The following is a 55,618-nucleotide window of genomic DNA, read 5'->3' on the forward strand; positions in this document are numbered from 1 at the left end:
CGCCGTAATCGCCGCAGGCATCCTCTCCACTTACTATTTCGGGATAACCGGCACCTTCTGGGCCGTCACCGGCGAATTCACCCGCTGGGGCGGACAGCTTTTACAGCTCTTCGGCGTTCACGCCGAAACCTGGGGCTACTACAAGCTGATTCATCTCGAAGGCACCCCGCTGACCCGCATCGACGGGATGATGATCATCGGGATGTTTGGCGGCTGCTTCGCGGCGGCGCTGTGGGCCAACAATGTGAAGCTCCGTATGCCGCAGCACCGCATCCGCATTATTCAGGCGGTCGCGGGCGGCATTATCGCGGGCTTCGGCGCGCGTCTGGCGATGGGCTGCAACCTGGCGGCGTTCTTTACCGGCATTCCGCAATTCTCGCTGCACGCCTGGTTTTTCGCGCTGGCGACGGCTATCGGCTCGTGGTTCGGCGCACGTTTTACCCTGCTGCCGCTGTTTCGTATTCCGGTGAAAATGCAGAAAGTGAGCGCCGCCGCGCCGCTGACGCAAAAGCCGGACCAAGCGAAGCGCCGTTTTCGCATCGGGATGCTCGTGTTCGCAGGCATGATCGGCTGGGCGCTCCTCACCGCCATGAACGCGCCGAAGCTGGGTCTGGCGATGCTGTTCGGCGTCGGTTTCGGCCTGCTTATCGAACGCGCGCAGATCTGCTTTACCTCCGCGTTTCGCGATATGTGGATAACCGGCCGCACCCATATGGCCAAAGCGATTATTTTCGGCATGGCGGCGAGCGCCATCGGCATCTTCAGCTATGTGCAACTGGGCGCTACGCCGAAAATCATGTGGGCCGGCCCGAATGCGGTGCTCGGCGGCCTCTTATTCGGCTTCGGTATTGTGCTGGCGGGCGGCTGTGAAACCGGCTGGATGTATCGCGCCGTGGAAGGCCAGGTGCACTACTGGTGGGTGGGGCTTGGCAACGTGATTGGCTCCACCGTGCTGGCGTATTTCTGGGACGACCTTGCGCCGTCGCTTGCCACCAGTTGGGACAAAATCAACCTGCTGAATACGTTCGGCCCGCTCGGCGGCCTGCTGGTGACGTATCTGTTGCTGTTCGCCGCGCTGATGCTGGTCATCGCCCAGGAGAAACGCTTTTTCCGCCGTCAAAAACCCGCCGCCACCGTTGCCGCCATTAAGGAGGGCGCATGAACGCCATTACCCCTGATTATCGCCTGGATATGTCCGGCGAGCCCTGCCCTTACCCGGCTGTCGCTACGCTCGAAGCGCTGCCGCAGCTGAAAAAAGGCGAGATCCTGGAAGTGATCAGCGACTGCCCGCAGTCGATCAACAACATTCCGCTGGATGCCCGCAACCACGGCTATACGGTGCTGGATATCCAGCAGGATGGCCCGACTATCCGTTATCTCATCCAGAAATAACCCTCAGCGCCCTCCCACCGGGAGGGCGCGCGGTTCCTGCCCTATACTTCGGTAAAAGCCTGTTAACCGGAGCCTGCTATGTGCGGCAGATTTGCCCAGACCTTAAGCCGTGAAGAATACCTTGCGGCGCTTGATGAAACGACGGAGCGCGACATCGCTTTCGACCCGGAGCCGCTGGCGCGCTTTAACGTCGCGCCCGGCACCAGCGTGCTGCTGCTGAACCAGCGCGACGACATATTGCATCTCGACCCGGTCCACTGGGGCTATGCGCCGCCGTGGTGGCATAAAACGCCGCTGATTAATGCGCGAGTGGAAACCGCCGCCACCAGCCGGATGTTTAAGCCGCTGTGGCAGCACGGGCGCGCTATCGTCTTTGCCGACGGGTGGTATGAGTGGAAACGCGATGGCGATAAAAAGCAGCCTTATTTCATTCACCGCGCCGATGGTCAGCCGCTGTTTTTCGCCGCCATCGGCAAAGCGCCGTTTGAGGATGGCGACGATCGCGAAGGGTTTGTGATTGTCACCGCGGCGGCGGACAAAGGGCTTATCGACATCCACGACCGCCGCCCGGTGGCGCTAACGGCAGAAGCCGCGCTCGCCTGGCTGAGCCCGGAGACCTCAGACAAGCGCGCCGAAACGCTCGCGCACGACGGCGCTCTCGGCCCGGACGCATTTATCTGGCACCCGGTGGATCGCGCGGTAGGGAATATCAGAAACCAGAGCCCGGATCTGCTCACTCCCGTTGATAACCCGATCGTGTGACGCTGTTATTAGATAATCCGTGGTATTACAGGCATGATGTTAAGGAAGAACTTAATCAGAGAACGGGTAACATGCGCAAGACAACGATTATTTTAGTGGTAGTGGCCGCCGTGGTCTGGGGCGCCGATTATATGGGCTGGCTGTAACGCCAGATAATATGGCCCGTCGCGACGGGCCGCGGCGTCAATAAGCTCAGCGCGCCACCGCCAGCCAGACGGTGCGCCCCCCGCTTGCCGCGTCATTCGGGCGAAACGTGAGAACGTCAAACCCGTGCGCGTTCAGCAAGTGCGTATATTCTTGCGGCGACAAACTCGCGTGATATAAAGGCTCACCTAAAAACTCCCCCACTGCTTCGCCATTTTCCGGCCCGCTGTTGAAAAGTAATTTTGCGCCCGGCTTCGCGTGCTGCTGAAAAACAGCAAACATGGCGCGCTGATCCTCACGGGTAAGATGAAAAAAACTGTCCCAGGCTATCAGCGCATCAAAACGCGCGTTAAGCGACAGCGTTCGCATATCGCCGGTTAACCAGCGCTGGCGCGGCAGTCGCTCCCGACAAAGCGCAATCAGCGCAGGCGTTACGTCAACGCCGGTGATATTAAACCCTTTGCTGTCGATGTACGCGCCAATCGGGCTCCCCGATCCGCAGCCGATATCAAGCACATGCCCGCCCGCCTCGACCCCTTCCAGCACGGCATCAAGCCACGGCTGCTCAACAAATCGCGCCTGTCTTATCTCATCCCATTGCAGGCCATGCTGACGGTAAAAATGCGCGACGGTCTGTGAGGAGGGATGGCTCATGTGGGGTATCCTGGATGAAATTGAAAGAGAGAGTATACGCGCCGTGGCGAGCGCCAGAAGCCGCGAATTCCAGGTAATCTGAAATGTACTGAGTTTTTCCCGGATAATGCAGGATCCTCTCAATAAATTATCCCTTATGTTTTCCTGTCGGGTAGCAAATCTTATCATCCCTGTGTGTTCTGTAGCCTTTAAATGCGCCGCCATTAGCATCGACATAATAGTTGATCGGAGAGGAGAAAAACGCGCCTTCCCAATCCAGGCCTGAGGAAGGAGCAACATTGGTGCTAACTTCCCAATATGTCCCTCCGTCCATAACAATAACCCTGGCCTGACAAAATTTTTCATCCCATCCGTTTTCTATTAATTTAACCGCGTTATCTCTGGCTATTCTTATTGCCTCTTTTTCTGTGATCATTTTTGCATACCATAGTAAACATTATACATGACCCCTCCGACAACCACCGGACCCAGAAGTATACCAGATGTCTCATGCCATAATGCGGCATAAGTAATTTGATAATGATTGGTTAAAGGGAACTTAAGACTTTCTATAATATATCTTGAAGACACGCCATTAGCGCGAAGTTTTGCTATCGTTTCCGCTAATGCTTCTTCGAGATATCTCAGCAAGTAAGACTTCGTATAAGCGCTGTGGCGCATAAATGTCCTGAACTCACGGAGGAAAAAGAATTTCGCAGCAATGAACTGATGAACCCGTTCATGATATATTGCCTCCAGAACATGGTGAGCAGCTTCTTTTGAGGACTTTTGTGTTCTGTCATACATTCTCCCAATGGTTATGTCTCCACCCGGAGAAGTACTACCCAATCCTGCCGGCAGCCTGTCAGTAAATCTGGTTTTCGGACGATACCGCCAGCCTCCGTCAGGATTCACTGGCAGATGCATACGTGCCGAAACCGTCTTGCCATAACGTGGCATAATCGTACCTTTATGAGGGGTTTTAAAGGTATCAGCTGGTTTTTTCTTTAGTAAAATAGCCAGAACGGTATTTACACCGATCAACGCTATAGCATCTGCCAGATCTTGTGCCGCCTCATCAAGCTCGGCTTCATTGTGAGCATTGTTTGTCTTTAGAGCAAAATCATACAATTTTTTTCCAGCCTCCACCGCTACACCACCTAGCGCAACCCACCCCACCATTAAAAGAATAACATCAGCAATTTCACCAATACCGAAGAAATGCGCGCCTGCCCAGATAACCACAATTCCAGCCATCGTTGCCAGAGCTTCTGTCGTGATTACAGCAAGAAGGTGTTGCCCCACATCAGCAGGCAGCAGTACTGCGGCTTTTCTGATTACAACGTCAAGTCTTGACGATAAGTTAAGGCGCATGACTTCCATTTCATATCCTCCATGAAATACCTTTATAAAAATGCACTATATAAGCACGAAAGCATCAAAAACTTTAAATTACTGGAATACAAAATACCAGCACTTTTCATAATTATAAATTTATGCATTAAAAAACAATAAAGCCGAAATATTCACTCCACAAAGGACTCGGCAGATATAAAAACCACCATGAATATATAATTAACCCATCAATTTTAGAATGAATAATTTGCCTCAACCCATTTCGCCAACAAATACCAGATTGTAACACGGTGAATAACGTACCTTTATTCCCGTAATTCGGTCTTAAATAAGATAATCGAGGAAATATGCCTGCTTGCGCGCCTGCTGTCTGATTTCACTTTAAGGGGGGAATCCGTATGCAGGAATAGCGTTATTGAAAACAGCCAGACATGGGGCCGTTGCACTAATGCAAAAGAATTTTTGAGGGTAACAGGTTTCTGAGTCAACCCGACGCGCATATCACTCGGCAACAGGATGCCCCGCTGCCGCATCCCGTACACTTCAACCCCCTGCCAGTAAGATTCGCCCACACCGCCAACCCGCTTGCAGCCCCTGGCCCATAAAACAAAAAAAGCAGGCAGCCATGAACGGACAGAGATTCTCCGTCAGTTCATCGCCACCTGCTCATTAAAGCGTGTCTGATAGATTTCTATCAACGCGTTTAGCGGGTCACTACACCTGCATATTCATAATATCCTGGTACGCCGCGACCAGCTTGTTGCGCACCTGGATGCCCATCTGCAGCGAGATGGAGGATTTTTGCATGTCCACCATCACATCGTTCAGCGCCACGCCCGGCGTGCCGATTGCGAATTTTTCCGCCTGAGTGCGGGCGGCGTTTTGCGTATCGCTGATACGTCCAAGCGCGGCCTGTAACTCTCCGGCGAAACTCACGGAGGGCGGAGTCTCAACAGCATTATTGCGCGCCACCTGCATGGTGGCCTGCATCTGCTGGAGTACCCCTTCAATACCCTGAATAGCCATCTTTTACCCCTGGATGATTTTTCAACGGGGTGCAGAGTAACACTTTGTCAATGGGATAAAGGCTCTAAATAACGATAAAAAACCAACCTATTTGACCCATAGAAAATCGCGCGAAAGCCAATAATGACCCTCGCCATCCAAGTGGAACTTTAGTCGTGCTTGCCGACCCGGGAGTCCGTTTTGCTTCATAACACGCATTATTCTGTCAACGCTGAGTCAAGAGGGGCGCAATGACTGCCGCAGCTTCAACTCAAACGCCACAAAATAAACCCGTAGAGTGGCTCAACCGCTTACGCGCAAACCCGAAGATCCCCTTAATGGTGGCCGGGGCCGCCGCGGTTGCTATCATTGTGGCTCTGGTGCTCTGGGCAAAACAGCCGGAGTACCGCGTGCTTTACAGCAATCTGAGCGATCAGGACGGCGGCGCTATCGTCACCCAACTGACTCAGATGAATATTCCTTACAACTTCGCGGACAACGGCGCCTCTATCATGGTGCCTGCCGAGAAGGTGTACGATCTGCGTCTGCGTCTCGCCCAGCAGGGGCTGCCGAAAGGCGGCGCCGTAGGCTTTGAGCTGATGGATCAGGAAAAATTCGGCATCAGCCAGTTCAGCGAGCAGGTTAACTACCAGCGCGCGCTGGAAGGCGAACTGGCGCGCACCATCGAGACCTTAGGTCCGGTGAAGACGGCGCGCGTTCACCTCGCCATGCCGAAACCTTCCTTATTCGTTCGCGAGCAGAAATCGCCTTCCGCGTCGGTCACCCTGAGCCTGCAGCCGGGCCGCACGCTCGATGACGGCCAGGTCGCCGCCGTCGTGCATATGGTGTCCAGCGCGGTCGCGGGCCTGCCGCCGGGCAACGTCACGCTGGTGGATCAGGCAGGTCACCTGCTGACCCAGTCCGGCACGGGCGCCCGCGATCTTAACGACGCGCAGCTGAAATACGCGTCCGACGTTGAAGGCCGCATCCAGCGCCGTATCGAATCTATCCTCGCGCCTATCGTCGGCACCGGCAACGTGCATGCCCAGGTTACCGCGCAGATCGATTTCTCTAATAAAGAACAGACCGAAGAGCAGTACCGTCCGAACAGCGACCCGTCGCAGATGGCCGTCCGCTCTCGTCAGCTGAACACCAACGACCAGGTGGGCGGCGCCAATCCGGGCGGCGTACCGGGCGCGCTCTCTAACCAGCCTGCGCCGGCGAACAGCGCACCAATTGACGCGCCTGCCGGGCAGAACAACGCCCAGAACGCCAACGGTCAGAATGCCAATGGTCAGAACGGCCAGCGTACGCAGAGCACGACCACCGCTGGCGCCAGCACCGGCCCGCACAGCAGCCAGCGTGACGAAACCACGAACTACGAAGTGGATCGCACCATTCGCCACACCAAAATGAACGTGGGCGACGTGCAGCGTCTCTCCGTGGCGGTGGTCGTGAACTACCGTCAGCTCGGCAACGGCAAGCCGCTCGCGCTGACCGCCGATCAGCTGAAACAGATTGAAGACCTGACCCGCGAAGCGATGGGCTACTCCGACAAGCGCGGCGATACCCTGAACGTGGTTAACTCGCAGTTTACCGCGAGCGATGAAGCCGGTGGCGAACTGCCGTTCTGGCAGCAGCAAGCCTTCATCGATCAGCTCCTGTCCGCAGGCCGCTGGCTGGTGGTGCTGATTGTCGCCTGGCTGCTGTGGCGTAAAGCGGTCCGTCCGCAGCTGCAGCGCCGCGCTGAAGAAGTTAAGCGCGTCCAGGAAGTGCAACAGCAGCGTAAAGAAGTCGAAGAGTCCGTGGAAGTTCGCCTGAGCAAAGACGAACAGACGCAGCAGCGCCGCGCTAACCAGCGCCTGAGCGCGGAAGTGATGAGCCAGCGTATCCGCGAAATGTCAGATAACGATCCGCGCGTGGTCGCGCTGGTCATCCGCCAGTGGATGAGTAACGAGCTATGAGTAACGCTAATTCCAACGCTAATCCGAATGGGCTGTCCGGTACCGATAAAAGCGCCATTCTGCTGATGACCATCGGCGAAGACCGCGCGGCGGAGGTGTTCAAGCACCTCTCGCCTCGCGAGGTGCAGCACCTCAGCGCCGCGATGGCGAGCGTGCGTCAGATCTCTAACAAACAGCTCACGGACGTGCTGGCGGAGTTTGAACAGGAAGCGGAACAGTTCGCGGCGCTGAGCATCAACACCAACGACTACCTGCGTTCGGTGCTGGTCAAAGCGCTGGGCGAAGAACGCGCCTCCAGCCTGCTCGAAGATATTCTCGATTCCAAAGAGACCACTTCGGGTATGGAAACGCTCAACTTTATGGAGCCGCAGAGCGCCGCCGACCTTATTCGCGACGAACACCCGCAGATCATCGCCACCATTCTTGTGCACCTCAAACGCGCTCAGGCGGCGGATATCCTGGCGCTGTTCGACGAGCGTCTGCGTCACGACGTGATGCTGCGTATCGCCACCTTCGGCGGCGTCCAGCCGGCGGCGCTGGCGGAACTGACCGAAGTGCTGAACAACCTGCTCGACGGCCAGAACCTCAAGCGCAGCAAAATGGGCGGCGTGAGAACGGCGGCGGAAATTATCAACCTGATGAAAACCCAGCAGGAAGAAGCCGTTATTACGGCGGTTCGCGAGTTCGACGGCGATCTGGCGCAGAAAATCATCGACGAAATGTTCCTGTTCGAAAACCTGGTGGAAGTCGACGACCGCTCCATTCAGCGCCTGCTGCAGGAAGTGGAGTCCGAATCTCTGCTTATCGCCCTCAAAGGCGCCGAGCAGCCGCTGCGCGAGAAATTCCTGCGCAACATGTCGCAGCGTGCGGCCGATATCCTGCGCGACGACCTGGCCAACCGCGGTCCGGTGCGTCTGTCTCAGGTGGAAAACGAACAGAAAGCTATCCTGCTCATCGTCCGTCGTCTGGCGGAAACCGGCGAGATGGTAATTGGCAGCGGCGAGGATACCTATGTCTAATAAGCTTCCCTGGCAGCGCTGGATGCCCGATGACCTCGCCCCGCCTGTAATGCCGGAATTTATGGCATTCGAGGAGACGGTCAGCGGCGAAAGCGAAGAAGTCGACGAAGAGCAGTTACGCCTGCAGCAACAGCAGCAGGCGCTGGTGATGATGCAAACCCAGGCGCATGAGCAAGGCTATAACGCCGGGCTCGCCGAAGGGCGTCAGCAGGGCTTCGAGCAGGGCCGCCAGGAAGGCCATTCCAAAGGATTTGAACAGGGGCTCGCCGAAGCGCGCGCCCAGCAGGGGCCGATTCACGCGCGTATGCAGCAGCTGGTCAGCGAATTCCAGTACACCCTGGACGCGCTCGACAGCGTGATCGCCTCGCGCCTGATGCAGATGGCGCTGGAAGCCGCGCGCCAGGTGATCGGCCACGTTCAGGTGGATAACAACCACCTGATCAAGCAAATCCAGACGCTGCTGCAGCAGGAGCCGCTGTTCAGCGGCAAACCGCAGCTGCGTGTGCACCCGGACGATTTACAGCGTATCGAAGAGATGCTCGGCGCGACCTTAAGCCTGCACGGCTGGCGCCTGCGCGGCGACCCGACGCTGCATCCGGGCGGCTGCAAAGTCTCCGCCGATGAAGGCGATCTGGATGCGAGCGTGGCGACGCGCTGGCAGGAACTGTGCCGCCTGGCCGCACCAGGAGTCGTGTAATGACCGCCCGTCTGACTCGCTGGCTCAATACGCTCGATAATTTCGAGGCCAAAATGGCGCAACTGCCGTCGGTGCGCCGCTATGGCCGCCTGACCCGCGCCACCGGTCTGGTGCTGGAGGCGACCGGGCTGCAACTGCCGCTCGGCGCGACCTGCATTATCGAACGTCAGGAAGGCGCGCAGCTTCAGGAAGTGGAAAGCGAAGTGGTCGGCTTTAACGGCCAGAAACTGTTTTTGATGCCGCTCGAAGAAGTCGAAGGCATTCTGCCGGGCGCGCGCGTCTATGCCCGCGCGGGTCTGGGCGAAGGGTTACAGAGCAGCAAACAGCTGCCGCTCGGCCCGCAACTGCTCGGCCGCGTGCTGGACGGCGCGGGCAAACCGCTCGACGGTCTGCCCTCCCCTGACACCGAAACCACCGGGGCGCTGGTCACGCCGCCGTTTAACCCGCTGCAACGTACCGCGATTGAAGATGTGCTGGATGTGGGCGTGCGCCCGATCAACGCCCTGCTCACCGTCGGTCGCGGCCAGCGTATGGGCCTGTTCGCGGGCTCCGGCGTCGGTAAATCGGTGCTGCTCGGCATGATGGCGCGCTACACCCAGGCGGATGTCATCGTCGTGGGCCTTATCGGCGAGCGTGGCCGTGAAGTTAAAGACTTTATCGAGAACATCCTTGGCGCCGAAGGGCGCGCGCGCTCGGTGGTGATCGCCGCCCCGGCGGATGTTTCTCCTTTATTACGTATGCAGGGCGCCGCGTACGCCACCCGCATCGCAGAAGATTTCCGCGACCGCGGTCAGCACGTCCTGCTGATCATGGATTCGCTGACCCGTTACGCGATGGCGCAGCGTGAAATCGCGCTGGCCATCGGCGAGCCGCCGGCGACCAAAGGCTATCCGCCTTCTGTCTTCGCCAAACTGCCTGCGCTGGTGGAACGCGCCGGCAACGGCATCACCGGCGGCGGGTCGATTACCGCGTTTTATACCGTACTGACCGAAGGCGACGACCAGCAGGACCCGATCGCCGACTCCGCCCGCGCCATTCTCGACGGCCACATTGTGCTGTCGCGCCGCCTCGCGGAAGCCGGTCACTATCCGGCGATTGATATCGAAGCGTCCATCAGCCGCGTGATGACGGCCATCATCAGCGAAGAGCATTACGCGCGCGTACGGACCTTCAAACAGCTGCTCTCAAGCTTCCAGCGCAACCGCGATCTGGTGAGCGTCGGGGCTTATGCCAAAGGCAGCGATCCGATGCTGGATCGCGCCATTACGCTGTGGCCGCAACTGGAAGCGTTTCTGCAGCAGGGTATTTACGAACGTTCCGGTGTAGAAGATGCGTTGCAGGCACTGGAGCTTATCTTCCCGTCAGTATGATGAGGTATGAGGGAGGTAGCCATGAAACAGAATGGCGCGCTGAACACGCTTAAAGATATGGCTGAGAAAGAAGTCGACGATGCCGCGTTGCGGCTTGGCGAAATGCGTCGCGGCTGTCAGCAGGCGGAAGAACAACTCTCGATGCTGATGAACTATCAGCAGGAATATCGCAATAACCTGAATCAGACCATGACGCAGGGGATTGCCAGTAACCGCTGGGTCAATTACCAGCAGTTTATCCAGACGCTGGAAAAAGCGATTGAACAGCATCGCCTCCAGCTGTCGCAGTGGAATAACAAAGTCGATCAGGCGCTCTCGTTCTGGAAAGAGAAAAAGCAGCGTCTTCAGGCCTGGCAGACACTCCAGGACCGGCAGGCCAGCGCGGCGCTGCTGGCGGAAAACCGGCTCGATCAAAAAAGAATGGATGAATTTGCCCAGCGGGCATCAATGAGGAAAGGCGAATGATTACGTTGCCCAATGTTGTGCTGACCAGCGACGTCGATGCCATCGGCGCGGGCGCCGGGCTGAAAGGCCTTGACGCGAAAGGCGGCGACGCGGCGCAGGATTTTCTGGCGCTGTTAGGCCAGCATTTCGCAGGCGGGTTGCCGCTTGCCGACGGTAAAACGCTGTCGCTCGCGCAGTTGCAGGGCGCCGGTAAAGAGACGCTGGCGGGGAAAACGCTGGCCGACGCCACGGCAGGCCAGCCAGGCGTGCAGAACGATCTCGCGCGTCTGCTGGATCAACTGACCAACGGCGAAATTACTCCGGCCGACCTGACGCTTGCCGCAGGCGACGCGCAGGCGGCGACGGCTGACGCCGCGAAGCCCGCGCTGAAAACCGCAGGCCTTGACGACGATAAAAAGCTCAGCGACGAAGATATGGCCGCGTTAAGCGCCCTCTTCGCGATGCTGCCGCCGACCCAGCAGCCGAACGCGGCGGCTGGCGCAACAATGCAGACCCAGGCTCAGGGCGTTGCCGCACTGAGCGCCAGCGGTTTTAGTCCGGCCGCCAGCCTGACGCAGACGCTCAGCAACGCCAAAAGCGATGCCAAAACCAGCGCGAAAAGCGATGACGCCGCCACCCCGCTGACGGCCGCCGCCGCCACTGCGCCGGTGACCGGCCAGGCCGCCGCCGATGTCGTCGCGCCGGTGTCGACGCTGGATAAAACCGCCGCTGATGTGAGCAGCACGCAGGTGCCGCATAACCTGAACCTGCATGCGCTGGCCTCCACCACCACGCAAGGCGCCCAGAACAACGCGCCGGTAATGGCGATGCCGACCCCGCAGATCGCCGCGCCGCTCGGCACCCCGGACTGGCAGAACTCGGTGAGCCAGCACATTACGCTGTTTACCCGCAACGGCCAGCAGAGCGCCGAGCTGCGACTGCACCCGGAAGAGCTGGGCGCGGTACAGATCAGCCTGAAGATTGACGACAATATGGCGCAGGTGCAGATGGTGTCTCCGCACAGTCATGTGCGCGCGGCGCTGGAAGCTGCCCTCCCGACGCTGCGCGCGCAGCTCGCGGAAAGCGGCATTCAGCTGGGCCAGAGCAGCATCAGCAGCGAAAACTTTAGCGGCCAGCAGCAGCAAAACAACCCGCAACAGTCTGCCTCATCCCGTTCCGGCGGCGGTTTTAGCCTGAACGGCGAAGAAGAAGCGATTGCGGCTCCGGCAAGCCTTCAGGCAGCCGCTCGCGGCAACGGCGCGGTCGATATCTTTGCCTAACGCCAGAGGTAACGTGATTATTCCCGTTTTTTCCAGGCTTTGACTGCGCGCAGAGACGGGATAATCACTCTATCGCAGTACTGATACAGGAAACCCGAGTCTGATGACTGACAGCGCAATCACCAAAGGTAAAGGCCGTAAACGCTCCATCTGGATCCCGTTACTGGTCATTATAACTCTCGCTGCCTGTGCGACGGCAGGTTACAGCTACTGGCGTATGCAGCAGCATGGCACCACCGCGGCTAAAGCGGCGCCAGAACCGCCGCCGGCGCCGGTCTTTTTCGCACTGGACACTTTCACCGTGAATCTGGGTGATGCCGACCGCGTGCTGTACGTCGGCATTACGCTGCGTCTGAAGGACGAGGCGACCCGCCAGCGTCTGAGCGACTATCTGCCGGAAGTGCGCAGCCGTCTGCTGCTGCTCTTCTCTCGTCAGGACGCCTCGCAACTGGCGACGGACGAAGGCAAACAGAAGCTGGTGGAGGCTATCAAACAGACGCTCTCCGCGCCGCTGGTGTCAGGACAACCGAAGCAGGTAGTGACTGACGTCCTCTACACTGCCTTTATCTTGCGGTAAAGCCATGGGCGACAGCATTCTTTCTCAGGCCGAAATCGATGCGCTGTTAAACGGCGACAGCGAGCAGAGCGCGGAACAGCAAGCGTCGGGGGCTGATGGCGACATTCGTCCCTACGATCCCAATACCCAGCGTCGCGTGGTGCGCGAGCGCCTCCAGGCGCTGGAGATTATCAACGAACGCTTCGCGCGCCAGTTCCGTATGGGGTTGTTTAACCTGCTGCGCCGCAGCCCGGACATCACCGTGGGGGCGATTCGTATTCAGCCTTACCACGAGTTTGCCCGCAACCTGCCGGTGCCGACCAACCTTAACCTGATTCATTTAAAACCGCTGCGCGGCACCGGACTGTTTGTGTTCTCGCCAAGCCTGGTGTTTATCGCGGTGGACAACCTGTTCGGCGGTGACGGCCGCTTCCCGACTAAAGTGGAAGGCCGCGAGTTTACCCACACCGAACAGCGCGTCATCAACCGTATGCTCAAGCTGGCGCTTGAAGCCTACAGCGACGCGTGGAAAGCGATTAACCCGCTGGACGTGGAGTATGTGCGTTCAGAGATGCAGGTGAAATTCACCAATATCACCACCTCGCCGAACGATATCGTGGTTAACACCCCGTTTCACGTCGAGATTGGTAACCTGACCGGCGAGTTTAATATCTGCCTGCCGTTCAGCATGATTGAGCCGCTGCGTGAACTGCTGGTTAACCCGCCGCTGGAAAACTCCCGTCAGGAAGATCAGAACTGGCGCGATACTCTGGTACGGCAGGTGCAGCATTCGGAACTGGAGTTAATTGCTAACTTCGCCGAGATCCCGCTGCGACTCTCGAAAATTTTGAAGCTGAAGCCAGGCGATGTGCTGCCCATTGATAAGCCGGATCGCATTCTGGTTCATGTGGATGGCGTACCGGTTCTCACCAGTCAGTACGGCACCGTGAGCGGACAATATGCCCTGCGCGTTGAACATTTGATCAACCCAATTTTGAATTCGCTGAATGAGGAACAGCCCAATGAGTGACATTAACAAACCGTCCGATGAAAAAGCAGGTGACGTGGACGATCTGTGGGCTGATGCATTGAACGAACAAAAAGGCACCGGCGATTCCGCAGACGATCTGTGGGCCGATGCGCTGAGCGAGCAGAAAACCGCGGGCAAAAGCTCGGCGGACAGCGTGTTCCGCGCGCTGGAAGGCGGCGACATGGTCGGCGCGCTCCAGGATATCAACCTGATTATGGATATCCCGGTGAAACTCACCGTGGAGCTGGGCCGCACCCGCATGACCATTAAAGAGCTGCTGCGTCTGACGCAGGGTTCCGTGGTCGCGCTGGACGGTCTCGCCGGCGAGCCGCTGGATATCCTGATTAACGGTTACCTGATTGCTCAGGGTGAAGTCGTGGTGGTCGCCGATAAATATGGCGTGCGCATCACCGACATCATCACCCCGTCAGAACGTATGCGTCGCCTGAGTCGTTAAATGAAAAATCAGACCACTGTTCCACAGCCGGCCATGCCCGACGCCGGCTCATCCTTAATCCAGGTAAGCGGCGCGCTGACGCTGATTATCGTCTTTATTCTGCTGTTTGCCTGGATGGCAAAGCGTTTTGGCTTCGCGGCTAAAACCACCGGGATACGTGGTCTGAAGCTCAACAGCAGCCTGAGCCTTGGGGCTCGCGAAAAAATTGTGATTGTCGAAGTGGAAGACGCCCGCCTGGTGCTGGGCGTGACCGCCACCTCGATTACGCCGCTGCACACCCTACCGCCTGCGCCGCCCGCGCAGGAGCCGGAAGCCGTGCCGGGCGCTGAATTCCAGAACCTGATGAAAAATCTGCTTAAGCGTAGCGGGAGAAAGTAATGCGTCATTGGTTAAATCTTTCTTTCCTCGCGCTCGGCCTGCTGGCCGCGCCGGCGATGGCGCAACTGCCGGGTCTTGTCAGTCAGCCGATCTCGGGCGGCGGGCAGAGCTGGTCGCTGCCGGTACAGACGCTGGTGTTTATCACCTCGCTGACGTTCCTGCCGGCCATTCTGCTCATGATGACCAGCTTTACGCGCATCATTATCGTTTTCGGTCTGCTGCGTAACGCGCTCGGCACCCCGTCCGCGCCGCCAAACCAGGTGCTGCTGGGCCTCGCGCTGTTCCTGACCTTTTTTATCATGTCGCCGGTTATCGATAAGATCTATTCCGACGCCTATCAGCCGTTCACCGAAAACAAAATTTCGATGGAAGTGGCGCTCGATCGCGGCGCGCAACCGCTGCGTGAATTTATGCTGCGCCAGACCCGCGAGGCGGATCTGGCCCTGTTCGCGAAACTTGCCAATACGCAGCCGATTCAGGGACCGGAAGCGGTGCCGATGCGCATCCTGCTGCCCGCGTATGTAACCAGCGAGCTGAAAACCGCGTTCCAGATTGGCTTTACCGTGTTTATCCCCTTCCTGATCATCGATCTGGTGGTGGCGAGCGTGCTGATGGCGCTCGGGATGATGATGGTGCCGCCAGCGTCTATCGCCCTGCCCTTCAAGCTGATGCTGTTTGTGCTGGTTGATGGCTGGCAGCTGCTTGTCGGTTCGCTTGCCCAAAGCTTTTACAGTTAACGAGGTGCATGATGACGCCAGAATCGGTCATGATGATGGGCACGGAAGCCATGAAAGTCGCGCTCGCGCTTGCCGCGCCCCTGCTGCTGGTGGCGCTGGTTACCGGCCTGTTTATCAGTATTCTGCAGGCGGCTACCCAGATTAACGAAATGACGCTGTCGTTCATTCCGAAAATTCTGGCGGTGTTTGTGGTTATCGTGGCGGCGGGCCCGTGGATGCTCAACCTGCTGCTCGACTATATGCGCACCCTGTTTTCTAACCTGCCGTATATCATCGGCTGACGGCCGCGCCCATGCTGCAATTCACCAGCGACCAGTGGCTTCACTGGCTGACCCTGTACTTCTGGCCGCTGCTGCGGGTGCTGGCGCTGATCAGCACCGCGCCTATCTTAAGCGAACGCGCCATCAGTATCCGCGTCAAGATTGGTCTGGCGCTGCTGATTACCATCGCGCTGGCGCCGAATATTCCCGGCAGCAACGTGCCGATTTTCTCGCTCGAAGGGCTGTGGCTGGGGTTGCAGCAAATTCTCATCGGCGTCGCCATCGGGTTTACCATGCAGTTCGCGTTCGCGGCGGTGCGTACCGCGGGCGAGCTTATCGGGCTGCAAATGGGTCTCTCATTCGCCACGTTTTTCGATCCGGGCAGCCGCCTGAACATGCCGGTGCTGGCGCGCTTTATCGATATGCTGGCGATGTTGCTGTTTCTCACGGTGAACGGTCATCTGTGGCTTATCTCCATTCTTGCCGACACGTTTTATACCCTGCCGATTGGCGGCGAAGCGATTAACAGTAATGCCTTTATGGCGCTCTCCCGCGCCGGCGGTTTGATTTTCGTTAACGGCGTCATGATGGCATTGCCGATGATTACGCTGCTGCTGTCGTTAAACCTGGCGCTTGGCCTGTTAAACCGTATGGCGCCGCAGCTGACCGTCTTCGCCATTGGCTTCCCGCTGACGCTGAGCATCGGGATAATCGTTCTGGCCGCATTAATGCCCTTAATAGCACCGTTCTGTGAACATTTATTCGCAGAAATATTTCACTTGTTGACTGATATCGTTAGCGAAATTCCTGCTAAGGGTTAACCCCTCTTTTTAAATGGTCATCCTAAGGATATTCCTAATGTGGAAAATATATTCTCTGGCTGACCATACATCCCAGGCGGAATTAATGATTTTACGCCTCTCACAGAACCGGATCGCCTCTTTACTTTAAGAACTTTCCTGGCAAATTATACGTAACTTTACGGGATAGTTGGGGTCGCCTGAATGACTTCGATACCCGGCTGATACGATTCACGCTATCGGTCTGCGGTACGCCGTTTGACGCTTTATTATCCCGTAATTGCTGGTCTTGGCAGAACGGCGGTCGTTCTCAGGCTGGTGGAGCAATCGTTGTGCTTTAACGGATAACGCGTTTAGTGAGGGTAGGCTATGTCAACGATTATTATGGATCTCTGCAGCTATACCAGGCTCGGGCTAACCGGTTATTTATCGACGAGAGGAGTGCGAAAACGACAGATATTTCATGCTGATAGCGTCGAAACTCTGGAAGAAGCCTGTCAGCTACGTAAGCCCCATGTGGTGTTTATTAATGAAGACTGTTTTATTCACGATCCCGAAAGCAGTCAGCATATAAAGCACATCATTAATCAGCATCCCGGTACGTTATTTATCGTTTTTATGGCGATTGCTAATATTCACTTTGATGAATATTTACGGGTGCGTAAGAATCTGTTAATTAGCTCTAAATCGATTAAACCAGAGTCGCTGGATGCCATTCTGGGAGATTATTTAACCAAAGATATGCAGTGTATTGGGAAAATCAGTTTGCCTACACTTTCTTTAAGCCGTACTGAATCCAGTATGCTGAAAATGTGGATGTCGGGCCAGGATACGATTCAGATTTCCGATCAGATGAATATTAAGGCCAAGACCGTTTCGTCTCATAAAGGCAATATAAAACGTAAAATCAAGACCCATAATAAGCAAGTGATCTATCATGTCGTGCGGTTGACCGATAATGTCACCAACGGCATTTTTGTGAATATGCGCTAACGCCATATATTACTTTTACCCTGTACCCTGCACGCTTCGCTTCTGGCGCTCGCCGGAAGGATAAATGAATTTTTCATCGTATCGCTCAGGCGAGGATTAGCCCTGCCGTAAAACAGCGCCGCCCCGAATTAACGGGGCGGCGTAATAATAAGCAGAAAATATGACGCGTTATTCTACCTTTTCGACAAATACCCCGTCCGGGTGATCTTTCTCATTAAAAAACCATATTCCCAGCGGATACTCCTCAAGCGAAACCAGATACATTGTGCCTTCATTAAAAGGCTCAACGGCCAGCACGACGCCTGGGCGGCGCGGCCCGCCATCCGTCTTAACGGTAACCCGATCGTTAACGTTCATAACTGCTCCTCTTATCACTATTGAGCCAGTGTAGAACAAAACCGCTTTGCTGGCACCGGCCAGAGAGTGGCGCCTGCGCACGGGCAGCTATAATTAGCGTGATGGGGCCGCCTGAGGTGAATGCCATGAAACCGGAAAACCCAACGCCAGAAACGCCGCAGGCCGATATCGACGCCCTGCTGGGCGCGATTGAGGTTATAAGCGAAGACGAACAGCGCACGCCGGATAGCGTCTCCCCGACGCAGGCGGAAGCGCGCAGGCAGGATGCGTGTCGGGAGCTTGGCGAGGAGTTCGAACTGGATATCCGCGACGCGGGGCCGAGCGAAGTGAACCGCTGAACATAAAAATATCCCGGCCTGGGGAGCCGGGATAAGCTTGCGAAAGCAAGAAGCACTTAAAATTCGTTACACCAGGGAAACTGATGTCGATGAACAACATACCGCAAAATTTTTGCGGCACAAGGATATATTCTTCTGGTGAATAATACACTGCTAATATTATGCGAAGATATATTCACTGCAAGCCAACAACCGCGCGCCTTTCATGGAAACGATCCCGAAATAACCCTGCAAACGAGGCTGATTAATTGAGATTATTCCTGGTCAGCCGCGTCGCGGACAGCGCGCAAAAAAGGAGCCAACATGGCGCATCTGAATGACGATTTGCTGGTGATCACCGACCTCGACGGCACGCTGCTTGATCCGAACACGCACGAGTGGGAGCCCGCGCAGGCGTGGCTTACGCGCCTTATCGACCATCAGGTGCCGGTTATTCTCTCCAGCACCAAAACCGCGGCGGAGATCGTCGCGTTGCAGGACGCGCTGGGGCTCTCCGGGCAGCCCTTTATCGCCGAGAATGGCGCGATTATCCAGCTCGACGCCCGCTGGGAAGACAGCCCCGACTTCCCTCGCCTGCGCAATGGCGTTCCCCATGACGATATCCTCGCGGTAATTAATCGCCTGCGCGACGAGCACGGCTACAAGCTTTTCTGCTTCAGCGACGTGGATGAGAAAACCATTGCCGAATGGACCGGGTTCAGCCCGAAACTTGCCGCGATGGCGAAGCTGCTGGAGGCCTCGGAGACGGTCATCTGGCGCGACAGCGACGAAAACCTGGCGCGCTTTACCGCAAGCCTTGAGGCGCTTGGTCTGATGATGATTGAGGGCGGTCGTTTCTGGCATGTGCTGGACGCGCGCGGGGGCAAAGGCCAGGCGGTGAACTGGCTGAAGGAACAATACCGCAAGCGTGAAGGCAAACTGCGCACCACGCTTGGGCTGGGCGACGGGCCGGATGACGCCTCGCTGCTTGATAACGTCGATTTCGCGGTGGTGGTCAAAGGCTTAAGCCGCCAGGGCGTGACGCTAAAGCATGACGATCCGCAGCGGGTCTTTCGCACCAGCGAGAGCGGCCCGGCAGGCTTTCGCGAGGGGCTCGATCACTTTCTGGGTAAGGCCTAAGCCTTACCCTTCGTCGCACACCAGGTTGCGCCCGCGCTGTTTGGCCAGATAGAGGCGGTGATCGGCTATCGATTGCAGATGTTCAAAATCGTAATCGCCGTCGCGTCGCGCTTCACTCACGCCCACCGACACGCTGATGCGAATGGTGGTGTCCGGGCGCACCAGAATCTCCTGGCTGTTAATGCGCTGGCGTATGCGTTCCGCCACCTGTCGCGCGCCTTCAGCGGGCGTACCCGGCAGGATAATACAAAACTCCTCGCCCCCGACGCGTCCGGCGATATCCTCCGCGCGCAGCGAGCGGCTTAACATGCCTGCCGCCCACGTCAGCACCTTATCGCCCGCCTGATGGCCATAGCGGTCATTGATACTTTTAAAGTGATCGAGATCGAGCTGAATAACCGAGAACGGCTCATGCTGCGCGTCGCACGTTTTGGCGGCCTGACGCGCGCGCTCGAAGAACGCGCCGCGGTTGTACAGCCGGGTGAGCGTATCGTACCAGGCGCGCCACTTCAGCGAGCGCTGCATGGTAAGCATGTTGCGCACCATGCCCACGATCACCCGCCAGGAGATAAACAGCATGGCGGTAAAGAGCAGCCACAGCAGGCCGAGCACCATCGCCACCTTGCCGAATTTCCCCTCGGCGCTCTGGGAGACGGTGGTGACTTTCACCAGCACGCCGTCGAAATAGTCGAGCTTCGCCCAGGCGATAAAGCGGGTATCTATGCGCGCGTCGCCCTCGTTGCCAAGCTCCATCTGGCGCGCCAGTATCGCTTTATCCTGCGCCGTAAAGTGCAGCGCGGTGTCGCTGCCGGAAGCGGTCGTGGCGATCGGGCTGAGCTGGCGGTCGAACAACAGGATCTCGCCGCCGCCGTCATCGTCATTAAGCGCGTTTTTCAGAAAATCGCGCATCGCGCTGATGGGGAAATCCATCGCCAGCACGCCAAACCAGCGGTCGTTGTCATCCAGCGGAATACTTGCCGTGACGCGCTGGCCGGAGGGCATACTGAGATCGCGCCCGTGCAGCCAGCGCACGCCGCGCCCCGGATTGCGGCGCAGGGATTGATCGAGAAACCAGCGGCTGCTGACCTGCTGGTAATAGAGCTCAGGGATGCTGCCGTGACCGAAAAACGGCAGGTTGGTGAGATAAAATCCGGCGCGCGACACATAGAAGGTGCGAACTTCCGGGCGCTCGCTACGGGCATCGGCGATGCTCAGCATATGACCGAGCGCCAGCGTGGCGTTCAGCTCGTTGTCTAACAGCGCCTCGTCGCGCTCAAGAAGCGTACTTCGGGCGATAAACGCATCCGACACGCCCTGTATCTCCGGCGCCAGATCGCGCCCCGTGGGCAGCGTCCATTCACGTTGATAGCGGTGCTTCTTAAAGCCCGCCACCACGGCCTCGGTTTGCGGGCCCTCCAGCAGGTTGTGCATGGCATAGCGCATCCCGGCGCGATAAAACAGCAGCTTATCAACGCTGTATTGCAGGTTGCGATCCATCGCCGTGGCGATGCTGTCGAGCTGGTTACGCTGCGAAGAGATAAACGCGTCCTGGAGGATCACGCCCTCACGCCATGTCAGCAGCGTGGAGAAGATAAAAACGGCGCAAAAACAGAAGTTGACGACCCGTATGGGGTTTTTGGTCCGCCAGCGGCTGATGAGTATCTTGTCAGGCACGTCAGACTCCCTGTACTGATAAAGGCTCGACTCGTTGAGGTATCGTGAAGGTCAGGCGGCTCAGATAATACCAGGCGGCGCGGATATTAAAAGTGTGGCCGTTTTTTTACGGATTGTCGCCTGTTTAGTGAAAGGACGTCGTTGATCTGTTGCAGGATGAAGGGGAAAGAAAACGCCCGGCGCAGCGGCCGGGCGTTATTTCAACGACGCTCTTCGCGAGATTTCCTTTCGCCGGGCAGCAGTTCGTCTTCACGAAACGCTTCCCGTTGCACGCCGTAACCGTCATACCAGCGGCATTCCACCATGCCGCTTGAATAACCGGTCACGACCATGCGCTGACCGCTGTTTTTGCGCTGGACTTCATCGCTGACTAAAAAGACCATGACTGCCTCCTTTATCAGTGTGAAAACATCCAGAAGATAGTCAACGCGCGCGATTTTCGCCCGTCGCCCGGTAAGTTTCAGGAATATTCTCAGTGCGCCGGTTTGCCGCGCAGCCGTCCGATAAGCGAGACCACCGCGAGCACAATGGCGCCGATGATAAAACCGAGCACCAGATTCAGGACAGTGGGCATGATGGCCGCGCCAGCGCCGCCTAAGCCCTGCGCCCAGTGTTCAATGGCGTGATGCAGCGGGGCGACGCCATGCACCACAATGCCGCCGCCCACCAGAAACATCGCCACCGTGCCGAGGATCGAGAGCGCCTTCATCAACCACGGCGCCGTGACCAGCAGCCCTTTGCCGACGCCGCGCGCCAGCGCCGAGCGCTTATCCGCCAGCCAGTAGCCCATGTCGTCAAGCTTCACGATCACCCCGACGATGCCATACACGCCGAGCGTCACCAGAATGGCGATGCCGCCTAACACCAGCACCTGGTCTAACAGCGGGGCTTCGGCCACGATGCCAAGCGTGATGGCGACGATTTCCGCCGAAAGGATAAAGTCGGTGCGCACCGCGCCTTTTACTTTATCGCGCTCGTAGAGTTTCGGATCCTGCTTCGCTATCTCATTCAGACGCTGCTGCTTCTGCTCCGGCGTCTCTTTATGTTTGCGCGCGTGCAGACTGTGCATCACCTTTTCCACGCCTTCAAAGCACAGAAACGCGCCGCCGACCATCAGCAGCGGGGTAATCGCCCAGGGCGCGAAGGCGCTGATGATAAGCGCGAGCGGCACCAGAATCAGTTTATTGAGCAGCGAACCTTTCGCTACCGCCCAGACCACCGGCAGTTCGCGGTTGGCCCGCACCCCGGTCACCTGTTGAGCGTTAAGCGAGAGATCGTCGCCCAGCACCCCGGCGGTCTTTTTTGCCGCGAGTTTTCCCATCATTGAGATATCGTCCAGTAAGGTGGCGATATCATCCAGCAGCGTTAATAAACTACTTCCGGCCAAAATTTCATTCCTTCGTGTTGTGATTCTGGAGTGTTAAGTATGGAGCAAAAGCCGCCACCCCGAAACTACCACCTTCTGTCAACGCAAAATTAACCTAAGCGAAACAATTAAAACGCTCGCCTCGGCAATAATTTTAGCGTTCACTATAAGCGTTCTTTATTTTACGTCGTGAGGGAGTATGCGTTTCGGTCGAGTTCTACCATTGCTTGGCGCGCTGTTCGCGCTGTATATCATCTGGGGTTCCACCTATTTTGCGATTGCCATCGGCGTGAAAAGCTGGCCGCCCTTTATGATGGCGGGCGTGCGCTTTCTCTGCGCGGGCGTCCTGCTGCTGACGTATCTTCTGGCGACCGGCCACAAACTCCCGGCGCGGCGCCAGATGCTGAACGCGGCGCTGATTGGCGTTCTTCTGCTGGCCGTCGGCAACGGCTTTGTGACCGTTGCTGAACATCAGCATGTGCCGTCAGGCATCGCCGCCGTGATGGTCGCGACCGTCCCGCTCTTCTCGCTCATTTTCAGCCGTTTCTTCGGTATCCAGACCCGCAAGCTGGAGTGGCTGGGCGTGGCCATCGGCCTTGCGGGCATCGTGCTGTTAAACAGCGGCGGCAACCTCAACGGCAACCCGTGGGGCGCGCTGTTGATTCTGATTGGCTCGTTAAGCTGGGCGTTCGGCTCGGTCTACGGGTCGCGTATCGAACTGCCTAAAGGCATGATGGCGGGCGCGATTGAGATGCTGGCGGCGGGTCTGGTGCTGATGGCGGCGTCGCTGCTGACCGGCGAGCGGATGACCGTCATGCCCGACCTGTCCGGCTTCCTGGCGGTGGGCTATCTGGCGCTGTTCGGCTCGGTTATCGCCATCAACGCCTATATGTATCTTATCCGCAACGTCTCGCCTGCGGTCGCCACCAGCTACGCCTATGTGAACCCGGTCGTGGCGGTGCTGCTCGGCACCGGCTTTGGCGGCGAGAGCCTGTCGCAGATGGAGTGGATTGCGCTTGGCGTGATTATTGTGGCGGTACTGCTGGTGACGCTCGGTAAATATCTGCTGCCGGCCAAACCGGTCGTTGCGCCCTGTGACGTGCAGAAGTAAATCTTAACCGGCGGGCGGCGCTCGCCGCTCGCCGTCAAGGGCGTGAATGCCCTGGAGGTCTATTTCGGCATGCGCCCCGCCGCTACAAATCCACTCCTCCAGCCGTTCGGCGAGCGCCTCGTCAGAGAGCTTTTCGCGACCGCGCAACGCGCACTCCCAGACTAACAGCACCCGCCAGCCTTCGCTTAGCAGCGTCCCTGCATCGCGCTTATCGCGCGCCACGTTCTTGCCAATTTTATCGAGCCAGAAATCGGTGCGGGTGGCAGGCACTTTAAAAAGATAGCAGTGGTGATGATGCCAGAAACAGCCGTGGGTGAAGATGACGCAGCGGTAGTCGTCGAGCACGAAATCGGGGCGCCCGGCGAGTGCCGCGTCCTGCACGCGAAAGGTAAACCCAAGCTCCGTGAGCAGCGCGCCGAGCCGCTTTTCAATGGCGGTATCGCGCGTGGCGATGGCGCGCATATTTTTACTGCGAATGGCCTTGCTATGAACGTCCGCCATTGGTCTTCTCCACACGCAGCCGCACCGCCTGCGCGATGCGCGGGGCAAGCAGTCGCGCGACGGCGGCAAAAGCAGGCACCACCACCGAATTGCCGAACTGGCGATAGGCCTGGGTATCGGAAACCGGAATACGAAACGCGTGGCCCTGCGGCGCTTCGAAGCCCATCAGGCGCGCGCATTCACGCGGCGTCAGGCGTCGCGGGCGGCGCTGCTGGTTGGTCGTATCGTCAAAATCCTGCTCGCCCAGCGCTTTATCCCAGCCGCGGTCGATTAAGATTTCCGCGCCGTCTTTGTAATAGCGCGCCGAAAGGGTGCGCGCCACGCTGGCGGGGTTTTGCGGGTCCACCAGGCCGTAGCCGAAGCCATTGCCCTTCGCCTGATGCTTCTGGGCGTAGCGGTAGAGATATTTCCACAGCGTCGGCGTCAGCACGTAGCGCGCGTCGACGGTCGGGTCGAGCAGCTCGCCAAACGCCGGGCGTCGCGCCGGGTAGAACGCAGGCAGCGCGCGCAGCGTGAAGCCGTCGTGCAGGTTCAGATCGCGGCGAAAGCCTACCAGCACAATGCGCTCGCGGTGTTGCGGTAAAAAGTGTTTGCCGTCGATGATTTTCGGATCGTCCGGGCCCATTTCAGCGGCGTCCGCCACTTCATAGCCCAGCTCATCCAGCGTCTGCATGATGATGCGAAAGGTGTTGCCTTTATCGTGGCTTTTAAGGTTTTTGACGTTTTCCAGCACGAAAATCGCCGGCTGGCGCGCGGCGATAATACGTACCACGTCGAAAAACAGCGTGCCCTGGGTTTCGCAGGCAAAACCGTGCGCGCGGCCCAGCGCGTTTTTCTTCGACACGCCCGCCAGCGAAAACGGCTGGCACGGAAAGCCCGCCAGCAGAACATCATGCTGCGGAACAGACGCGCGAATATGTTCGGCGGCGGCCTCGTCGCTGACTTCCGGCCTGTGGCTTAGCGTAACGTCGCGGATATCTTCATTGAACTGGTGCAGTTGCGGATCGCAATACCAGTTGGCTTTATAGGTGCGTACCGCGTGTTTGTTCCACTCGCTGGTAAACACGCACTGGCCGCCGGCGGCTTCAAAACCGCTGCGGATACCGCCGATACCGGCGAAGAGATCGATAAAACGAAAGGCGTAATTCGGGTGGTGGCGCGGCGGCGTGGGGAGCAGCGCAAGAAGACGGCGATACTCTTCGGCGCCAAGGCGCGCGCCGCCTGCGATGAGCTGCTGGCGCTTAAGCCTGGCGCGGCTCCAGCGCCTCTCGCCCGCGTCATTTAAGATAGCCACCAGGGTTTTGGTGTCGTAAATCTCCAGCACTTTTTGCAGCAGCGCGTGCGCGCTCAGCGCAGGGGCGGCGTTGAGATCCGCGCCTGCCAGTACATCCTCAGTAACAGAGTGATTTTCGAGCATTACCTTCGCCATACAAAACCGATATAGGACAGAGTAACACACTTTCACGCGGGGCTGCGGTTAAGGCGTGACCTGAATAAAACGGCGCAGCACCTCTTCATCAAGCTGGCAGAAATCGCCTTTCAGCTCGGCGCAGAGCTTGGCCATATAATGCACGAGAAAATCGGCGTTATGGCGCGCCAGCGCCCTGCCCGCCTCGGTTTGCATGGTGGAAGGCAGCGTCAGCAGCTTTTTCTGGAAGTGATCGAGCGCCCAGGCGGTGTCGTCAAGCTCACGCTCTGACGCGAGCGGATCGTCACTGTCGAACAGCGCCCTCCCCAGCGCGCCGGAGACATAAAAGACGCGCGCAAGACCGATGGCGCCCAGCGACTCCAGCCGATCGGCGTCCTGCACGATTTTCGCCTCCAGCGTCGTGGGGGCAATCCCGGCGCTGAAGCTGTGCGCCCGCACCGCATGGGCCACGTCGTCATACGCGTCGCGAGGGAAATCGGGAAAGTGAGTGTCCAGAATGCGCAGCGTCTCCTGGGCGGCAAGCGTCGAAGCCAGATGGCGCTGCGGATGGTTTTTCGGAAGATTGACGATATCGTGGAAATAACAGGCGGTCAGCACCACCAGGCGGTTGGCTTCACTGCCGGCCATGATTTGCTGCGCCGTTTTCCAGACGCGGCGAAAATGGGCGACATCATGCGCTTTATCATCCTGATTCCAGCTTTGATGCAGCCAGGCTTCAAAACGCTGCTGCCAGTGGGTTAGCGACATAAAGGCTCCTTTGCGCGGGTCAACCCGGTTTATTTCTGTAATGCAGATCACAAAATTAGCACGCTTCCGGCGCTTTTGCGCGAGTCGGTTTTTTCGCGCGGCGCAGCGCTGCCGGGCCTTTCAGAGAGGTTTGCCGCCTGCGGCGTCGTTTATATATTCATTTAACAAATATTTCGCAGTGAAATATGGGCCATTATTCCTGCTATTAAATGCGCTCCACCAGTGGAGAATCCCTCATCTCAACGTCGAAAACAGACTTTTTCCGGCATTTTTTAACGGATTAAATACCGCTATATTTTCCGAAAATTGGTTACCCTGATAATAATTCACAGGGGAATTATAAGTTGGCGACAGACGAATTAAGAGAGTGTTTCACGGCGGCAGTTTGTCGTGCGCAAACGCCGCCCCTGCGGGCGATGCACTATTTTCCGGGGCAATTATGTTGCCATTCATCTTTTTTCCTCCCGGCTTGAATCATAGATATTCATAATAATTAAAAATATAAAATAGAGTATGTAAATAATTAAAATAAAAGACCGCCGCAAATAAGAAAATAATTTATGTTGCGATTTTTCAATCTGCTAATATGCCTGCCGCGGACAACACTCCGCCACGTCATTCATTGACACCATTCATTGATTCTATTTATGACGATAAGGAAATTAATAATGAAAAGAAAAGTACTGGCTCTTGTTGTACCGGCAATGTTATTTGCAGGCGCTACTCACGCAGCGGAAATTTATAATAAAGACGGCAATAAACTTGATCTGTTTGGTAAAGTTGACGCGCGCCATACGTTTTCCGATAACCCGGGCGACGACGGCGACGGCACCTATATGGAGTTTGGCTTTAAAGGCGAAACCCAGATCAGCACGGAACTGACCGGCTATGGCATGTGGAACTACAAAATCATGGCCAACAGCCCGGAGGACAGCAACACCTCTTATAACAAACTCGCTTTCGCCGGCCTGAAATATGGCGATTACGGCTCTTTCGATTATGGGCGTAACTACGGCGTGATTTATGACGTCGAAGCCTGGACCGATATGCTGCCGGTGTTCGGCGGCGACTCCTACACCTACAGCGACAACTATATGGTGGGTCGCGGCAACGGCATGGCGACGTACCGCAACACCGATTTCTTCGGCATGGTGGACGGGCTTAACTTCGCGCTGCAATACCAGGGCAATAACGAAGACGACGGCAACGGCAACGAAGGCACCGCGGGCGGCCACGGCATCCAGACCCAGAACGGCGACGGCTTCGGTCTGTCCACCACCTACGATTTCGGCATGGGCTTTAGCGCATCCGCCGCGTACTCCACCGCTGACCGTACGACCAAACAGGTTAATGCGGGCCGTGGCGACGCTATCGTCGCAGGCGGCGATCGCGCCGACGCCTGGGCGACCGGTCTGAAATATGACGCTAACGATATCTATCTCGCCGCCACCTATGCTGAAACCCGCAACATGACGCCGTATGGCGATGGCGACGGTATCGCCAACAAAACGCAGAACATTGAAATCGTGGCGCAGTATCAGTTCGATTTCGGTCTGCGCCCGTCGCTGGCGTACCTGCAGTCCCGCGGCAAAGATCTCTGGTATGCCGGGAAGTACCAGGACAACGATCTGGTTAAATACGCGGATGTCGGCGCCAGCTGGTATCTCAACAAAAATTTCCTGACCTATGTTGATTATAAAATCAACCTGCTGGATGAAGACGACGACTTCTACAAAGACAACGGCATCGCGACCGATGACATCGTCGGTATCGGCATGGTGTATCAGTTCTGACGCGTAACGCGCCTCCCTTTTCAGGCCCGCCGCGCGCGGGCCTTTTTATTTTTCACACTTCTTCGCGCGCGCCGTCACTCTCCCCTTTACCGGATGGCGGACGGGCGCTATAGTGTGCCAGGACTGTATATATATCCATACTGTGGAGTTTTCCATGTTTGTTGAACTGGTTTATGACAAACGCAATGTCGCAGGCTTGCCCGGCGCGCGTGAGATTATCCTGGCCGAGCTGACCCGCCGCGTACACCGCATCTTCCCGGATGCTGACGTGCGTGTTAAGCCGATGCAGGCAAACGGTCTGAATTCCGACGCCACTAAAAACGATCGCGAAAAGCTGAACCGGATGCTGGAAGAGATGTTCGACGAAGCCGATATGTGGCTGGTCAACGAATAAGCGACGCTAAAAAACCCGCCGGTGCGGGTTTTTTAGTCTCTGCGGGCCCTGCGGCGCAACGCCCGGCCTGCGCCTTTTCAGGCGCCTGATTACAGAATCGAGCGGTAGGTGCCGCCTTCCACGCGTACCGCCGCGCCGTTGGACGCCGCGCCCAGCGGGCTTGCCAACAACGCCACCATCGCGGCTATCTCATCCGCTTCAATCATGCGCGCCATCAGCGAGCTCGGACGATACGTTGCGAAGAAATTCGCCTCAATCTGCGCGTCGGTCATTCCCGGCCGCGGCGCGGTCTGCCGCAGATATTCCATAATGCCTTCCGAGCGGGTGGCTGAGGGCAGCACGCTGTTCACCGTCACGCCGGTGCCTTTGGTTAACTCCGCCATCCCGCGCGAGACGGCAAGCTGCGCCGATTTACTCATCCCGTAGTGCACCATATCCGGCGGCGTGAACGCGCCCACTTCGCTTGAGATAAAAATGACGCGGCCCTGGTTCTTCGCCAGCATCCGGGCATTACCGTTGAGCTCAATATCACCAACCGTAACGTGGATCTGACAGCCGAAGGGTACGATCTGGCGATCCGTCTGGGCACGCTCCCGGACAGCCGCCTGGTGGCGCGTAAGCTTGAAGAGGCGCCGCTGTGCCTGGTCGCCGCGCCATCCTACCTGCGTCAGCACGGCGAGCCGCACGCGTTAGCCGCGCTTGAAAATCATCGCTGCCTGCCGTTTATCATGCCGAGCAGCGGGCGCATCGCCCGGTGGAGTCTGTGCGAGGAGGGAAAACCGGTGGAGTGGACGCCGAAGGGGCAGATTCAGGTCTCGGACGACATTCTGGGCGTTATCTCGCTGGCCGTCAGCGGCGCGGGTATCTGTCAGACCTACGATTTTATCGCACGCCCGTTTATGGAAAACGGCCTGCTGACGGAGATCCTCCGCCAGACGCGCGGACGCACGCGCCCTTTTTCGCTCCTCTACGCCCCGCATAAAAGCCTGTCATCCGCCTGTGAAGCGTTCATCCGCTTTATGCAGCAGGCGACGGGCTAACAGACGGATTACGGCAGTCGCACCGCGCGGTTACGGCCGGTGCTCTTGGCCTGATACAGCGCCTCGTCCGCCCCTTTGATAAGCTCGGTCAGACATGCCATCCTACCGTCTGACGTCATGCTGTAACAGCCGGCGCTGATGGTCACCACGCCTTCAGGGAGTTCGGTATCCGGGTGCGGCAGCGCCTGCTCCCTGACCATTCGCACCACCTTTTCCGCCACATGAAGCGCGTCATCGGAGGGAGTCTCAGAGAGAATAATCGCGAACTCTTCGCCCCCGTAGCGCGCCACCAGATCGCCGTGGTTAAAAGAGGCCTGTTGCAGCACGCCGCCGATGCGGCGCAGACAGGCGTCACCGGCCACATGCCCGCGGTTGTCGTTGTAGCGTTTGAAAAAGTCGACATCGATAAGAATGAGCGAAACAGGCTGTCCGGTCACGGCCGAGTCCGCCAGCGCCTGCTCAAGGAAGGCGTCAAAACGACGCCGGTTGGCAAGCCCCGTCAGGCCATCAATCATCGCCATCGAATGCAGCGTCTGGTTGATTTTGACCAGTTCATCACGCAGCGTCGCCAGCTCATTGCGGTCGCGGATATTGACCCTTACCTGCCTGAACAGCACGATGCCCATCAGGATAATGGCGGTCAGCAGCGCGCCGTTGATTAACAAGTCCGGAATACTGTTTTTAAGCCAGGTCGCGCGCAGATTGTCTTTGTCATACCCCGCCACCACGACAATCGGGTAACGCGTCGAGCGCGCGAAACCGTAAATCCTGACGACCTGATCGAGCGCCGACAGCCAGGTGGCGCTCCCCTGGCGCGAGCGCAACAATACCTGCGTAAAGAGCGGGCTGGCGGAGAGATCTTTGTTCAGCACGCTTTCGTCAAACGGGCGAATATACAGCGGTTTGCCATCGACCAGCAGCAGCGCCAGGATGTCGTTATTCGTCAGTTCAAAGTAGCTGTAAAACTGGCGAAAATAGTCCATTTTCACCGTGGCCATCACGACGCCCGCGAAGCCGCCAGTGATGTCATTGAGGCGTAGCGAAACCGGGATCACCAGCTGGCCGCTGATTTTACTGCGCACGACATGCCCGATATGTATGCCCATCCAGCCATGATCTTTGTGGTAGAGAAAGTCATCGCTCTCCGCGATGTTTTCCTCATCGGACACCTGCGCGAACGAACTGTTGCGCCGCGCGCCGCGCGCATCGTAAATAAACAGCCCGTCAAGCTGCGGCAGGCGCTGTTCCAGCTCGGCAAGCGACGCGTTAAGCTCCTGATCGGGAAGATAGCCATAGGCGAGATTGCGACGGATCTCCTGTAGGGTCAGCTCCGTCTGCAGAAAAGTATCGTCCGCCTGGCGCACCTGGGAGAGCGAGAGGTTAATCGCCTTGCTCTCCGCCTCTTCAACGGTGCGCTCCCAGGAGAGATACTGCGTTACCGCATTGGCCGCGATGCTCCCCGCCAGCAGAATAAACAGAAAGAAGGCCAGGCTGCGGCCCAGCGGCGTATCCAGCGCCAGCATACGGATAAACTGTTTTTTCTCAGGCACGACGGCCACCTCCTGCGTATCCTGCCCGCGTTGCATTACTTTTACTGAAGTTTATCGGAAATCCTGTCAGGCCCGTTTTTAGCCCGCTTTGACGGCTCCCCGACGACAATCCTGAGAATTCCGCGAGTTAACATCAGCATGCATCAGATAAGAATAGACCCGATCGCGCCGCTGACAGCATTTTTCTGAAGACGAGGGCAGGAACCGTTAAGCAGGCTGTTGTTTAACGGGCGCGCATTTTTACGCAAAAAAACCGCCCGGCGGCGGATGAACGCAAGCGTGAATTAATACCAGCTTACTGCTGTTTTACTGGAATAATGATTCTCTTCCAGAATATTACCATCGCGAAATTTTTTCGTGGTGGCGGTGCATTCCTGCGGGATTTTCCGATCGCCATAGAGACAGGTACTTTCGCCATAAACGGTATATACCTCACCAAATACCGTTTTCATTTTAAAATCGAGCGGCTTATTGTTGAGATCGGAATACGTCACGTCTGAATAGGTGGCGACCTTACCATTCAGGTAATACTGACTTCCGGCAAAGCTGTCGTCGGCAATATAGCGGTAGGCAGAGAGTTTTTCTCCGTTAGCCATTGTCTGTTCAATCAGGCCCGCGTTATTAAGCTTAAACGTTTTAACGCCGTATTTGTCCGTCATGCTGACCAGATTGCACTGGTTATCGAAGACATAGCTCACCGGGCTGTTATCAAACGTTCCTGTCAGATTATTTCCCTGTCGTTTCAACACGATATTGCCATAAGCCCTGTCGCCGCTGCGCTCGAATTGCTCAATACAACCCTGCGGGGACAGCGTTAGCGTAACGTTGAAATTTTCCGTTTCACTGCGCACAGTGGTTGTCAGCGTTTTAACGTGTCCTCGAACCGGGTTAAAATCGTACATCACGGAGAAATTATATAATGAGGGAATATATTTTTCGGCGGCCAGCGCATGACATGCCAGGAGACTTGTCATCAGCGCCAGTACTTTTTTGATAAGTGCCATCTTAATTACCTTCCCTGTCCTGAAAAGCCAAAAATAACAGAATAGCCTTATCAGGTCGACCTTATGGACAGCCCGTCCCGTTGAACGGCAAATACTCAGTAAGCACGCCAGGGCACACGGCATTATGCAAAGAAAGGTAAAAAGGACGCAGGCGAGACGCGAACATGGGCACAATGCATGGCGCGATTAATCTCAATCTTTTCTCAACGGGATTTTTATCACTGAAAAACGAGGCGGTAAGTGCTTGAATAGTGGCGGAGAGAGGGGGATTTGAACCCCCGGTAGAGTTGCCCCTACTCCGGTTTTCGAGACCGGTCCGTTCAGCCGCTCCGGCATCTCTCCGTACTTGAGGTTGCCATGATGCCAGGATCTTTGGCATTTTAACAGTCCCTGCCTCTTCGATTTTGTTCAAGTGACGAGTTTGCGAGCAATAAGATGATTAAGTGGCCCTGGAAAGCAAATGAAACCGCCGAGCTGACGCCCCTTCCCTGGGAAGCGGCGCTCGCTATTCCGTTACTGGCGGGCCTGAGCGACGAACAGCAGCAAAAGCTGGTGCGCCTGGGCGAGCGTTTTTTACAGCAAAAACGGCTGGTCCCGTTACAGGGCTTTGAGCTGGATGAACTAAAAAGCGCCCGTATCGCCCTGCTCTTCTGCCTGCCGGTGCTGGAGCTCGGTTTCGAGTGGCTCGACGGCTTTCATGAAGTGCTGATTTACCCCGCGCCGTTCGTGGTGGATGACGAATGGGAAGACGATATCGGGCTGGTGCATAACCAGCGCGTGGTGCAGTCCGGCCAGAGCTGGCAGCAGGGGCCGATTATCCTCAACTGGCTCGATATTCAGGATTCGTTCGACGCCTCCGGCTTTAATCTCATCATTCATGAAGTGGCCCATAAGCTCGATATGCGTAACGGCGATCGCGCAAGCGGCATCCCGCTTATCGCGCTGCGCGAAGTGGCAGGCTGGGAGCACGACCTGCACGCGGCGATGGAAAATATTCAGGATGAGATAGATCTGGTGGGCGAAAGCGCCGCCAGCATTGACGCCTACGCCGCCACCGATCCGGCGGAGTGCTTCGCTGTGCTCTCCGAATATTTTTTCAGCGCGCCGGAGCTTTTCGCGCCGCGCTTCCCGTTGCTGTGGCAGCGCTTTTGTCACTTTTACGGTCAGGATCCTCTGCTGCGCCTGCGCCAGCGTGAGACATCCGCCCTTTCCGACGGCGGTCGGGTACATTAAAAGCGAAAACTGGCGCAGAATTAAGCGATTGAATACATAGCGTAATTTTTTGCGTTGACACCGATACGGGGCATGATTATCATGCGCCCCGTTCACACGATTCCTCTGTAGTTCAGTCGGTAGAACGGCGGACTGTTAATCCGTATGTCACTGGTTCGAGTCCAGTCAGAGGAGCCACATTTAAAAAAGCCCGCTTTTTAGCGGGCTTTTTGCTTTTCTGCCTGAGCGTCTTATCGCCATTCTCACCGCATAATCCTCTGTTCATACCGCCTCCCTGAGTTAAATGGTCCTTTAACGTTCGTCACGGCGCAAAACGGTTTTCACCCGGCGGCTGGCGCTGTAGTCTCAGTAACGGCTTTTTTTGGCTGCGTACGATGTGAGTAACCTTCAATCTGCTTTGATAACAATAACAATACAGAATGTTGACGAATGGACAGGACAACGATGGATTCCACAATCACAACTCCCCGCCCTGATGAGGCGCTCCCTGCCTGCAACCGCGCGCGCCGCGCTGCCTGGGGCAGCTTTGCCGGCGCGGTCGTAGACTGGTTTGATTTCTTACTCTATGGCATTACCGCGGCGCTGGTGTTTAACACCGAGTTTTTCCCGCAGATCTCACCGGCCATGGGCACGCTTGCCGCCTTCGCCACCTTCGGCGTCGGTTTTTTATTCCGCCCGCTCGGCGGGATTGTCTTCGGGCACTTTGGCGATCGCCTGGGCCGCAAGCGGATGCTGATGATGACCGTCTGGATGATGGGCATCGCCACCGCCTGCATCGGTATTTTGCCGTCGTTCGCCACCATTGGCTGGTGGGCGCCGGTATTGCTGGTGACGCTGCGCGCCATTCAGGGGTTCGCCGTGGGCGGCGAATGGGGCGGCGCGGCGCTGCTTGCGGTAGAGAGTGCGCCCGCCGGGAAAAAAGCGTTTTACAGTAGCGGCGTTCAGGTGGGGTATGGCGTAGGCCTGCTGCTCGCCACCGGGCTGGTGTCGATCATCAGCTACCTGACCACCGACGAGCAGTTCCTGAGCTGGGGCTGGCGTCTGCCGTTTTTGTTCAGCATTGTGCTGGTGCTGGGCGCGCTGTGGGTGCGCAACGGCATGGCAGAGTCCGCGGAATTCGAGCGCGCGCAGGCAGCAAAGCCCGCGCAGGCGAAAAAGCGGCCGCCGGTCTTTGAGGCGCTGATACGCCACCCCGGCGCGTTTCTGAAAATCATCGCCCTGCGCCTGTGCGAACTGCTGACGATGTATATCGTCACCGCGTTTGCGCTTAGCTACTCCACGCAGAATCTGGGCCTGCCGCGCGAGCTGTTTCTTAATATTGGCCTGCTGGTGGGGGGCGTGAGCTGCCTGACCATTCCGCTGTTCGCCTGGATGGCCGATCGTTACGGACGGCGCCGCATTTATATCACCGGCGCGCTGCTCGGCGCGCTGAGCGCCTTTCCCTTCTTTATGGCGCTGGAAGCCCGTTCGATTGTCGGGGTGGTGATTTTCTCGCTGATGCTCGCGAACATCGCGCACGATATGGTGGTCTGCGTGCAGCAGCCGATGTTTACTGAGATGTTCGGCGCGGGTTACCGCTACAGCGGCGCGGGCGTGGGGTATCAGGTGGCGAGCGTAGTGGGCGGCGGCTTTACGCCGTTTATCGCCGCCGCCCTGCTGACCTTCTCCGGCGGCGCATGGCATACGGTGGCGATTTACCTGATGGCGGGCTGTCTGCTGTCGGCGCTGACCGCGCTCTTTATTAAAACGCCGCAGCAGCATTAAACATTTACCCCCGCCAGCCCCGCGCTGGCGGGGCGCCAGTCGCTAAATCTGATAATCGATCACCACTTCACCGGCAGGCTCCAGCGCCTGCTGTTTGATCTCCTCAACCGACAACCCGGCATTGCACAGCTCGATAAAGCGCCAGACATAGTTGCGCTGAAGCTGCCCGCGTTTCAGGCCCAGCCAGACGGTGTTCGCGTCGAACAGATGCTTTGTGTCGAGCCTCGTGAGCAGACTCTCTTCATGGGGTTCGCTCGCCTGCTCCGCCACCAGCCCGATGCCGAGCCCCAGCTCGACATACGTTTTGATAACGTCGGAGTCCTGCGCGCTCAGGACGATATCCGGCGTCAGCCCTTTGCGGCTGAAGGCTTCGTCAATACGCGAACGGCCCGTAATGCCCTGCCGGTAAGTAATGAGCGGCCAGCGGCTGATCTCTTCAAGCGTCAGCGGGCTGGCCTGCGTGAGCGGGTGATCCTTCGGCACCAGCAGGCTGTGATGCCAGCGAAACCACGGATAAGCGACCAGCGCCGGATCGGCGCTTAAGCGTTCGCTGGCGATACCAATATCCGCCGTGCCGCTTTGCAACAGCGATTCTATCTCCTGCGGCGTGCCCTGAATCAGCTCAAGGCGCACCTCGGGGAAGAGTGAACGAAAGGTTTTGATCACCGACGGCAGGCTGTAGCGGGCCTGGGTGTGCGTCGTGGCGATAGTCAGCACGCCGCTGGCGTCGTTGGTAAAAAGATCGGCTAATCGGCGGACATTACTGGCCTCGTTAAGAATGCGCTCGGCAATCACCAGCAGCGCTTTGCCAGGCTCCGTCATGCCCAGCAGCCGTTTGCCGCGGCGAATGAAAATCTCAATCCCGAGTTCTTCTTCGAGTTCGCGAATATGGCGGCTGACGCCGGACTGCGAGGTATAAAGCATATTGGCCACTTCGGTGAGATTAAAATCCCGCCTCGCAGCCTCACGAATAATTTTTAGTTGCTGGAAATTCACGGCGCCCCCGGGAGCGATTCAACATGACGCTATTGTTAAAGTCCCCCGGCGGGCATCACAAATAATAAAAAGCTGTCTGTTATTCCTTTGGGGAATATCTGTCAGCCTACCAGCATCAGCTCGCGGTTTTCCAGCGCCGGACGCGCGACCAGCGAGAGCAGAATATCTTTCACGGCCTGCGCCTGCGGCGTTAACGGCGCGCGGGAGGAGACATTGAGCGAGAGCGGCAGCGTCATCGACGGGCTGGTAATACGCGCGAGCCAGCCGTTGGTAGAGCCCGCAAGCGATCGCGCGGCGGATTCCGGCAGCACCGTTACGCCCATGCCGCTGGCAATCGCGGCGCTCAGCGTGGATACCGATTCGATTTCCCCGATGATTTTCGCGGTCAGACGGCGCAGCGAGAAAGCCTCATCGACGCGCTTGCGTACGGCGCTATAGTCGCGCGGCAGGAAGAGATTCATCTGCGCGACGCTCGCCAGATCCACGCTCTGCCCAGGGCAATCACGCGTACCAACGAGGAACAGATCTTCTTTAATCAGCGGCTGGCTGGTGAGCCCGGCCACCGGCGCGCGATCATACAGCACCGCCATGTCGAGCTGGCCGCTCAGCAGTTTGTCGTTGAGCGTCGCACCGCTGTCTTCATGCAGATACACCAGCACATCAGGGAGTTCGGCGCGCACGGCCTGCAGCAGCGGCATGGTCACCGAGGAGGCGGCCGTACCAGGCGCGAGGCCGATAGAGACCTGGCCCTGCAGCGTCTGGCCGACATTGTTGACGGCGAGCTGCGCCTGTTCGCACTGGCGCAAAATGGTGCGGGCATGCGCATAAAGGATTTTCCCGGCTTCCGTTGGCGTGACGCCCCGTTTGGTGCGGATCAACAACTGCTGATCCATCTCACCTTCGAGCGTCGCGACCTGCTGGCTTAACGCGGGCTGCGCAATATGCAGCACTTCCGCCGCCTGCGTCAGGCTACCGATATCGACGATTTTCACGAAGTATTTCAGTCGTCTTAAGTTCATTTTGCCTCCTGTACGGAATGCCAGAGCCAATGCCGGCAATGATGTCGTAACAGGTTTTGCAAGATGCTTGCCAGTTTTTAAAAAGATGGCATGGCTTATATAAGCGCTTAAATTATAAGAGAAAGCGATAACTTATCGCTTCTGGCGGTTGAAACACTGTTTTGCTTATGCCCCATTAGAGGTACTTTCGCACCAGAATGGTGCACACGCAGACGGCGCGTGCAATTTGACGGTTTTCTCAGCAAACGAATTTTCTGGTGCGTTCAGGGCTTTACAACGCCAGGCGACCCCGGTACTATGCGCCCCGTTCACACGATTCCTCTGTAGTTCAGTCGGTAGAACGGCGGACTGTTAATCCGTATGTCACTGGTTCGAGTCCAGTCAGAGGAGCCAGATTTAAAAAAGCCCGCTTTTTAGCGGGCTTTTTGCTTTTCTGCGGTGCGTTAATCGCGCCATCCCATTGCCGGGGCGATGTGCCGCAGCACTGACTCAATCACATGCACGTTGTACTCCACGCCCAGCTGATTCGGCACCGTCAGCAGCAGGGTATCCGCTTCGGCAATCGCTTCGTCCTGCTTGAGCTGCTCAATGAGCTTCTCCGGTTCAGCCGCATAGCTGCGCCCGAAAATGGCGCGCGTTTTCTCATCCAGAAAACCGACCTTATCGCTGTCGTCACGGCTGTTGCCAAACCAGGCGCGATCCCGGCTGTCCATGAGCGGAAAAATGCTGCGGCTCACCGACACACGGGGCGTGCGCGTATGCCCGGCCTCTGCCCAGGCGGCGCGGTAGGCGCGGATCTGCTGCGCCTGCTGAATGTGGAACGGCTCGCCGGTTTCATCATCCTTCAGGGTCGAGCTTTGCAGGTTCATACCTAGCTTCGCCGCCCAGACCGCGGTGGCATTGGAGCCTGCGCCCCACCAGATGCGCTCGCGCAGTCCTTCAGACCAGGGTTCGAGTCTCAGAAGGCCTGGCGGATTAGCGAACATCGGCTGCGGATTGGGTTTGGCGAAGCCTTCCCCGCGCAGCACTTCCAGCAGCGTCTCGGTATGACGGCGCGCCATATCGGATTCGTTTTCACCGGCGGCAGGCTCATAGCCAAAATAGCGCCAGCCATCGATCACCTGTTCCGGCGATCCGCGGCTGATACCCAGTTGCAGACGCCCGCCGGCGATAAGATCCGCAGCGCCGGCGCTTTCCGCCATATAGAGCGGGTTCTCATAGCGCATATCGATAACGCCGGTGCCTATCTCAATGTTGCGTGTTCTGGCCCCGATGGCGGCCAGCAGCGGAAATGGCGAAGCGAGCTGACGGGCGAAGTGGTGCACGCGGAAATACGCACCATCCGCACCCAGCTCTTCGGCCGCGACGGCCAGATCGATGGATTGCAGCAGCGCATCCGCGGCGGTTCGCGTGGCGGACTGCGGCGATGGCGTCCAGTGACCAAATGATAAAAAGCCTATTTTTTTCATGCTCATCCCGTTTCAGGGCGGGCGTCGCTGCGTTAACCGCGCCATGCCCGCCGCGTTGTCTGGTTCAGATACCCTACTCTGTGCCGATAACGGGAAAGAATAAATGCCCTTTGTTTAACATAATGGTTCAAATTTATTGACGAATAGGCGTCGGCGCGGGGCGTCTGGCGGGTATCGCCCTGGTCCGCGCCGGCGGACGATAAAAGTCTTCTTAACCGGCAACCGGCCAGCTTACCGGCGGCGCGCAATTCACCAGCGGCCTGGCGAACAGATAGCCCTGGAAGTATTTGATGCCCGCCGCTTCCAGCCAGCACCACTCCTCCACTTTCTCCACGCCTTCGGCCACCACCGTTATCTCAAGCTCGGCGCAGCACCGCACGATGCCGTGCACGATAGCCTGTTTCGGGCCATGAAGATGAATATCAGCGACAATGCAGCGGTCGATTTTGATGCGGCCTGGCTGAAAGCGAGTCAGTAATGACAGCCCGGCAAACCCGGCGCCAAAGTCGTCTATTGCAAGGTGGATACCTGCGGCACGCAGCTGACGAATGACGTGCTCAAACTCATCAAAGCGCGAGATAAACTCGCTCTCGGTGACCTCGACAATCACCTGCTGCGGCATCAGTCCCTGGCGCGCGATCTGCGCCAGCAGGATCTTCACCGCGTCCGGCGTCTGCACCAGCGATCCAGGCAGCAGGTTAACCGAGATCATCTGGCTGCCGATATTCACCGCTTTCGCCAGCGCAAAGGCGTTTTCTTTGGAATGGAGATCGAGGTCATACAGCGCTTTGCTGGACATCGACGCAAACAACGCGGCGGGCGAGCCGCCTTCAGGCGAGCGGATCAGCGCCTCATACGCTTTAATTTTGCAGGTCTGCGGCTCCACAATCGGCTGCAGGGCAAACTGGCAGGCGATATTCGCTACGGCAGGTACTAAGGCGGGCGGCGGTGGTGGCGACGCAGCATCGACCCGCCAGGCCTGCGGATTAAACTGGCGGGAGATCTGCTGGCTATTCTGGCGACGCAAAAAGGAACGAATAAATTGATATACCCGCCCTTCGCGGGCAAGATTGAACGGCACCACGCTGGATTTCACCACTGCCTTAAGCACCGCATGCGCTTTGACGCTGCGCAGATCGAACAGCGCCATGCCGACATTCTCAAAATGCCGACGCGGGGCGTAGTCGCGCATCAGTTCAACAACGAAATCGTGCCGCGCGTCCTGGCTGATGCGTTCAAACAGTGTCTCAACCGAACGCAGCGGTCCTTCCAGCACCTGTAAAAACTGATGACCATCAAACACCAGAATGCCGCTGACCTGCATTTGCGCATTACGCGTTTGCGCCTGCTTCACAATCGCCTGCAGGCTCGCCAGGTCCATTTCACCTCTCAACCGGCTGCGGTAAATCAGGGTAGATAGCATCGTTTTCCTGCATGTTCATGTCATATAAAGAAGTAGTATACCCCGTCGCCTTTCATCGCAAGTCGCGAAAATGACCACAAAAAATTGTTCACCAGGAGCAATAGCGCCTTTAATGAGTAAAAACAGATGCATAGCCGGTGAAAATATTCATTCATGTAATGAATGCCTTAAGGATGATCGGATGCGGGAGAATCAGCATGCAGAAAGGGCGTATTCAGCATAATGTAATCAAATGAACAATTTACAGATTAATGCCATTGCGCCATTCCTTTAAGTTTCATAAACCTGTGACATATTATGAGACATAGCCCATCGCCCCACTGTGCCATGTGGGATCAGGAGACCAGATGAATACGACGGCAACACCTCTGACGCCCGATGAGGCGCTCGACACACTGGAAGCGTTGTATGATGACGCGGTCAACGCGCTGCGCGATGCGATTGCAGCTTATATTAACGAAGGACGCCTGCCGGATGAGGCGCAGCGCGCGCAGGGATTATTTGTGTATCCGCAGTTGCGGGTATGCTGGGACGGCGACGGAAGCAAAGCGCAGAAGACGCGGGCTTACGGGCGTTTCACCCATCCGGGTTGTTACACCACGACCATCACGCGCCCCGGACTGTTTCGCAGTTACCTGCGCGAACAGTTGATCCTGCTGTATGAAGATTACGGCGCGACGATTGAAGTGGGCCCGTCGCAGCATGAGATCCCCTACCCGTATGTGATTGACGGCTCGGCGCTGACGCTGGACCGCTCGATGAGCGCCGGTCTGACCCGCCATTTCCCGACCACCGAGCTGGCGCAGATTGGCGATGAGACCGCCGACGGGATTTTCCACCCGACCGAATTCTACCCGCTGTCGCACTTTGACGCCCGCCGCGTCGATTTCTCGCTGGCGCGCCTGCGCCACTACACCGGCACGCCGGTCGAGCATTTCCAGCCCTTCGTGCTCTTTACCAACTACACGCGCTACGTCGATGAGTTTGTGCGCTGGGGATGCAGCCAGATCCTCGATCCGGACAGCCCGTATGTGGCGCTTTCCTGCGCGGGCGGCACCTGGATCACGGCGGATACCGAAGCGCCGGAGGCGGCGATTTCCGATCTCGCCTGGAAAAAACACCAGATGCCCGCCTGGCATTTAATTACCGCCGATGGCCAGGGCATTACGCTGGTGAATATCGGCGTGGGGCCGTCGAACGCCAAAACCATTTGCGACCATCTGGCGGTGCTGCGCCCGGATGTCTGGCTGATGATAGGCCACTGCGGCGGCCTGCGCGAAAGCCAGTCGATTGGCGACTATGTGCTGGCGCACGCCTATCTGCGTGACGATCACGTACTGGACGCGGTGCTGCCACCGGATATTCCTGTGCCGAGCATCGCCGAAGTGCAGCGCGCGCTCTATGACGCCACCAAGCTTGTGAGCAATATGCCGGGCGAGGAAGTGAAACAGCGGCTGCGCACCGGCACCGTGGTAACGACGGACGACCGCAACTGGGAGCTGCGCTACTCCGCCTCGGCGCTGCGCTTTAATCTGAGCCGCGCGGTGGCTATCGATATGGAAAGCGCGACTATCGCCGCACAGGGTTATCGCTTCCGCGTACCGTACGGCACGCTGCTGTGCGTCTCCGATAAACCGCTGCATGGCGAAATCAAGCTGCCGGGCCAGGCGAACCGCTTCTATGAGGGCGCGATTTCCGAACACCTGCAGATCGGCATTCGCGCTATCGATTTGCTGCGCGCCGAAGGCGAACGCCTGCACTCGCGCAAACTGCGTACCTTTAACGAGCCGCCATTCCGCTGATATCAGCGCAACCCCGGCGTGGCGCTGGCTGCGCCGGGGTTTGCGGAATTATTCAGCAAACGGTTCAGCATTTTACATTCAGGCTTTGACAACCCGGAACGCTGCCGTTACTATGCGCCCCGTTATCGCAATTCCTCTGTAGTTCAGTCGGTAGAACGGCGGACTGTTAATCCGTATGTCACTGGTTCGAGTCCAGTCAGAGGAGCCAGATTTTAATCCTGTGATGTGTTAGTCAATCCCGGGATGTTATAAAACAAATTAACCCGGCGCTTCTGCTAAAGATCGCCGGGTTTTTTGTATCGTAAATTTACCTACTCGCCTCACGGCTCGCGGGATGTCTCTGCTTCGGCTTTATCCAGCAGGGCGCTGGCTTCGTCAAAGCGGGCAAACCAGGCCATGGACGACGCTTTTTCAAACTGTAAGTTTTCATAGCCTGAAAAAAAGTGCAGGCCATTATGCCCGTCATACCGCACCGGGCGAATAATCTGGTTTACCTTAATCAGGAGTGGCGATAATCCTTCCGTTTTCATGTCACCCAACGGCGGAGGAAGCTCTCCGGCCTTAAGGATCACACCGTTGCTGTAGGGCAACAGCGTAATTTCCGGCGTTTTAATCAGGCGATGCGTTAGCTGTTCTGTAGCGCCCAGCTTTTCCAGCCACGGGGTACCAAGAATGGTGTACCAGCAGGCGCCTTTCAGCCCTTCAACGGCTTCGCCGCCTTCAAGCGTTCCGAGAGAATCCACCATTACGCCGGAAAAACGCTGCGCCATGGCGTACTCATAGGGGAACATTCTTTCACGCGAATAAGGAAGAATAAAGGACAACCCGGCATAGCCGCTTTCCACGGCAAAGGTGTTACACAGCCACAGGAGCCAGCCTTCATATTGTGCTTTACCGTCAGGCTCTTTCAGCAGTGAGAGCGGAAACGTTAATTTTATGACTGAACGATCATTATCGTTATGAAATACTCGCTCACCTACAATGAGAATATTGTAATCGGGCGCTAAATAAGACTCACTGGCGCTACTTAATGTCCAGTCGAAAATTTCTTCAGGTGTAGAGTCAAGTATTGCTTGTTTTTGCCTTACGTAGTTTTTCTCAGTAATTGCGGTCCACCTTTTACCCGGTAATGTTTTTTTCAGATATGGCTAAAATTCCGTATAAAAACGATCGACACACTCCACCATCCTGCGGCGCACGTCCGGCGTATGCCCGTCCTTAAAAAATACCGTAATAATCAGACCAACATTAACTGCCGGGCTGCCGTCTTTATATTTCACTGACGCTTCCGGCAGCCACTTCTCAGGGTAGTTCAGCTCAAAATCCCGTAATACCATACCTGCTCCTTTTAACCGGCACCCAGCGCCGCTGCGCCCCGGGTGCCGTGGCGGCAAAAAACGTCCTCTGTATTTGGCCAAGGGCGCTATCCACTAATCAGTCATCTTCAGGTAAAGCATAAACACTCCCTTTGTCGTCCCGCTTCAGCAATGTCCAGCAGGCCCGGTGTGGCTTACCGTATTTATCCTTATAAAGCGGCATCTTCTGTCCTTCTCGCGTCTGGATATACTCCGTCCTGCCGTTAACAATCGCCGCCCATTGCCCTGCATAAGGAGCTATATCGTCAGTCCAGCACTGAATACACACGGGCTCGCGGGATGTCTCTGCTTCGGCTTTATCCAGCAGGGCGCTGGCTTCGTCAAAGCGCCGGTACCAGGCCATGGTAGAGTCTTTGTCGAACTGAAGCCCTTCATACTCGGAATAGAAATGAAGGGAGCGCGATTCATTAAACCGCACTGGCTTAATAAGCTGATTAACCTTAACCAGTAATGACGGCAACCCTTCCGTTTTCATATCACCCAACGGTGGAGGAAGCTCTCCGGCCTTAAGGATCACACCGTTGCTGTAGGGCAGCAGCGTAATTTCCGGCGTTTTGATCAGGCGATGCGTTAACTGTTCTGCACCGCCCAGCTTTTCCAGCCACGGGGTACCAAGAATGGTGTACCAGCAGGCGCCTTTTAAACTATTCACTGCAACTCTGCCTTCAAGCGTACCAATAGAATCCACCATCACACCAGAAAAACGCTGCGCCAGGGCGTACTCATACGGGAACATCCGTTCGAATGCGTAAGGAAGAACAAAGGACAGCCCCGCATAGCCGCTTTCCACGGCAAAGGTGTTACACAGCCACAGCAGCCAGCCTTCATATCGCGCTTTACCGTCAGGCTCTTTCAGCAGCGAGAGCGGAAATGTCAGTTTAATAACGGAGCGATCAGTATCTTTATGGAAGATACGTTTGCCCATAATAAGAATGTCGTAATCGGGTGCTAAAAAGTCTTTCTCTGCGCTGCCCATATACCAGGAAAAGATCTCTTCAGGTGTTGAATCGATAATCTCCTGCCGCTTTCTGGCGTAATTTTTCTCCGTAATTCCAACCCAGTTTTGGGTGAGATGCTTTTTCAGATATGGCTTAAATTCCGTATAAAAGCGATCGACACACTCCACCATCCTGCGGCGCACTTCCGGCGTATGCCCGTCCTTAAAAAATACCGTGATAATCAGACCAAGATTAACTGCCGGGCTGCCGTCTTTATATTTCACTGACGCTTCCGGCAGCCACTTCTCAAGGTAGTTCAGCTCAAAATCCCGTAATACCATACCTGCTCCTTTTAACTGGCACCCAGCGCCGCTGCGCCTGCACCACCACCGAGAATTGTTACAAGGGTTTCCCAGGCGGTTATCGCCAGACGAATAATCAGTAGAAATGCGCTAATAATGGCCTCCGGGATACCCAGCGTCACTACCAGCGCGCCGACGCCAACAGCCACCAGGATAACGCCCACCGTTTTCGCTACATTCGTTAAAATCTGTACCCAGTCCACCTCCTTTAGCATGTCCAGCGTCATATCCGTGGCGTATTGGATTTCCGCCCATGCAGCTTTAATCCGGGTGTTGCTCCAGGATTTCACCGCCTTACCGGTTTTACTGGCCCATATCCAGACTTCACTTCCCTGCCGGTAGATCCACTCCCCGCTGTCGTTAAGCCAGCCTGCCGTCGAGTTCAGGAGCTGTTGCGTCTCTTTTGATAGTGAGTTCCAGCCTTCAGCGACGCCACGAACCGCGCCCTCGCTAAGACTGGCCACAGCTTTACCGGCGTATGTCCACGGCTCAATTCGTGCGGCTAGTGGCGTGGAAGGCGGGCGAGGCATAAATATCGGCGGGTAGAGAAACAGCGGCCAGTATTTTGCCCCGCTGGTTTGCCAGGCTTTCATGGTCACATTCACGACCTGATCCACCCACTGCTGCTCTTGCGGGCGGCAGTCGTGGACCTCCAGAATGGTCATACGTGTAGCATCGTCACCAACAATCTGCATATATTCGTCATATTGCTCTCGGTACAGAGTATCCCCCGGAAACTTGACCTCTACCAGACGGGCCAGATTGTCGCCATGTATACCCGGAGGATCATCGTGATCCGGCCCCGCCAGCCCAGGCCAGCGATCCTGTTTGTCTTTCACGATAATAACGTCAGGACGGCGATAAATTCCTTTACCAGGTACCGGAAAGGGATTGGTGGTGTGGCGTCTGCGAGCGCCGTCGTCTTGCTTCAATGTATGGCTAAGAAACGGACGTGGCGGCGTGGTGCGCATATCAAACGGCACTTCTGCTTTGTAATACCAGTAGTAATTACGGGCGATTTCATCCGCGCGGATAAGTCCGCTCATCATGAGCTGTTTAAGGCTCATCTGGTACGTTTTTCCTTCACGACAAATTTTTGCGGCCAGTTGAGGAAAACGCATGGCGTATTCCACCTTAAGATGCAGATACTGGCGGTTTTCATTAGTGGGCAGACGCGACTGTTTTTCGACCATCTCGACCCCTGTCGTCGTGCAGTCCCACGGCTGATTTTTCTCGCCGGTGGGGATTTCGGGCGCGGCTGTCGGTGTGTCCGGTAAAGCGGGCATGTCCATTATGAGGGGTTCTCCCTGAGTTCGGTTTCCAGTTGATATATATTCGTTTCGCCTACAAACCACATTGACTCTTCCGGCGATATTTTTTTGTGCAGAATATGCAGTTCCACATTTTCCGGTTGGCAGGTATAGACCGGTACGGAGCGACCTTCAGTATCGCTGTATCCAGCAATCGTCTGGCCAGAGGGCGTGGTGAGGCGGTAAGGCGTGTTGATGAGAATATTGTCACCGCCGACGGCCAGACGAAAGCCGCAGGCGAGGTGCTGGAGAGGGAAGCGGCGCAGAGAGAAATAGAAATTTGCCTTAACCAGATCCAACAGTTAGCTGACGCCGCAGCGCAGGCACAGGCGCTGGAAGCAGATATTGCCAGCCAGATTGCGATGTTTAATGCGCGGTTAAAGCCGTTAAATCAGATGGTGCATTTCCACGGTCCGCAGGGAACGGCGTTTACCAGCGGCGAACATCTACAGATGACGGCCAGCCAGAATGTGGTAATGAATGCCGGAGGCTCTCTGAGTATGGGCGCGATGGGCAACATGACCCTGAACGCCGGTGAAAAAATCGGCCTGTTTGCCCGAACGGGCAAACTGAATGTTATTTCAGGCGAAGGCCCGGTGCAGTTTCAGGCACAGAACGGCGCGATGTCTCTGAGCGCGCAGCAAAAAATCAGTCTGGTTTCGACAGGCGATATGCTGTTTGCCGGCAAGAAGAAGGTGACGCTGATTGGCGGCGGCAGCTACCTGAAAATAGAGCAAGGGAAAATAGAGTACGGAACGACGGCCACCTATTTGCGCAAGGTGGAGCGGACAATGGTGGGCGCGCCGAAGAATATGCCATTAAAAGTACACCGCGTGGGAACAGCCTATATTTATTCCGCGATTTACCAGCTACAGGACAAGCACGGCAAACAGCCCTTTCGCCACGCGGATAACGCCATATTCATCCGTTCTGAGTTCAAAACCCGCGCCACGCTGTTGACTCTGTTCATCCGTGATGTGGCCCTGATTCAGAGAAGATGCACCGAATGGAGTGGAGAGCGCGACATGCTCCTGCCCGCGCAGATCCTCCAGCCGCAGTTCATTGCGCGCCGCGGTGCGCAGGATGTTCTGGCTGCGGTTGTCGCGCGTGACGATATCGGCATGTTCAGCGTCGTGAAACGCATGGGCGATATAAGGGCGGTCGATATTGCCGTCGTCATACGCAATGCTGACTTCGGTGCCGTCCAGAAGCGGCGTGTGCCAGCCGAACGTTTCACCGGCATACGGCTTTGCCTGACGAACCCACAGGTAGTGATAACCTGGCTCGGCATCTTCACGGCTGAAATCCAGCTTCACCCGGTAGCGGCCGGTATTGTCCAGCCAGGCGTACGTGTCATACGGCTCACGGCTCTCAATACGGGCGGGCAGCGTACCGTGAATTTCCGGGCGGACAAGCTCCAACGGGCGATAATTCACCCGCTCGGAATAAGGAATGCCCCACAGCGAGACATGCAGGCGCGTATCGCGTGCGGCGCGGTACGTTGCGAGCGTAATCAACATGCCCTCTTTCAGCGCGGTCACCGGGCTTTGTGGCGTTTCCAGCACCTGCCCTGGCGTGAGATGCGAGGCGTTGCTGAAAAGATGCAGGCGCGTGGCATTGTTCAGTTCGCGCTCATGGTGGATGCGCGCATAAAACGCGCCGCTTTCCGTTTCCGGCTCTGACGTCGCGTCGTCGCCCGCCTCAAGAAAGGGCGCGCCGTACCGGCAGTGCTCGCCGGTGGTAATAGCCTCGCTCCTTACCGTCACGGCAGAGTCCATTGGCGTATCAGCGGTGCGATAGTTGTAATCCCGGGTGCGTACCATGCCGGTGGCCGTTTTCTGCCAGCACCGCACATCCCAGACGGCGTCTTGCGCGCCGTCATACAAGCCGGATGGCTCCCGGTATGGCACGCTGACGCCGAACACGCAGTTAAGCTGGCTGTCGCCAACGATAAGGGTTTCCAGTTGCGTCACCGCGTTCATTGCTGTGCGAAACCAGATCCCCACTTCAGAGAGAATGCGCTGAATAAATTCCAGATCGGTTTCCCGCCACTGGGTGATGAGTTCCCGCTGCGGATACGACCGCTCCAGCCGAAAATCAAAATCCGGCCCTTCCAGGCCGTGCGCGCGCAGTATCTGCTCCAGCAATTCAGGCACTGAGAGATTCTGGTAGACCGCGCAGCGGCGGGTCAGGCTCAGTAACGCCAGCCGCGAAGCGAGTGTCACCGCGTAGTGCGTCTGGTCTGCTGACGTTCCCAGCCATTCAAAACGGGTAATGACGCCATATATCTCGCGGCCAGAAAGCAGACTCAGACTGGCGTATTTCAACAGAACGTCATCAGGCGCCAGGTCGCTCTGCGGTGCGGTGAATTCAATGCGCCACTGGTATGGCTCGCTAAGGGCTTCGCGCCCGTAAAAACTAAGTACGTCGGGTCGTACACGGCTGTGTGCAATTTCAAGCGTATAACGTGAAGGCTCACTAAACCCTTTACCGGAAATATCCATCCTTCATTCCTTTGAAAAAGATTGCCGCTTCCGGCAATCGGTTGATCATTTTTTAATAACGCGAAAAACAGGATAAGTCGCAAAAAAATCGGGTCAATCGGGGAAAAGGTAATAAATCATTTTTAGCCAGAGTTATTTCCATGCGAAGCTTGCCATAGCGATAACGCCAGTAAAGCCATGCGTTTATTTTTATTTTCTTGCCTGCCAGAATTTAAACTGAATTATATTTACCACGCAAATCAATCAACTTATTAAATAAATAATAAAAATGAATAGATTTATAAACGAATGTTTTTCAGGGAGTAAGAAATACCGTTTCGCTGATAAGTAGTCTTCAGATGACGCATAACGGGTATAAAAAAGCCCGCTTTTTAGCGGGCTTTTTGCTTTTCTGCTTAAGGCTTACATCGCCTTCGGTTGCCCCGGCGGTGCGGGTGTGTCCAGCACCACGGGCCGCTTCGGCGGGCGCGGATATTTCTGTAGCCACTTGCCGCTCACCATGCGCCAGTAGAAGAAGACGCCGCGCACGGCCCAGTCGAGGAACATGCCGAGCCACACGCCCACAACGCCCATGCCGAGCACGATCCCGAGCGTATACCCCGCCACGACGCGACAGCCCCACATGCCGAGCATCGATACCCACATCGCAAAGCGCGCGTCGCGCGCGCCTTTAAGCCCCGCCGGGAGCACCCACGAGGCCGCCCAGATCGGCATAAACGCCGCGTTGAGCCACAGCAGGACTTTTACGACCTCTTTCACATCGTCTTCATGGGTATAAAACGAGGCGAACAGCCCGGCGAACGGCGCGCTCACCCAGGCGATAGCGGTCAGCATAATCGTTGAAAGCCAGAAAACGTGGCGCAGCTCGCGCTCGGCCTGGCCAATCTGCCCTTTGCCGAGACGTTTACCGGTGATGATAGTGGAAGCAGAGCCGAGCGCGTTCCCCGGCAGGTTAATCAGCGCGGCGACCGAGAACGCGATAAAGTTGCCGGCAATCACGTTGGTGCCCATGCCCGCCACAAACATCTGCGTCAAGAGTTTGCCGCCGTTAAACAGCACCGATTCAATACTCGCAGGCAGTCCGATGCCGAGCACTTCCCAGAGAATATTGAGCTTAAGCGGCGAAAAATAGCTTTTAAGCGAAATGCGCAGCGCCGGGTTAAAGCCAATCATCAGCACATAAAGAATAGCGATAGCGCCGATATAGCGCGAAATAGTGAGCCCCAGCCCGGCGCCGATAAAACCGAGGCCGTGCCAGGAAAATAGCCCGTAAATCAGAAAACCGCTGATCACGATATTCAGGATGTTCATCCCGCCGTTAATCAGCAGCGGGATTTTGGTATTGCCCGCCCCGCGCAGCGCGCCGCTGCCAATAAGCGCGATGGCCGCCGCCGGGTAGCTCCAGGCGGTCAGTTGCAGGTAAATGAGCGCGAGTTCTTTCACCTGTGGCGTCGCCTCGCCCGCCACCACGTCGATGATGTATTCACCGGTCACATGCACCAGCGCCGCCAGCAGAATCGAGACGAGAGTCATCAGCACCAGCGACTGCCTGGCCGCCGCTCTCGCCCGCTTGCGATCGCGCTTGCCGAGGCTGAACGCCACCACGACGGTCGTCCCTAAATCCACCGCGGCGAAAAAGGAGAGCACCACCATATTGAAGCTGTCGGCCAGGCCCACGCCCGCCATCGCTTCTTTGCCGAGCCAGCTTACAAGGAACGTGCTCAACACGCCCATCAGCAGTACGCAGGTGTTTTCCAGCAGGATAGGCACCGCCAGCGGCGTGATTTCGCGCCAGAACAGGACCCGATAGCTTTTTCTTTTCTTGTACCAGGGCGTACGAGCGATAGCCTGGCGAACGGTGGTGGTTACACTCAAAATGAACCTGCGCGTGAAAGTTGAAACCTCATTTCAAATAATGAGTTAGAACCCGCGATCCTGCAAAGGCTTTCCACGGATATTGCCGGAAAATAGCGCGTAATGTTCATAGAATGTCCGAACGCGCAGGCCGAAGGCAAATGGCATTTGACAATTGGCGCGGGGCCGCTATGATTAGCCTCCACACGATTCCTCTGTAGTTCAGTCGGTAGAACGGCGGACTGTTAATCCGTATGTCACTGGTTCGAGTCCAGTCAGAGGAGCCAGATTCAAAAAAGCCCGCTTTTTAGCGGGCTTTTTGCTTTTTCTTTAGCGTACTGTCGTCAAACTTCCTCCCTCTATATTGTGACCTCAGTGCTCCATAGATTCCGCGCATGATGCATTTTTTATGACGTAAACCCACATGTCATAAAAAACACTTAAAAATAAATCTCTGCGATGTCAGTAACTATCTGCGTTGCATCGGGTAAAACTCGCGGTTTGATAACGCCAGCATCACTCCGACACCGCAGAGATGTGCCCAAGCCAATGACATCGGCCGTAAGATTCAACGGCACACACCGGAGCATTGTCTGATCAATATTCCATTATTTTTTAAAGTTTAATATCCCCAAACGAAAGCCAGGCAGGCAGGGAATAAAAATGGGGTTTTATCGTCGGCTCGAAAAAATAGATGCGGCAGTTAACCAGGGATATGCCCGCTGGGGCAAATGGATCTGGTTTGGGTTATCACTCCCGGTGATGATTTACGCCGCCTGGCTGGTGTGGGCAAGTATCTGGGGACCGCCAACCGGGGCGGTAACGCTGATAATTCATAGCGAACTGGATCGTCCGGTTCTGGGCTTTAGTGTTAATGGTGTGGCGGGTTCCAATGCATCAGCCCATGGCGGTGGTGGTGCTACATGTTGCGGCAGCATTGAAGGTAAGACAGCAGAGGTTATCTGGACGTTAGATATAACACACGAGCAATATTTGAACGGTATGCGTTTAGAAACTCGCCGTGTCGTTATACCACTCCCAAAGCGTGAATGGGGAGAAGACAACTTACATGTTCATTTCTTACCGGGCGATAAAGTATGGCTGGGCTGGAGTAAGGATGCCTGGTCACCCTATGAGAAGCGCCCGGATAATATTAAACAACCGAAGAGTTAAAGGGAAAATAATGGATATGGATATAGAAAGTCTGATAGCTGCGGCAAGCCGCGCCCAACAAGACAGTGAGCATAAGCTTGGAACTTGTTCACGTATCTGGCATATCGGTTTCTTTTTTGATGGCATGGGTCGCAATATTGAGCGGGAAGCGGCGGCTGATTAATATTTAATAATTATGTAAACCGCCTTAAAAATAAACGTCACACTGACAAGGAATAAAAATGGGATTTTATCGTCGGCTCGAAAAAATAGATGCGGCAGTTAACCGGGGATATACCCGCTGGGGCAAATGGATCTGGTTTGAGTTATCACTCCCGGTGATGATTTACGCCGCCTGGCTGGTGTGGGCAAGTATCTGGGGACCGCCAACCGGGGCGGTAACGCTGATAATTCATAGTAATCTTGATCGTCCCATCCGAGGGTTTAGTATTAATGGTATAGCGGGAGGTAATACTTTCGCTCGAAATAAAAGCAACCCTTATTCATCTGATACTGGTGGGGTAACCTGTTGTGGTAATATAAGCGGTAATACAGCTGTGATTATATGGACGGTCGATTATACACTGACACAATACAATGCAGGAGTAAGAACTGAAGTACATAAGGTAAGAGTCCCACTCCCTAAGCGTAATTGGGGCGAAAATTATCTCCATGTTTATTTTCTTGAAAAGAATAAAGTGTATTTATGGTGGAGCACTAATTTTTCTCATCCTGATATCGATTCTTTATCTAATGATAAAAAAAATTAATCAAAAGGAGTCAAAATAATGGATATAGAATCTCTGATTGCAGCGGCAAGCCGCGCCCAGCAGGCCAGCGAGCATAATATTGGTAATTGTTCACGTATCTGGCATGTCGCTTTATTTTTTGATGGCATAGGTCGTAATATTGAACAGGATGCAGCGAAGAATCGTTTTAGCAACATTGCAAAGTTGTTCAGAGCCTATCCAATTTCGCAAATGAATACCTCACATACGAGTTATTCCAAGTTTTATTTTTCAGGTCTCGGCACCCCCTTCCATGAAGATTTAACAACAAAACTTCACACCCTTCTGGATAGCGCGCAAGACACTGCGCTGGATGATTTAAAAGATCAACCCAAAGAGATGGCAAAAGACGCCGGCAAAGAGATACTGAAGGGCAATAACTGGTATGAGGTTTTAAAAGAGAGCGGTAAGAAACTGCTTAACCCTACCGAATGGCGCAATCTGGTGACGGGTATTGTTACTGATATCGTAAAAAAAGTCGGTATTGAGGCGACGCCCTGTATACGTGATAACCCGCTGGTTGCTGATATTCTGGTTACGGGAGTAGATACACGGATAACATCTGCCAAAGTGCGTTTTAAAGAATATTTTGAAAGAGCCAAAGCCAGTAGCGAAGTTCCCATCAAACTTATCTCCGTCTCCCTGTTTGGTTTCGATCTTGGCGCCACACTGGTGCGGAAATTTATTGATGAATTTCTGAGCGAGATGTGCCAGAAGCAAGGCGACAGCTACACCTGGCAGGGTATTCCGGTAGATATTATTTTTACCGGGCTGTTTGACTGTTCACGGGATACTGCCGCCAGTAACAATAATGGTCTGGACTACGTTATCAGCGCCGCTGGCGGGCCATTACGCTCGCTCAGCGTGATGTTTGGCAGAAAATATATCGACCACTTTTCGGTGTTGCCGCAGGCGGTGAAGAACGCTCTGCATCTGGTGGCGGCGCATGAGCGACGGGTGTGGCGTTGCCTGTACCGGCTTGGCAGTAACCATCCCAGGCATCGGGAAGAGCTAATGCCGGGCTGCAGCGAAGATATCGGCGGTGGGCTGAAACCCGGCGAGCAGAAACCCAGTGCAGAGTTATGCCGGGTCGCCCTGCAGCGTATGTACCGGGAAGCGACGATGGCTGGCGTGCCGTTTCCTGATTTCCGTACTCTTGATAAAACAGATACTGATGTCGCCAGCTATTTCATCATGCAGGATAACGTTAAAAACGCGTCCGTAGAGCAGTGGGTGCAGCGTTATCAAAAAGCTGTGCAGTACAAAGCCGTCAGCCCCTCCTCGCAAAATCTGCATCTTGACAGCTATTTTGAGTGGCTGGGGCTGCAATATTATCAGTACCGCTGTGAGCGCCAGCAGCTGGAGAAGCATCAGGCAGAAATCACGCTGGCGGCGGGCAACAGCGCCGGGCTGCTGGGAATAACCCCGCAGGGCAAGGAGCAGGGGATGAATATCCAGGATAAAATAGAGGTCCTGGACCGCCACTGGGGCTGGTTAGATGAGATTAATGATGCCGCCTTCGCATTGATTAATACGATTGAAAACCCCGGCCCGCATGATACACAGATGCGGCTTTTCCCGGATGTTTACGAGCCTGCCTACCAGCGGGCGAAGTGGTTTCACCAGTGCAGGATTAACGCTTATCTCGGAGAAGCGCCACCGCAGCCCTGGTTTACTGCCACGCCGGAAATATTCGCTTATTTTGTCCATGACCTGATCACGGTTGACAGAGGGGCGCGCATTTCGCGGGATTTTCTGGTGGTACGCGCATCGGAAATTCCCCAGGCTGAATAAGCGGAAAAGGCAATACGGCGTTTAGCTTATCAGGCTGTTCATAGCGAAAGTGTGCCTGTTAATAACAGATATTAAAAAGCCCGCTTTTTAGCGTGCTTTTTGCTTTTGGATGTTCGCGCGCCAGGAAAGACGTGCGCCACACCGCAGACATAAAAAAACCGCCGAAGCGGTTTTTTTACTTATTCTTCGCCTTTCGGCTCGTGCACTTTCAGCTCGCCCATCGCTTTGAGCTTTTTGGAGATCTCGCGGCGCTCTTTGGAGATCTCGGCGTTTTTGATGATGTAGTCATCAACGCGGTCTTCGTAGTCGCTCTTCATGCTGGCGATAATGCCCTGGATGGCTTCGACGCTCATGCCCGGCTTGATGTAGTCGCTCAGGTTGTCGAGCAGCAGCACGCGCTTCTGGTTGTCACGAATTTTCTTCTCGACGTCCTGAATTTCACGCTGCAGCTTGTTCTTACGGCGGAACAGACGCACGAACTCAAGAACGTCCTGGAATGAAGGTTTGCTGTTTTCCATTTTTACACCCCTGCTGAATTTAAGACTCGGATTCGTTTAAACAACCGCATGGCGTAAACCTTACTGTCAGCGGCGGTTGATGACAATGGTTTTATCCCGTTCAGGATGCCTGTGGTTATCATAGCCTGAAACGGTGCTGAATCGAAACAAGCGCCGGTCGTCTGCGGATTATTTGCGCAGCGCCCGACAAATAAGCTGAGAAAGGCGCTCCAGCTGCAGCGCCAGCTCCATGCTCAACCATACATAGCCGTGAATCGGCGTTTCCACCAGCGCACCCTGCTGCCCTTCGCTCATCAGCGCGCGCAGCTCCTGAGCGATTTCCGCGAGCTTCTCGCGGTTGGCCATCACCGGCGACGGGTTCCCTTCGCGCAGCGCCTGCGCAATCGCCGCCAGCGTGTTCTCCGTCATCTGCTGCGAATCGCGCAGGGTACGGGCGTTAATCATCAGAAAATGGCTTTCGCGCGAAGCCCACCAGGCGTTGATCTGCATCTCAAGCGTACAGACCATATTGCGGCTGGTGGTCTGAATAGCCTCGAAAATCGCCCGCTGAATGTGCGTTTCTTTGCTGGCGGGCGTGATAAACGCGCGCAGCTTCACGACGCTGCCGAGGATATTCTGCAACGGCTTATCGAGCCGCGGGCGCTCCACCAGGTTTGGCGACAGCCCGGCGTGATAAATCTTCGCGAAATCGCCGACGAAATTCGCCATCTGGATACGCCAGTGAATAAACGCCCGCTGCGGCCAGAGGCTTGTAAAGAGCATCGCCAGCAGCGAGCCGAAAATCACATCACCGCCGCGCCAGAGCGCGACCAGCATGTCGCCCTGCGGCGAGCCGACCACCACGGACAGCGTAATGCCGATCAGCAGCGCCTGGTAGGGCCGCTTGCCGAGCGCCAGAAAGCCGCACAGAAACATCGCCAGCGCGCACCACAACAGCATCAGCGGCAGCGACCAGCCTTCAAGTTGCAGCGCCACCAGCCCAAGCGCCGCGCCGAGGATGGTGCCGCCAATGCGCTCAAAGGCGCGCGGAACCACGTTCCCCCAGAATGAGATAGGCCCCATCACCACCACCAGCGTGATGAGCGGCCAGGTGCCTTCCGGCACGTTCAGCATCCGCACCAGTAGAAATGTCAGGATAAACGCCAGCGCAATGCGCACCCCATGCACGATGCGGTAATGCTGGTAGAGACGGATTTCAAAAGAGGAGAGTGATTTATCGGCACGCACGCTGACTTTCCCGTTAACAGCCTGGATGAAACGTCGCTTCAGGCGAAACGCCTGAAAATAAGGGGCGCTATTTTCTGATAAAACTCGGGGAAAAGCTGTAAATTTTCGGAAAAGATGAGCGAATGACTGAGAAATTAACGTTATTTTGCCATTTACTTAACAAAAAGCGCGCCCGCCGCCAGTGCGGGGGCGCAGGGGTATTATTCGCCGGAGGTCTGGACCGGGATATACATGTCGATGTCCCAGTAACCGTCTTGCTTGCCATCGTTCAGGTAGATTTCAAAACACGGACGCGCCGCCATCTGGTAACGCACATCCTGATGCAGCCGGGTAAAGAACGCGAGCCACGGCGTGCCGAAATCGTTGTTCTCAACGCGGGCGCGCGCCAC

The 55,618-nt window shown here is 56.2% G+C and carries 54 protein-coding genes, 5 tRNA genes and 4 pseudogenes (2 of these 63 cut by a window edge); 35 read left to right on the forward strand and 28 right to left on the reverse strand.

Annotated features, from left to right (window positions below):
• The 3 genes from yedE to AFK65_RS12415 all read left to right on the forward strand — a co-directional run.
• Positions 1-1,162: the 3' portion of a selenium metabolism membrane protein YedE/FdhT gene (gene yedE / locus AFK65_RS12405; protein WP_038856844.1), read on the forward strand. 56 nt of this gene lie to the left of the window's left edge; the window shows 1,162 of its 1,218 coding nt (coding positions 57-1,218); the start codon falls outside the window, past its left edge; its stop codon occupies positions 1,160-1,162.
• Positions 1,159-1,392 carry a sulfurtransferase-like selenium metabolism protein YedF gene (gene yedF, locus AFK65_RS12410; RefSeq protein WP_004386794.1) on the forward strand — a complete coding sequence of 78 codons (234 nt, stop codon included), beginning with the start codon at positions 1,159-1,161 and terminating at the stop codon, positions 1,390-1,392. Before yedE ends, yedF begins: the two co-directional genes overlap by 4 nt.
• Positions 1,393-1,470: 78 nt before the next feature.
• Positions 1,471-2,154: an SOS response-associated peptidase gene (locus tag AFK65_RS12415; protein ID WP_007699241.1), complete on the forward strand. Its 684-nt coding sequence runs from the start codon at positions 1,471-1,473 to the stop codon at positions 2,152-2,154.
• Between the two features lie 192 nt (positions 2,155-2,346).
• On the opposite strand, the gene AFK65_RS12420 is transcribed toward AFK65_RS12415, so the two are convergent.
• The 4 genes from AFK65_RS12420 to fliE all read right to left on the reverse strand — a co-directional run bounded on the left by AFK65_RS12420 (position 2,347) and on the right by fliE (position 5,313).
• Positions 2,347-2,952 (reverse strand): class I SAM-dependent methyltransferase, encoded by a 606-nt coding sequence (locus AFK65_RS12420; protein WP_007699243.1) that lies wholly within the window; start codon positions 2,950-2,952, stop codon positions 2,347-2,349.
• A gap of 127 nt (positions 2,953-3,079) precedes the next feature.
• A complete protein-coding gene (locus tag AFK65_RS12425; protein ID WP_032804726.1) occupies positions 3,080-3,367 on the reverse strand; it encodes a hypothetical protein in 288 nt (95 codons plus the stop codon).
• Positions 3,364-4,314 carry a hypothetical protein gene (locus AFK65_RS12430; RefSeq protein WP_007699245.1) on the reverse strand — a complete coding sequence of 317 codons (951 nt, stop codon included), beginning with the start codon at positions 4,312-4,314 and terminating at the stop codon, positions 3,364-3,366. The genes AFK65_RS12425 and AFK65_RS12430 overlap by 4 nt, the downstream gene beginning before the upstream one ends.
• A gap of 687 nt (positions 4,315-5,001) precedes the next feature.
• Positions 5,002-5,313 carry a flagellar hook-basal body complex protein FliE gene (gene fliE, locus AFK65_RS12435; RefSeq protein WP_007699247.1) on the reverse strand — a complete coding sequence of 104 codons (312 nt, stop codon included), beginning with the start codon at positions 5,311-5,313 and terminating at the stop codon, positions 5,002-5,004.
• A gap of 230 nt (positions 5,314-5,543) precedes the next feature.
• Here fliE and fliF point away from each other — a divergent pair, with 230 nt between their 5' ends.
• From fliF to rcsA, 14 genes are all read left to right on the forward strand, one after another.
• Positions 5,544-7,256 carry a flagellar basal-body MS-ring/collar protein FliF gene (gene fliF, locus AFK65_RS12440; RefSeq protein ID WP_038856843.1) on the forward strand — a complete coding sequence of 571 codons (1,713 nt, stop codon included), beginning with the start codon at positions 5,544-5,546 and terminating at the stop codon, positions 7,254-7,256.
• The gene (gene fliG, locus AFK65_RS12445; protein WP_038856841.1) at positions 7,253-8,275 is read left to right on the forward strand and encodes a flagellar motor switch protein FliG; all 1,023 of its coding nucleotides are present in this window, start codon (positions 7,253-7,255) and stop codon (positions 8,273-8,275) included. The genes fliF and fliG overlap by 4 nt, the downstream gene beginning before the upstream one ends.
• A complete protein-coding gene (gene fliH / locus AFK65_RS12450) occupies positions 8,268-8,972 on the forward strand; it encodes a flagellar assembly protein FliH (RefSeq protein ID WP_007699257.1) in 705 nt (234 codons plus the stop codon). Before fliG ends, fliH begins: the two co-directional genes overlap by 8 nt.
• Positions 8,972-10,342, forward strand: a complete 1,371-nt coding sequence (gene fliI / locus AFK65_RS12455; protein WP_038856839.1) for a flagellar protein export ATPase FliI — start codon at positions 8,972-8,974, stop codon at positions 10,340-10,342. Before fliH ends, fliI begins: the two co-directional genes overlap by 1 nt.
• A gap of 21 nt (positions 10,343-10,363) precedes the next feature.
• Positions 10,364-10,807: a flagellar export protein FliJ gene (fliJ, locus tag AFK65_RS12460; protein ID WP_007699260.1), complete on the forward strand. Its 444-nt coding sequence runs from the start codon at positions 10,364-10,366 to the stop codon at positions 10,805-10,807.
• A complete protein-coding gene (fliK, locus tag AFK65_RS12465) occupies positions 10,804-12,066 on the forward strand; it encodes a flagellar hook length control protein FliK (RefSeq protein ID WP_038856836.1) in 1,263 nt (420 codons plus the stop codon). The genes fliJ and fliK overlap by 4 nt, the downstream gene beginning before the upstream one ends.
• Positions 12,067-12,169: 103 nt before the next feature.
• Positions 12,170-12,643, forward strand: a complete 474-nt coding sequence (gene fliL, locus AFK65_RS12470; protein ID WP_038856832.1) for a flagellar basal body-associated protein FliL — start codon at positions 12,170-12,172, stop codon at positions 12,641-12,643.
• 4 nt (positions 12,644-12,647) lie between these two features.
• Entirely contained in the window at positions 12,648-13,652 is a 1,005-nt protein-coding gene (gene fliM, locus AFK65_RS12475; protein WP_007699263.1) for a flagellar motor switch protein FliM, read from the forward strand.
• A complete protein-coding gene (gene fliN / locus AFK65_RS12480; RefSeq protein ID WP_038856831.1) occupies positions 13,645-14,109 on the forward strand; it encodes a flagellar motor switch protein FliN in 465 nt (154 codons plus the stop codon). The genes fliM and fliN overlap by 8 nt, the downstream gene beginning before the upstream one ends.
• Positions 14,110-14,487 (forward strand): flagellar biosynthetic protein FliO, encoded by a 378-nt coding sequence (gene fliO, locus AFK65_RS12485; RefSeq protein ID WP_032804734.1) that lies wholly within the window; start codon positions 14,110-14,112, stop codon positions 14,485-14,487.
• Entirely contained in the window at positions 14,487-15,224 is a 738-nt protein-coding gene (gene fliP / locus AFK65_RS12490) for a flagellar type III secretion system pore protein FliP (protein ID WP_007699269.1), read from the forward strand. The genes fliO and fliP overlap by 1 nt, the downstream gene beginning before the upstream one ends.
• A gap of 11 nt (positions 15,225-15,235) precedes the next feature.
• On the forward strand, positions 15,236-15,505 hold the full coding sequence (fliQ, locus tag AFK65_RS12495) for a flagellar biosynthesis protein FliQ (RefSeq protein ID WP_004388139.1): 270 nt from the start codon (positions 15,236-15,238) through the stop codon (positions 15,503-15,505).
• Positions 15,506-15,516: 11 nt separating this feature from the next.
• On the forward strand, positions 15,517-16,305 hold the full coding sequence (gene fliR / locus AFK65_RS12500) for a flagellar biosynthetic protein FliR (RefSeq protein WP_007699274.1): 789 nt from the start codon (positions 15,517-15,519) through the stop codon (positions 16,303-16,305).
• Positions 16,306-16,653: 348 nt separating this feature from the next.
• Positions 16,654-17,277: a transcriptional regulator RcsA gene (gene rcsA, locus AFK65_RS12505; RefSeq protein ID WP_007699277.1), complete on the forward strand. Its 624-nt coding sequence runs from the start codon at positions 16,654-16,656 to the stop codon at positions 17,275-17,277.
• Positions 17,278-17,445: 168 nt separating this feature from the next.
• Here the strand turns inward: rcsA and dsrB are convergent, their stop codons facing one another.
• A complete protein-coding gene (dsrB, locus tag AFK65_RS12510) occupies positions 17,446-17,634 on the reverse strand; it encodes a protein DsrB (RefSeq protein ID WP_007670278.1) in 189 nt (62 codons plus the stop codon).
• Positions 17,635-17,759: 125 nt separating this feature from the next.
• On the opposite strand from dsrB, the gene AFK65_RS12515 reads away from it, so the two are divergent.
• Entirely contained in the window at positions 17,760-17,972 is a 213-nt protein-coding gene (locus AFK65_RS12515; protein WP_007699280.1) for a DUF2525 domain-containing protein, read from the forward strand.
• A gap of 303 nt (positions 17,973-18,275) precedes the next feature.
• A complete protein-coding gene (locus tag AFK65_RS12520) occupies positions 18,276-19,091 on the forward strand; it encodes a mannosyl-3-phosphoglycerate phosphatase-related protein (protein WP_007699282.1) in 816 nt (271 codons plus the stop codon).
• Between the two features lie 3 nt (positions 19,092-19,094).
• Here the strand turns inward: AFK65_RS12520 and dgcQ are convergent, their stop codons facing one another.
• From dgcQ to AFK65_RS12535, 3 genes are all read right to left on the reverse strand, one after another.
• On the reverse strand, positions 19,095-20,765 hold the full coding sequence (dgcQ, locus tag AFK65_RS12525) for a cellulose biosynthesis regulator diguanylate cyclase DgcQ (protein ID WP_050569305.1): 1,671 nt from the start codon (positions 20,763-20,765) through the stop codon (positions 19,095-19,097).
• A gap of 200 nt (positions 20,766-20,965) precedes the next feature.
• Positions 20,966-21,148 carry a YodC family protein gene (locus tag AFK65_RS12530; protein ID WP_007699285.1) on the reverse strand — a complete coding sequence of 61 codons (183 nt, stop codon included), beginning with the start codon at positions 21,146-21,148 and terminating at the stop codon, positions 20,966-20,968.
• 89 nt (positions 21,149-21,237) lie between these two features.
• Positions 21,238-22,152 carry a DUF808 family protein gene (locus AFK65_RS12535; RefSeq protein ID WP_038856824.1) on the reverse strand — a complete coding sequence of 305 codons (915 nt, stop codon included), beginning with the start codon at positions 22,150-22,152 and terminating at the stop codon, positions 21,238-21,240.
• 178 nt (positions 22,153-22,330) lie between these two features.
• Between AFK65_RS12535 and yedA the strand changes: the two genes are divergently transcribed.
• Complete coding sequence (gene yedA / locus AFK65_RS12540; protein WP_032804735.1) at positions 22,331-23,242, forward strand: drug/metabolite exporter YedA; 912 nt, start codon at positions 22,331-22,333, stop codon at positions 23,240-23,242.
• Positions 23,243-23,245: 3 nt separating this feature from the next.
• On the opposite strand, the gene AFK65_RS12545 is transcribed toward yedA, so the two are convergent.
• Genes AFK65_RS12545 through AFK65_RS12555 form a run of 3 tightly spaced genes read right to left on the reverse strand, consistent with a single transcriptional unit; the run spans position 23,246 to position 25,919 of the window.
• Complete coding sequence (locus AFK65_RS12545; protein WP_038856821.1) at positions 23,246-23,743, reverse strand: very short patch repair endonuclease; 498 nt, start codon at positions 23,741-23,743, stop codon at positions 23,246-23,248.
• A complete protein-coding gene (locus tag AFK65_RS12550; protein WP_038856817.1) occupies positions 23,727-25,160 on the reverse strand; it encodes a DNA cytosine methyltransferase in 1,434 nt (477 codons plus the stop codon). Before AFK65_RS12550 ends, AFK65_RS12545 begins: the two co-directional genes overlap by 17 nt.
• A gap of 60 nt (positions 25,161-25,220) precedes the next feature.
• On the reverse strand, positions 25,221-25,919 hold the full coding sequence (locus AFK65_RS12555; RefSeq protein ID WP_007699299.1) for a phosphohydrolase: 699 nt from the start codon (positions 25,917-25,919) through the stop codon (positions 25,221-25,223).
• 668 nt (positions 25,920-26,587) lie between these two features.
• Here AFK65_RS12555 and ompC point away from each other — a divergent pair.
• Both ompC and AFK65_RS12565 read left to right on the forward strand, forming a co-directional pair.
• Positions 26,588-27,712 (forward strand): porin OmpC, encoded by a 1,125-nt coding sequence (gene ompC / locus AFK65_RS12560; RefSeq protein WP_038856815.1) that lies wholly within the window; start codon positions 26,588-26,590, stop codon positions 27,710-27,712.
• A 154-nt stretch (positions 27,713-27,866) separates the two neighbouring features.
• Entirely contained in the window at positions 27,867-28,106 is a 240-nt protein-coding gene (locus AFK65_RS12565) for a DinI family protein (RefSeq protein WP_007699307.1), read from the forward strand.
• 89 nt (positions 28,107-28,195) lie between these two features.
• Here the strand turns inward: AFK65_RS12565 and AFK65_RS12570 are convergent.
• Positions 28,196-28,612: pseudogene (locus AFK65_RS12570) on the reverse strand (SDR family NAD(P)-dependent oxidoreductase); the annotation flags it as partial.
• A gap of 36 nt (positions 28,613-28,648) precedes the next feature.
• Between AFK65_RS12570 and AFK65_RS12575 the strand changes: the two are divergent.
• Positions 28,649-29,146: a substrate binding domain-containing protein gene (locus AFK65_RS12575; RefSeq protein WP_007699312.1), complete on the forward strand. Its 498-nt coding sequence runs from the start codon at positions 28,649-28,651 to the stop codon at positions 29,144-29,146.
• 8 nt (positions 29,147-29,154) lie between these two features.
• Here AFK65_RS12575 and AFK65_RS12580 read toward each other — a convergent pair whose 3' ends face one another.
• From AFK65_RS12580 to AFK65_RS12590, 3 genes are all read right to left on the reverse strand, one after another.
• Positions 29,155-30,732: a sensor domain-containing diguanylate cyclase gene (locus tag AFK65_RS12580; protein ID WP_226993425.1), complete on the reverse strand. Its 1,578-nt coding sequence runs from the start codon at positions 30,730-30,732 to the stop codon at positions 29,155-29,157.
• A 248-nt stretch (positions 30,733-30,980) separates the two neighbouring features.
• Positions 30,981-31,700 carry a YnfC family lipoprotein gene (locus AFK65_RS12585; protein WP_007699319.1) on the reverse strand — a complete coding sequence of 240 codons (720 nt, stop codon included), beginning with the start codon at positions 31,698-31,700 and terminating at the stop codon, positions 30,981-30,983.
• A 252-nt stretch (positions 31,701-31,952) separates the two neighbouring features.
• Positions 31,953-32,042: transfer RNA gene (locus AFK65_RS12590), tRNA-Ser, on the reverse strand.
• 93 nt (positions 32,043-32,135) lie between these two features.
• Here AFK65_RS12590 and mtfA point away from each other — a divergent pair.
• The 3 genes from mtfA to shiA all read left to right on the forward strand — a co-directional run bounded on the left by mtfA (position 32,136) and on the right by shiA (position 34,697).
• Positions 32,136-32,933 (forward strand): DgsA anti-repressor MtfA, encoded by a 798-nt coding sequence (gene mtfA / locus AFK65_RS12595; protein WP_007699322.1) that lies wholly within the window; start codon positions 32,136-32,138, stop codon positions 32,931-32,933.
• Between the two features lie 101 nt (positions 32,934-33,034).
• Positions 33,035-33,110 (forward strand) — tRNA-Asn (locus tag AFK65_RS12600).
• A 267-nt stretch (positions 33,111-33,377) separates the two neighbouring features.
• Positions 33,378-34,697 carry a shikimate transporter gene (gene shiA, locus AFK65_RS12605; protein WP_038856813.1) on the forward strand — a complete coding sequence of 440 codons (1,320 nt, stop codon included), beginning with the start codon at positions 33,378-33,380 and terminating at the stop codon, positions 34,695-34,697.
• Between the two features lie 42 nt (positions 34,698-34,739).
• On the opposite strand, the gene cbl is transcribed toward shiA, so the two are convergent.
• A complete protein-coding gene (cbl, locus tag AFK65_RS12610) occupies positions 34,740-35,693 on the reverse strand; it encodes an HTH-type transcriptional regulator Cbl (protein WP_007699331.1) in 954 nt (317 codons plus the stop codon).
• Between the two features lie 101 nt (positions 35,694-35,794).
• Entirely contained in the window at positions 35,795-36,712 is a 918-nt protein-coding gene (nac, locus tag AFK65_RS12615) for a nitrogen assimilation transcriptional regulator NAC (RefSeq protein WP_007699335.1), read from the reverse strand.
• 317 nt (positions 36,713-37,029) lie between these two features.
• On the opposite strand from nac, the gene AFK65_RS12620 reads away from it, so the two are divergent.
• A tRNA-Asn gene (locus tag AFK65_RS12620) sits at positions 37,030-37,105 on the forward strand.
• A gap of 50 nt (positions 37,106-37,155) precedes the next feature.
• On the opposite strand, the gene AFK65_RS12625 is transcribed toward AFK65_RS12620, so the two are convergent.
• Positions 37,156-38,181, reverse strand: a complete 1,026-nt coding sequence (locus AFK65_RS12625; protein WP_007776389.1) for an LLM class flavin-dependent oxidoreductase — start codon at positions 38,179-38,181, stop codon at positions 37,156-37,158.
• Positions 38,182-38,392: 211 nt separating this feature from the next.
• Positions 38,393-39,604 carry a diguanylate phosphodiesterase gene (locus AFK65_RS12630; protein ID WP_007699340.1) on the reverse strand — a complete coding sequence of 404 codons (1,212 nt, stop codon included), beginning with the start codon at positions 39,602-39,604 and terminating at the stop codon, positions 38,393-38,395.
• A 347-nt stretch (positions 39,605-39,951) separates the two neighbouring features.
• Between AFK65_RS12630 and AFK65_RS12635 the strand changes: the two genes are divergently transcribed.
• Together AFK65_RS12635 and AFK65_RS12640 are read left to right on the forward strand one after the other, a co-directional pair.
• A complete protein-coding gene (locus AFK65_RS12635; RefSeq protein WP_007699343.1) occupies positions 39,952-41,406 on the forward strand; it encodes an AMP nucleosidase in 1,455 nt (484 codons plus the stop codon).
• Positions 41,407-41,538: 132 nt separating this feature from the next.
• Positions 41,539-41,614, forward strand: a tRNA-Asn gene (locus AFK65_RS12640).
• Positions 41,615-41,729: 115 nt separating this feature from the next.
• On the opposite strand, the pseudogene AFK65_RS22375 reads toward AFK65_RS12640, so the two are convergent.
• The 4 genes and pseudogenes from AFK65_RS22375 to AFK65_RS12660 all read right to left on the reverse strand — a co-directional run.
• Positions 41,730-42,743, reverse strand: a pseudogene (locus AFK65_RS22375) (DUF3396 domain-containing protein); the annotation flags it as partial.
• 97 nt (positions 42,744-42,840) lie between these two features.
• On the reverse strand, positions 42,841-44,061 hold the full coding sequence (locus AFK65_RS12650) for a DUF3396 domain-containing protein (RefSeq protein ID WP_038856811.1): 1,221 nt from the start codon (positions 44,059-44,061) through the stop codon (positions 42,841-42,843).
• 11 nt (positions 44,062-44,072) lie between these two features.
• Positions 44,073-45,374, reverse strand: a complete 1,302-nt coding sequence (locus AFK65_RS12655; protein ID WP_038856809.1) for a VRR-NUC domain-containing protein — start codon at positions 45,372-45,374, stop codon at positions 44,073-44,075.
• A pseudogene (locus AFK65_RS12660) lies at positions 45,374-45,598 on the reverse strand (type VI secretion system tip protein VgrG); the annotation flags it as partial. The gene AFK65_RS12655 and the pseudogene AFK65_RS12660, both read right to left, overlap by 1 nt.
• Between AFK65_RS12660 and AFK65_RS21125 the strand changes: the two are divergent.
• Positions 45,599-46,279 (forward strand): annotated as a pseudogene (locus tag AFK65_RS21125) (DUF2345 domain-containing protein); the annotation flags it as partial.
• Here AFK65_RS21125 and AFK65_RS12665 read toward each other — a convergent pair.
• Together AFK65_RS12665 and AFK65_RS12670 are read right to left on the reverse strand one after the other, a co-directional pair.
• Positions 46,262-47,896, reverse strand: coding sequence for a type VI secretion system Vgr family protein (locus AFK65_RS12665; RefSeq protein WP_007699355.1), 1,635 nt, complete (start codon positions 47,894-47,896; stop codon positions 46,262-46,264). The pseudogene AFK65_RS21125 and the gene AFK65_RS12665 overlap by 18 nt on opposite strands.
• A 402-nt stretch (positions 47,897-48,298) precedes the next feature.
• Complete coding sequence (locus AFK65_RS12670) at positions 48,299-49,771, reverse strand: EmmdR/YeeO family multidrug/toxin efflux MATE transporter (protein ID WP_007699358.1); 1,473 nt, start codon at positions 49,769-49,771, stop codon at positions 48,299-48,301.
• A gap of 190 nt (positions 49,772-49,961) precedes the next feature.
• Between AFK65_RS12670 and AFK65_RS12675 the strand changes: the two genes are divergently transcribed.
• The 5 genes from AFK65_RS12675 to AFK65_RS12685 all read left to right on the forward strand — a co-directional run bounded on the left by AFK65_RS12675 (position 49,962) and on the right by AFK65_RS12685 (position 53,484).
• Positions 49,962-50,037, forward strand: a tRNA-Asn gene (locus AFK65_RS12675).
• Positions 50,038-50,413: 376 nt separating this feature from the next.
• Positions 50,414-50,923: a DUF3304 domain-containing protein gene (locus AFK65_RS12680; RefSeq protein ID WP_038856805.1), complete on the forward strand. Its 510-nt coding sequence runs from the start codon at positions 50,414-50,416 to the stop codon at positions 50,921-50,923.
• A gap of 10 nt (positions 50,924-50,933) precedes the next feature.
• Positions 50,934-51,086: a hypothetical protein gene (locus AFK65_RS22020; protein WP_007699361.1), complete on the forward strand. Its 153-nt coding sequence runs from the start codon at positions 50,934-50,936 to the stop codon at positions 51,084-51,086.
• Between the two features lie 58 nt (positions 51,087-51,144).
• On the forward strand, positions 51,145-51,672 hold the full coding sequence (locus AFK65_RS21130; protein ID WP_071602504.1) for a hypothetical protein: 528 nt from the start codon (positions 51,145-51,147) through the stop codon (positions 51,670-51,672).
• 18 nt (positions 51,673-51,690) lie between these two features.
• The gene (locus tag AFK65_RS12685) at positions 51,691-53,484 is read left to right on the forward strand and encodes a DUF2235 domain-containing protein (protein ID WP_007699363.1); all 1,794 of its coding nucleotides are present in this window, start codon (positions 51,691-51,693) and stop codon (positions 53,482-53,484) included.
• Positions 53,485-53,663: 179 nt separating this feature from the next.
• On the opposite strand, the gene AFK65_RS12690 is transcribed toward AFK65_RS12685, so the two are convergent.
• From AFK65_RS12690 to sbmC, 3 genes are all read right to left on the reverse strand, one after another.
• Positions 53,664-54,002: a DUF496 family protein gene (locus tag AFK65_RS12690; RefSeq protein ID WP_004385327.1), complete on the reverse strand. Its 339-nt coding sequence runs from the start codon at positions 54,000-54,002 to the stop codon at positions 53,664-53,666.
• Between the two features lie 168 nt (positions 54,003-54,170).
• Positions 54,171-55,229 carry an FUSC family protein gene (locus tag AFK65_RS12695; RefSeq protein ID WP_007699370.1) on the reverse strand — a complete coding sequence of 353 codons (1,059 nt, stop codon included), beginning with the start codon at positions 55,227-55,229 and terminating at the stop codon, positions 54,171-54,173.
• Positions 55,230-55,429: 200 nt separating this feature from the next.
• Positions 55,430-55,618, reverse strand: the 3' end of a protein-coding gene (gene sbmC / locus AFK65_RS12700) for a DNA gyrase inhibitor SbmC (RefSeq protein WP_007699371.1). It continues 285 nt past the right edge of the window; 189 of the gene's 474 nt are visible here — the last part of the coding sequence; the start codon falls outside the window, past its right edge; it ends in the stop codon at positions 55,430-55,432.

The organism is Cronobacter universalis NCTC 9529 (assembly GCF_001277175.1).
GTDB classification, from domain to species: Bacteria; Pseudomonadota; Gammaproteobacteria; order Enterobacterales; family Enterobacteriaceae; genus Cronobacter; species Cronobacter universalis.

What these genes read in the sequence shown, in the direction of transcription:
- yedF (WP_004386794.1), top strand. Translation starts at nt 1,159, where the DNA reads ATGAACGCCATTACCCCTGATTATCGCCTGGATATGTCCGGCGAGCCC.
- AFK65_RS12415 (WP_007699241.1), top strand. Translation starts at nt 1,471, where the DNA reads ATGTGCGGCAGATTTGCCCAGACCTTAAGCCGTGAAGAATACCTTGCG.
- AFK65_RS12420 (WP_007699243.1), bottom strand. Translation starts at nt 2,952, where the DNA reads ATGAGCCATCCCTCCTCACAGACCGTCGCGCATTTTTACCGTCAGCAT.
- AFK65_RS12425 (WP_032804726.1), bottom strand. Translation starts at nt 3,367, where the DNA reads ATGATCACAGAAAAAGAGGCAATAAGAATAGCCAGAGATAACGCGGTT.
- AFK65_RS12430 (WP_007699245.1), bottom strand. Translation starts at nt 4,314, where the DNA reads ATGGAAGTCATGCGCCTTAACTTATCGTCAAGACTTGACGTTGTAATC.
- fliE (WP_007699247.1), bottom strand. Translation starts at nt 5,313, where the DNA reads ATGGCTATTCAGGGTATTGAAGGGGTACTCCAGCAGATGCAGGCCACC.
- fliF (WP_038856843.1), top strand. Translation starts at nt 5,544, where the DNA reads ATGACTGCCGCAGCTTCAACTCAAACGCCACAAAATAAACCCGTAGAG.
- fliG (WP_038856841.1), top strand. Translation starts at nt 7,253, where the DNA reads ATGAGTAACGCTAATTCCAACGCTAATCCGAATGGGCTGTCCGGTACC.
- fliH (WP_007699257.1), top strand. Translation starts at nt 8,268, where the DNA reads ATGTCTAATAAGCTTCCCTGGCAGCGCTGGATGCCCGATGACCTCGCC.
- fliI (WP_038856839.1), top strand. Translation starts at nt 8,972, where the DNA reads ATGACCGCCCGTCTGACTCGCTGGCTCAATACGCTCGATAATTTCGAG.
- fliJ (WP_007699260.1), top strand. Translation starts at nt 10,364, where the DNA reads ATGAAACAGAATGGCGCGCTGAACACGCTTAAAGATATGGCTGAGAAA.
- fliK (WP_038856836.1), top strand. Translation starts at nt 10,804, where the DNA reads ATGATTACGTTGCCCAATGTTGTGCTGACCAGCGACGTCGATGCCATC.
- fliL (WP_038856832.1), top strand. Translation starts at nt 12,170, where the DNA reads ATGACTGACAGCGCAATCACCAAAGGTAAAGGCCGTAAACGCTCCATC.
- fliM (WP_007699263.1), top strand. Translation starts at nt 12,648, where the DNA reads ATGGGCGACAGCATTCTTTCTCAGGCCGAAATCGATGCGCTGTTAAAC.
- fliN (WP_038856831.1), top strand. Translation starts at nt 13,645, where the DNA reads ATGAGTGACATTAACAAACCGTCCGATGAAAAAGCAGGTGACGTGGAC.
- fliO (WP_032804734.1), top strand. Translation starts at nt 14,110, where the DNA reads ATGAAAAATCAGACCACTGTTCCACAGCCGGCCATGCCCGACGCCGGC.
- fliP (WP_007699269.1), top strand. Translation starts at nt 14,487, where the DNA reads ATGCGTCATTGGTTAAATCTTTCTTTCCTCGCGCTCGGCCTGCTGGCC.
- fliQ (WP_004388139.1), top strand. Translation starts at nt 15,236, where the DNA reads ATGACGCCAGAATCGGTCATGATGATGGGCACGGAAGCCATGAAAGTC.
- fliR (WP_007699274.1), top strand. Translation starts at nt 15,517, where the DNA reads ATGCTGCAATTCACCAGCGACCAGTGGCTTCACTGGCTGACCCTGTAC.
- rcsA (WP_007699277.1), top strand. Translation starts at nt 16,654, where the DNA reads ATGTCAACGATTATTATGGATCTCTGCAGCTATACCAGGCTCGGGCTA.
- dsrB (WP_007670278.1), bottom strand. Translation starts at nt 17,634, where the DNA reads ATGAACGTTAACGATCGGGTTACCGTTAAGACGGATGGCGGGCCGCGC.
- AFK65_RS12515 (WP_007699280.1), top strand. Translation starts at nt 17,760, where the DNA reads ATGAAACCGGAAAACCCAACGCCAGAAACGCCGCAGGCCGATATCGAC.
- AFK65_RS12520 (WP_007699282.1), top strand. Translation starts at nt 18,276, where the DNA reads ATGGCGCATCTGAATGACGATTTGCTGGTGATCACCGACCTCGACGGC.
- AFK65_RS12530 (WP_007699285.1), bottom strand. Translation starts at nt 21,148, where the DNA reads ATGGTCTTTTTAGTCAGCGATGAAGTCCAGCGCAAAAACAGCGGTCAG.
- yedA (WP_032804735.1), top strand. Translation starts at nt 22,331, where the DNA reads ATGCGTTTCGGTCGAGTTCTACCATTGCTTGGCGCGCTGTTCGCGCTG.
- AFK65_RS12545 (WP_038856821.1), bottom strand. Translation starts at nt 23,743, where the DNA reads ATGGCGGACGTTCATAGCAAGGCCATTCGCAGTAAAAATATGCGCGCC.
- AFK65_RS12550 (WP_038856817.1), bottom strand. Translation starts at nt 25,160, where the DNA reads ATGCTCGAAAATCACTCTGTTACTGAGGATGTACTGGCAGGCGCGGAT.
- AFK65_RS12555 (WP_007699299.1), bottom strand. Translation starts at nt 25,919, where the DNA reads ATGTCGCTAACCCACTGGCAGCAGCGTTTTGAAGCCTGGCTGCATCAA.
- ompC (WP_038856815.1), top strand. Translation starts at nt 26,588, where the DNA reads ATGAAAAGAAAAGTACTGGCTCTTGTTGTACCGGCAATGTTATTTGCA.
- AFK65_RS12565 (WP_007699307.1), top strand. Translation starts at nt 27,867, where the DNA reads ATGTTTGTTGAACTGGTTTATGACAAACGCAATGTCGCAGGCTTGCCC.
- AFK65_RS12580 (WP_226993425.1), bottom strand. Translation starts at nt 30,732, where the DNA reads ATGCAACGCGGGCAGGATACGCAGGAGGTGGCCGTCGTGCCTGAGAAA.
- AFK65_RS12585 (WP_007699319.1), bottom strand. Translation starts at nt 31,700, where the DNA reads ATGGCACTTATCAAAAAAGTACTGGCGCTGATGACAAGTCTCCTGGCA.
- mtfA (WP_007699322.1), top strand. Translation starts at nt 32,136, where the DNA reads ATGATTAAGTGGCCCTGGAAAGCAAATGAAACCGCCGAGCTGACGCCC.
- shiA (WP_038856813.1), top strand. Translation starts at nt 33,378, where the DNA reads ATGGATTCCACAATCACAACTCCCCGCCCTGATGAGGCGCTCCCTGCC.
- nac (WP_007699335.1), bottom strand. Translation starts at nt 36,712, where the DNA reads ATGAACTTAAGACGACTGAAATACTTCGTGAAAATCGTCGATATCGGT.
- AFK65_RS12625 (WP_007776389.1), bottom strand. Translation starts at nt 38,181, where the DNA reads ATGAAAAAAATAGGCTTTTTATCATTTGGTCACTGGACGCCATCGCCG.
- AFK65_RS12630 (WP_007699340.1), bottom strand. Translation starts at nt 39,604, where the DNA reads ATGCTATCTACCCTGATTTACCGCAGCCGGTTGAGAGGTGAAATGGAC.
- AFK65_RS12635 (WP_007699343.1), top strand. Translation starts at nt 39,952, where the DNA reads ATGAATACGACGGCAACACCTCTGACGCCCGATGAGGCGCTCGACACA.
- AFK65_RS12650 (WP_038856811.1), bottom strand. Translation starts at nt 44,061, where the DNA reads ATGGTATTACGGGATTTTGAGCTGAACTACCTTGAGAAGTGGCTGCCG.
- AFK65_RS12655 (WP_038856809.1), bottom strand. Translation starts at nt 45,374, where the DNA reads ATGGACATGCCCGCTTTACCGGACACACCGACAGCCGCGCCCGAAATC.
- AFK65_RS12665 (WP_007699355.1), bottom strand. Translation starts at nt 47,896, where the DNA reads ATGGATATTTCCGGTAAAGGGTTTAGTGAGCCTTCACGTTATACGCTT.
- AFK65_RS12680 (WP_038856805.1), top strand. Translation starts at nt 50,414, where the DNA reads ATGGGGTTTTATCGTCGGCTCGAAAAAATAGATGCGGCAGTTAACCAG.
- AFK65_RS22020 (WP_007699361.1), top strand. Translation starts at nt 50,934, where the DNA reads ATGGATATGGATATAGAAAGTCTGATAGCTGCGGCAAGCCGCGCCCAA.
- AFK65_RS21130 (WP_071602504.1), top strand. Translation starts at nt 51,145, where the DNA reads ATGGGATTTTATCGTCGGCTCGAAAAAATAGATGCGGCAGTTAACCGG.
- AFK65_RS12685 (WP_007699363.1), top strand. Translation starts at nt 51,691, where the DNA reads ATGGATATAGAATCTCTGATTGCAGCGGCAAGCCGCGCCCAGCAGGCC.
- AFK65_RS12690 (WP_004385327.1), bottom strand. Translation starts at nt 54,002, where the DNA reads ATGGAAAACAGCAAACCTTCATTCCAGGACGTTCTTGAGTTCGTGCGT.